Source organism: Psychrobacter sp. UBA6291 (assembly GCF_002439405.1).
In the GTDB taxonomy this organism is placed as follows: domain Bacteria; phylum Pseudomonadota; class Gammaproteobacteria; order Pseudomonadales; family Moraxellaceae; genus Psychrobacter; species Psychrobacter faecalis.
This window is the reverse complement of record NZ_DJUD01000073.1, coordinates 1-57671: the sequence shown is the minus strand read 5'-3', so window position 1 is coordinate 57671 and position 57671 is coordinate 1. Positions and strand designations below refer to the sequence as shown.

At 45.1% G+C, this 57671-nt stretch carries 43 protein-coding genes (1 of these 43 running past the window's edge); 31 read left to right on the top strand and 12 right to left on the bottom strand.

The window, feature by feature from the left end; all coding sequences use genetic code 11:
* Positions 1-1965 carry the 3' portion of a M61 family metallopeptidase gene (locus B3R91_RS12565; protein WP_286797934.1) on the top strand. The gene continues 6 nt to the left of window position 1, outside the view, so the window shows 1965 of its 1971 coding nt (coding positions 7-1971); its start codon lies off the left edge, out of view; it ends in the stop codon at positions 1963-1965.
* Between the two features lie 135 nt (positions 1966-2100).
* Here B3R91_RS12565 and copM read toward each other — a convergent pair whose 3' ends face one another.
* Together copM and B3R91_RS12555 are read right to left on the bottom strand one after the other, a co-directional pair.
* On the bottom strand, positions 2101-2922 hold the full coding sequence (gene copM / locus B3R91_RS12560; protein WP_286797932.1) for a CopM family metallochaperone: 822 nt from the start codon (positions 2920-2922) through the stop codon (positions 2101-2103).
* A gap of 251 nt (positions 2923-3173) precedes the next feature.
* Positions 3174-3800 (bottom strand): pseudouridine synthase, encoded by a 627-nt coding sequence (locus tag B3R91_RS12555; protein ID WP_286797931.1) that lies wholly within the window; start codon positions 3798-3800, stop codon positions 3174-3176.
* Positions 3801-4307: 507 nt separating this feature from the next.
* Here B3R91_RS12555 and icd point away from each other — a divergent pair.
* The gene (gene icd, locus B3R91_RS12550; protein ID WP_068407608.1) at positions 4308-5567 is read left to right on the top strand and encodes an NADP-dependent isocitrate dehydrogenase; all 1260 of its coding nucleotides are present in this window, start codon (positions 4308-4310) and stop codon (positions 5565-5567) included.
* 113 nt (positions 5568-5680) lie between these two features.
* On the opposite strand, the gene B3R91_RS12545 is transcribed toward icd, so the two are convergent.
* Together B3R91_RS12545 and B3R91_RS12540 are read right to left on the bottom strand one after the other, a co-directional pair.
* Positions 5681-6061: a potassium channel family protein gene (locus B3R91_RS12545; protein ID WP_286797930.1), complete on the bottom strand. Its 381-nt coding sequence runs from the start codon at positions 6059-6061 to the stop codon at positions 5681-5683.
* A gap of 426 nt (positions 6062-6487) precedes the next feature.
* Positions 6488-8710: an NADP-dependent isocitrate dehydrogenase gene (locus B3R91_RS12540; RefSeq protein WP_286797929.1), complete on the bottom strand. Its 2223-nt coding sequence runs from the start codon at positions 8708-8710 to the stop codon at positions 6488-6490.
* A gap of 893 nt (positions 8711-9603) precedes the next feature.
* On the opposite strand from B3R91_RS12540, the gene B3R91_RS12535 reads away from it, so the two are divergent.
* The 3 genes from B3R91_RS12535 (at position 9604) to glyA (ending at position 13114) form a co-directional block, all read left to right on the top strand.
* Positions 9604-10965, top strand: a complete 1362-nt coding sequence (locus B3R91_RS12535; protein WP_286797974.1) for a GNAT family N-acetyltransferase — start codon at positions 9604-9606, stop codon at positions 10963-10965.
* 71 nt (positions 10966-11036) lie between these two features.
* On the top strand, positions 11037-11537 hold the full coding sequence (locus B3R91_RS12530) for a chorismate--pyruvate lyase family protein (RefSeq protein WP_286797928.1): 501 nt from the start codon (positions 11037-11039) through the stop codon (positions 11535-11537).
* A gap of 320 nt (positions 11538-11857) precedes the next feature.
* Positions 11858-13114, top strand: coding sequence for a serine hydroxymethyltransferase (glyA, locus tag B3R91_RS12525; RefSeq protein WP_286797927.1), 1257 nt, complete (start codon positions 11858-11860; stop codon positions 13112-13114).
* A 143-nt stretch (positions 13115-13257) separates the two neighbouring features.
* Here the strand turns inward: glyA and gltS are convergent, their stop codons facing one another.
* The 4 genes from gltS to B3R91_RS12505 all read right to left on the bottom strand — a co-directional run bounded on the left by gltS (position 13258) and on the right by B3R91_RS12505 (position 17226).
* Positions 13258-14529 (bottom strand): sodium/glutamate symporter, encoded by a 1272-nt coding sequence (gltS, locus tag B3R91_RS12520; RefSeq protein WP_068406019.1) that lies wholly within the window; start codon positions 14527-14529, stop codon positions 13258-13260.
* Positions 14530-14613: 84 nt separating this feature from the next.
* A complete protein-coding gene (locus B3R91_RS12515) occupies positions 14614-14991 on the bottom strand; it encodes a barstar family protein (RefSeq protein ID WP_286797926.1) in 378 nt (125 codons plus the stop codon).
* 1 nt (position 14992) lies between these two features.
* Positions 14993-15766, bottom strand: a complete 774-nt coding sequence (locus B3R91_RS12510) for a ribonuclease domain-containing protein (RefSeq protein ID WP_286797925.1) — start codon at positions 15764-15766, stop codon at positions 14993-14995.
* A 158-nt stretch (positions 15767-15924) separates the two neighbouring features.
* The gene (locus B3R91_RS12505; protein ID WP_286797923.1) at positions 15925-17226 is read right to left on the bottom strand and encodes a glutamate-5-semialdehyde dehydrogenase; all 1302 of its coding nucleotides are present in this window, start codon (positions 17224-17226) and stop codon (positions 15925-15927) included.
* A 413-nt stretch (positions 17227-17639) separates the two neighbouring features.
* Here B3R91_RS12505 and B3R91_RS12500 point away from each other — a divergent pair, with 413 nt between their 5' ends.
* The 10 genes from B3R91_RS12500 (at position 17640) to B3R91_RS12455 (ending at position 29470) form a co-directional block, all read left to right on the top strand.
* Positions 17640-17954 carry a hypothetical protein gene (locus tag B3R91_RS12500; RefSeq protein WP_286797922.1) on the top strand — a complete coding sequence of 105 codons (315 nt, stop codon included), beginning with the start codon at positions 17640-17642 and terminating at the stop codon, positions 17952-17954.
* A gap of 353 nt (positions 17955-18307) precedes the next feature.
* The gene (locus tag B3R91_RS12495; protein WP_068406004.1) at positions 18308-19105 is read left to right on the top strand and encodes an ABC transporter ATP-binding protein; all 798 of its coding nucleotides are present in this window, start codon (positions 18308-18310) and stop codon (positions 19103-19105) included.
* Between the two features lie 306 nt (positions 19106-19411).
* Positions 19412-20212: a transporter substrate-binding domain-containing protein gene (locus B3R91_RS12490; RefSeq protein WP_180952506.1), complete on the top strand. Its 801-nt coding sequence runs from the start codon at positions 19412-19414 to the stop codon at positions 20210-20212.
* A 137-nt stretch (positions 20213-20349) separates the two neighbouring features.
* Positions 20350-21288: a transporter substrate-binding domain-containing protein gene (locus B3R91_RS12485; protein WP_286797921.1), complete on the top strand. Its 939-nt coding sequence runs from the start codon at positions 20350-20352 to the stop codon at positions 21286-21288.
* Between the two features lie 143 nt (positions 21289-21431).
* Positions 21432-22391, top strand: coding sequence for an ABC transporter substrate-binding protein (locus tag B3R91_RS12480; protein WP_286797920.1), 960 nt, complete (start codon positions 21432-21434; stop codon positions 22389-22391).
* Between the two features lie 603 nt (positions 22392-22994).
* Positions 22995-23741 (top strand): ABC transporter permease, encoded by a 747-nt coding sequence (locus tag B3R91_RS12475; RefSeq protein ID WP_068405995.1) that lies wholly within the window; start codon positions 22995-22997, stop codon positions 23739-23741.
* A gap of 12 nt (positions 23742-23753) precedes the next feature.
* A complete protein-coding gene (locus B3R91_RS12470) occupies positions 23754-24479 on the top strand; it encodes an ABC transporter permease (RefSeq protein WP_191691466.1) in 726 nt (241 codons plus the stop codon).
* Between the two features lie 179 nt (positions 24480-24658).
* Positions 24659-25288 (top strand): fumarylacetoacetate hydrolase family protein, encoded by a 630-nt coding sequence (locus B3R91_RS12465; RefSeq protein ID WP_414707575.1) that lies wholly within the window; start codon positions 24659-24661, stop codon positions 25286-25288.
* 280 nt (positions 25289-25568) lie between these two features.
* A complete protein-coding gene (locus tag B3R91_RS12460; protein ID WP_286797917.1) occupies positions 25569-27770 on the top strand; it encodes a PhoX family protein in 2202 nt (733 codons plus the stop codon).
* Positions 27771-28000: 230 nt separating this feature from the next.
* A complete protein-coding gene (locus tag B3R91_RS12455) occupies positions 28001-29470 on the top strand; it encodes an esterase/lipase family protein (RefSeq protein ID WP_286797916.1) in 1470 nt (489 codons plus the stop codon).
* A gap of 110 nt (positions 29471-29580) precedes the next feature.
* Here the strand turns inward: B3R91_RS12455 and B3R91_RS12450 are convergent, their stop codons facing one another.
* Complete coding sequence (locus B3R91_RS12450; RefSeq protein ID WP_286797914.1) at positions 29581-30558, bottom strand: Hsp33 family molecular chaperone HslO; 978 nt, start codon at positions 30556-30558, stop codon at positions 29581-29583.
* A 317-nt stretch (positions 30559-30875) separates the two neighbouring features.
* Here B3R91_RS12450 and B3R91_RS12445 point away from each other — a divergent pair, with 317 nt between their 5' ends.
* The 11 genes from B3R91_RS12445 to B3R91_RS12395 all read left to right on the top strand — a co-directional run bounded on the left by B3R91_RS12445 (position 30876) and on the right by B3R91_RS12395 (position 44830).
* On the top strand, positions 30876-31859 hold the full coding sequence (locus B3R91_RS12445; RefSeq protein WP_286797912.1) for a glutamate/aspartate ABC transporter substrate-binding protein: 984 nt from the start codon (positions 30876-30878) through the stop codon (positions 31857-31859).
* 93 nt (positions 31860-31952) lie between these two features.
* Positions 31953-32699, top strand: coding sequence for an amino acid ABC transporter permease (locus tag B3R91_RS12440; RefSeq protein ID WP_191691478.1), 747 nt, complete (start codon positions 31953-31955; stop codon positions 32697-32699).
* Positions 32696-33367: an ABC transporter permease subunit gene (locus tag B3R91_RS12435; protein ID WP_068405974.1), complete on the top strand. Its 672-nt coding sequence runs from the start codon at positions 32696-32698 to the stop codon at positions 33365-33367. Before B3R91_RS12440 ends, B3R91_RS12435 begins: the two co-directional genes overlap by 4 nt.
* 188 nt (positions 33368-33555) lie before the next feature.
* Complete coding sequence (locus tag B3R91_RS12430) at positions 33556-34275, top strand: amino acid ABC transporter ATP-binding protein (RefSeq protein WP_190295528.1); 720 nt, start codon at positions 33556-33558, stop codon at positions 34273-34275.
* Between the two features lie 186 nt (positions 34276-34461).
* Positions 34462-35670, top strand: coding sequence for an FAD-dependent oxidoreductase (locus tag B3R91_RS12425; RefSeq protein WP_286797908.1), 1209 nt, complete (start codon positions 34462-34464; stop codon positions 35668-35670).
* 321 nt (positions 35671-35991) lie between these two features.
* Positions 35992-37749: an AMP-binding protein gene (locus B3R91_RS12420; protein ID WP_286797907.1), complete on the top strand. Its 1758-nt coding sequence runs from the start codon at positions 35992-35994 to the stop codon at positions 37747-37749.
* 65 nt (positions 37750-37814) lie between these two features.
* Positions 37815-39425 carry a carboxyl transferase domain-containing protein gene (locus B3R91_RS12415; RefSeq protein ID WP_286797906.1) on the top strand — a complete coding sequence of 537 codons (1611 nt, stop codon included), beginning with the start codon at positions 37815-37817 and terminating at the stop codon, positions 39423-39425.
* Between the two features lie 53 nt (positions 39426-39478).
* Entirely contained in the window at positions 39479-40285 is an 807-nt protein-coding gene (locus B3R91_RS12410; RefSeq protein ID WP_286797904.1) for an enoyl-CoA hydratase/isomerase family protein, read from the top strand.
* Between the two features lie 56 nt (positions 40286-40341).
* A complete protein-coding gene (locus B3R91_RS12405) occupies positions 40342-42453 on the top strand; it encodes an acetyl/propionyl/methylcrotonyl-CoA carboxylase subunit alpha (protein ID WP_286797902.1) in 2112 nt (703 codons plus the stop codon).
* Positions 42454-42489: 36 nt separating this feature from the next.
* Positions 42490-43410 carry a hydroxymethylglutaryl-CoA lyase gene (locus B3R91_RS12400; RefSeq protein ID WP_286797901.1) on the top strand — a complete coding sequence of 307 codons (921 nt, stop codon included), beginning with the start codon at positions 42490-42492 and terminating at the stop codon, positions 43408-43410.
* Between the two features lie 232 nt (positions 43411-43642).
* Positions 43643-44830: an isovaleryl-CoA dehydrogenase gene (locus B3R91_RS12395; RefSeq protein WP_193031096.1), complete on the top strand. Its 1188-nt coding sequence runs from the start codon at positions 43643-43645 to the stop codon at positions 44828-44830.
* A gap of 201 nt (positions 44831-45031) precedes the next feature.
* On the opposite strand, the gene B3R91_RS12390 is transcribed toward B3R91_RS12395, so the two are convergent.
* Complete coding sequence (locus B3R91_RS12390; RefSeq protein ID WP_286797899.1) at positions 45032-45760, bottom strand: pantothenate kinase; 729 nt, start codon at positions 45758-45760, stop codon at positions 45032-45034.
* Between the two features lie 59 nt (positions 45761-45819).
* Complete coding sequence (locus tag B3R91_RS12385) at positions 45820-46854, bottom strand: biotin--[acetyl-CoA-carboxylase] ligase (protein ID WP_286797898.1); 1035 nt, start codon at positions 46852-46854, stop codon at positions 45820-45822.
* 199 nt (positions 46855-47053) lie between these two features.
* Between B3R91_RS12385 and B3R91_RS12380 the strand changes: the two genes are divergently transcribed.
* The gene (locus B3R91_RS12380; RefSeq protein WP_286797972.1) at positions 47054-47857 is read left to right on the top strand and encodes a sulfite exporter TauE/SafE family protein; all 804 of its coding nucleotides are present in this window, start codon (positions 47054-47056) and stop codon (positions 47855-47857) included.
* Between the two features lie 3 nt (positions 47858-47860).
* On the opposite strand, the gene B3R91_RS12375 is transcribed toward B3R91_RS12380, so the two are convergent.
* Entirely contained in the window at positions 47861-48175 is a 315-nt protein-coding gene (locus B3R91_RS12375) for a DUF4298 domain-containing protein (protein WP_286797896.1), read from the bottom strand.
* Positions 48176-48314: 139 nt separating this feature from the next.
* On the opposite strand from B3R91_RS12375, the gene B3R91_RS12370 reads away from it, so the two are divergent.
* The 4 genes from B3R91_RS12370 (at position 48315) to B3R91_RS12355 (ending at position 57608) form a co-directional block, all read left to right on the top strand.
* On the top strand, positions 48315-52238 hold the full coding sequence (locus B3R91_RS12370) for an AAA family ATPase (protein WP_286797895.1): 3924 nt from the start codon (positions 48315-48317) through the stop codon (positions 52236-52238).
* A 225-nt stretch (positions 52239-52463) separates the two neighbouring features.
* On the top strand, positions 52464-53477 hold the full coding sequence (locus tag B3R91_RS12365; RefSeq protein ID WP_286797894.1) for a cell division protein ZipA C-terminal FtsZ-binding domain-containing protein: 1014 nt from the start codon (positions 52464-52466) through the stop codon (positions 53475-53477).
* Between the two features lie 264 nt (positions 53478-53741).
* Entirely contained in the window at positions 53742-55817 is a 2076-nt protein-coding gene (ligA, locus tag B3R91_RS12360; protein WP_286797893.1) for an NAD-dependent DNA ligase LigA, read from the top strand.
* Positions 55818-55820: 3 nt separating this feature from the next.
* Positions 55821-57608 (top strand): tetratricopeptide repeat protein, encoded by a 1788-nt coding sequence (locus B3R91_RS12355; protein WP_286797891.1) that lies wholly within the window; start codon positions 55821-55823, stop codon positions 57606-57608.
* Positions 57609-57671 lie beyond the last annotated feature (63 nt).

The following is a 57671-nucleotide window of genomic DNA, read 5'->3' as shown; positions in this document are numbered from 1 at the left end:
TTATCTTCTCAAGCCTCACCGATTAATAATTCGAATCAGCAGAGTGCAGATATCTCTTATCAATTTGACTTTGCCCGGTTTTTAGAGCATTTGGTCGATGTCGCGCTGACCTTTACCGCTGATACCGACGCGCCAAGTCTATGGTTGCCAGCATGGATTCCGGGTAGCTATTTAATGCGTGAATTTGCCCGTAATATCACTGCGGTACATTATGAAATTTTAGACAGTCAAGTCGTTTCTAACGATAAACAAATCAACACGTACCGCGCGCAAAAAACCGATAAAAATACATGGCAGTTGCCAGAGGCGCAGGCAGGGCAACGCATACGCGTCCATTATGAAGTGTATTGTTATGATTTATCGGTGCGTACTGCGTATATCGACCAGCAGCGTCTGTATGGTAACTTTACCTCGCTTGCATTAGCGATTGATGGGCAAGAGCAGAAAGCAGTAGAAGTTAATTTAATCGTGCCAGCTGCATTTTTAACTGATAAAGACGCTAGTCTTGTGCGCTTGGCGTGTGGACTTGAGGCAGTACAGTCGCAAATTGATAAGCTGCGAATATATACTCTACAAGCAGACAGCTATCATGAGCTGATCGATCATCCGTTTGAGTTTGCCGAACAAGATAACTTTGATTTTATCATTCAAGATGATAAGCATCAGACGCTTAGCCATCATTTTTATCTTTCAGGTAAGCATAGCGCTAACATGGGACGCTTGCAGCAAGATGTTACTCAAATCTGTCAAACTTATCTAGATTGGCTCGGCGATGCGCCCTTTAACGATTACACCTTTATGACCTTTGCCAGTGGGCAGGATTATGGCGGGCTTGAGCATATCAACTCGACCAGTTTGATTATCCCGCGTCGCGATTTGTCCAATGCTGATGAGCCAAAAGTACCAAGTAGCGACTATCAACGCTTTTTGGGCTTATGCAGTCACGAGTATTTTCATGCGTGGTGGGTCAAAACTGTCCGTCCAGATGTGATGCTAGAGGTGGATTTACGCCGCGAAGCTTTTACGCCGCTGCTTTGGGTGTTTGAAGGTTTTACCTCTTATATCGATGATTTTATGTTGCAGGCGTCAGGTGTCATTGATAAAGCAAGTTACCTTAAATTACTGGCTGAGCAAATCAATCGCTACTATCAAACACCGGGGCGCACGCATCAGAGTGTCGCCGAGTCGAGCTTTGATGCTTGGATTAAGCTGTATCGCAACGATGAAAATACCGGCAATGCAGGTATCAGTTATTACAACAAAGGCGCGTTGGTGGCGTTATGCTTGGATTTAACCCTGCTTACAAAAAGTGCTGGGCGTTATCGTTTGTTTGATGTGGTTAAAGAATTTTATAGCCAAGCAAAGCAAAAGGATAATAAACGTATTGGCATCAGTAGTGCCGATATGGGTGCAGTTATCGGGCAGTTTATGCCGTTAGCAGATTGGGAAGAGTTTGAGCGCCGTTATGTTAATGGCGTTGAGGAGCTTCCACTAGAGGCACTGCTCACAGCAAATGGTATTAAAATTTACCCTAATACCAAAGAGACGGCGGATAAACATGTGCCATGGGGCATGCGCTGTAGTGAGACGCCACTGGGTCTTAAGGTTAATCGCGTGACACGTGATAGTATCGCTGCTAAGGCTGGCATTTCAGCCCATGATGTCGTCGTCGCAATCGATGGTATCAAAGCAGACACTAAGCAATTAGCAACGCTTAGTAAGGCCACGCGCGCTGTGGAATGCCATTTATTTCGCCGTGATGAGCTGATGACGGTGAAAGTATTATCTAAATCTGATTTCGCTGATAAAGGCGAGTATGACGATAATGAAAAAGCATTTCCACATAGCGTCAGCTTACGTCTAGCAAGGGCGAGTACAGATTGTGAAGACGATGGGGACTCTGTCGGGTACGCCAATACTGAAAATACATGGCTAAATGCGCTAGCACGCCATCAAAGTGAATAGATAAATAATAAAGCATGAAGACATTAAAAACCCTTGCTAAGCTGCGTACTTAGCAAGGGTTTATATTTTTAATATTCGGAGTGCTATAAATAATAGTTAAAAGTTTATAGCTGTTTAACTCGTAGACTTATTTGTCTATTTGATCGCTTCTTTATTATTTTCTTCATCATTGATAACAGCTTTATCGGAGTCTGTAATCGCTGTGTCAGGGGCTTTATTTGCCGCAATCCAGTTTTGTATCAACTCAATCTCAGGCTGCTGAGCATCGATAATGTCTTGTGCCAATTTGCGCATTTCTTCATCGGTACCGTATTGGAGTTGCACTTTTGCCATGTCTACTGCGCCAATATGATGCGGCAGCATACCGCGCGCAAAGGCCATATCAGCGACAGGCTCAGCAATACCGAGCATCATATCGCTATGCATGGTATTCGTTCCCTTTACATACGCTTCTTGCATGGCTTCGGTATTGGGTTTTGGTTTGGGCGCATCAGGATGGCTTGCGAGCCATTTATTAAGAATATCAATCTCAAGCTGCTGCGAGTCGATGATGTCTTGTGCAAGTTTACGCATGGTTTCATCAGTGCCGTACTTTAGCTCGATTTTTGCCATATCTACCGCGCCGCGATGATGCCCGAGCATGCCTTTAGCAAAGGCGGTATCAGGATCGTTATAACCCATACCAACCATCATTTCATTATGCATACTGATCATTGACTTTGTATAGTCTTTCAGCATATCTGACATTTTTTCAGCGTTTACTGTAACATCATTGGCAGCGACGTCGTGCCCAGCGTGAGCATCCTCGGGAGCTGTTTCAGATGGTTCATTAGTGGCTTGAGTGGCCTCTTCTATTGGCATTACCTCATTATCCTCAGTTGCTGGCTGGCAGGCGATTAGCAGCAGGGTAGTAGCCACACTGGTAGCAAACAAAGCAAAATGACGAGAGGCAATCATGATATATCCTTACTATCAAAAAAACAGAAAACAGGCTCAACGAAGAATAAGACAGAAAGCAAGATAAATAATGGCCAAATTTAAACCGATATAAAACGCGAAAATACGGCAAGGTTGGCAAGTCAGCGCAGTTTTGCATCTTAACAAATAAACCTTACGCGTTCGAGACACGCCGTTTAAAAAGTCGTAATATTTAAATCAGAGCAAAATTGGCTCATATAAGCGGATAAGGTTTAATTTGCCACGCTAATCTAATCGACAATTCCTAACTGCCGACAGCGCTCACTATTTAGGTAAATACGCACAAACTCACCAACACCAAGCGAACCAAGCTCAAATCCTGCCACCGACCAACGAATCAGACGCAAGCAAGGCAGTCCAACATGGGCGGTCATGCGTCTTACTTGGCGATTTTTGCCCTCATAAATAGTTAGCATTAGCCATGACGTTGGCACGTTTTTACGCTCGCGAATGGGCGGATTACGTTGCCATAAGTCAATCGGCAAATCGCCTTCCTCGACCAGTCGTGCAACTGCTGGCAAGGTTTTGCCGTCTTTTAAATGTACTCCCGCCGCCAATTGCTCTAATTGAGCAGTGCTTACCAAACCTTCGACTTGTACCAAATAGGTCTTCCCTTGTTTTTTTTTATTTTGGGCAAAGTTCTTGGCTGACGGCGGCTGAGTAATGGCTTTATTTACTCGTCCGTCACTGGTCAAAATCAACAAGCCTTCTGAGGTTGCATCAAGTCGACCAGCAACGCGCAGCGATTTGTCAGTGAAGTACTGCGATAGAGTGGTGTGTTCATTATTGCTGTTATCACGAAATTGACTCTGTACGCCGTAAGGTTTGTTGAATAAAACTAAGCTAGAGGTCGACATAAAATGGCATTTCCTAAAAATAAATTGATAGCTACAACATGGTTAACAAATGGCGTGCACGGCAGTCTAAAATGTTTTTACGCAAAAGTAAAAAACGGATTGTGGTTAAAAGATAACCTTGTTAGCATTGTGGTATTTATAGTATTGATTGGTAAAACTGTCATATGCAAAAGAAAAATTATCAGTCATGCTTTTATGTTAGTACACTATTTAAGGTAAATGGTGATATTTTTATGTCATTAATCTGATAGAGATTATAACACTCAACATTTTTGCTTTACGCAACTTTGGTGCTTTAGTCATAGAAATAATGGCAAAAAATAGGATTTTTAAAATAACTCTCTAACATATTTTTAAACCTATTGGCTTAGGGGGATTTTACGTAAATGGTTGGTATTTAACTCGCTAGCATACTGCCATTTTAAAGCCAAAATGTTTTAGCTAGCATAACAGAACGCCAAGGAAACTGGCGCAACCAATATATAAGTATAAAAGGAGTTTGATCCCATGCCCTATGATAAAGTTATCGTCCCAAGAGACGGCGCAAAAATAACCGTCAACGCTGATCTGTCCCTAAATGTCCCTAATCATCCGATTATTCCCTTTATCGAAGGCGATGGCATTGGCGTCGATATCACGCCGGTGATGATTAAAGTCGTCGATGCCGCCGTAGCAAAAGCCTATCAAGGCAAAAAATCGATCGTTTGGATGGAAGTTTATTGCGGCGAAAAAGCTTCTAAGATTTACGACGGCGAATACATGCCGACCGAAACGCTAGAGATTTTGCGCGAGTATGTCATAAGCATTAAAGGGCCTCTGACCACGCCAGTTGGCGGCGGTATGCGCTCATTAAACGTCGCGTTACGGCAAGAGCTTGACCTGTACGTCTGTCAGCGTCCCGTACGCTGGTTTGAGGGTGTACCAAGTCCTGTGCATAGCCCAGAGCTGACCGATATGGTGATTTTCCGCGAAAACTCAGAAGATATTTATGCCGGTATCGAGTGGAAAGCGGGCAGTGATGACGCCAAAAAAGTTATTAAATTCCTAAAGGAAGAGATGGGCGTGACCAAAATCCGTTTCTCAGATGACTGCGGTATCGGCATCAAGCCTGTATCAAAAGAAGGCTCGCAGCGTTTGGTACGTAAAGCTATCCAGCATGCAATCGATAATGACTTACCGAGCGTCACTCTCGTGCACAAAGGTAATATCATGAAGTTTACCGAAGGCGCGTTTAAAGAATGGGGCTATGAGCTTGCCGCTGAACGTTTTGGTGCGGAGCTGCTCGATGGCGGGCCTTGGATGACGATGAAAAACCCAAAAACCGGTAATGACATTATCATTAAAGACGTCATCGCTGATGCTTTTTTGCAGCAAATCCTGATGCGCCCTGCTGAATATTCAGTTGTGGCAACCTTGAACTTAAACGGTGATTATATCTCTGATGCGCTCGCTGCTGAAGTTGGCGGTATCGGTATCGCGCCGGGTGCCAATAAAGGCGGCTCAATCGCTGTTTATGAAGCCACTCATGGCACAGCGCCTAAATATGCCGGTCAAGATAAGGTCAATCCAGGTTCGTTAATTTTATCGGCGGAGATGATGCTGCGTGATATGGGCTGGATAGAAGCGGCTGATCTTGTTATCGCAGGTATCAAAGGCGCGATTAAAAACAAAACCGTCACTTATGACTTTGAGCGTTTGATGCCAGATGCTATTTTGCTCAGTAGCTCGGAGTTTGGCAAAGCCATTATTAAACACATGGATGCGTAAGGGCTTTATAGCATGTGATTTTATAATTTATAGCGTAAACAATAAATCATCTATATTTTTATAGATGGTTTTTTTGTGCTTATGGTTTTTATACTGATTATTGAATAATAAGTTTAGCTGTCATTTTTACCACGATTTTTACCGCTACCATTCGCTGTCCATTTGACCACCGATAAGCTGGTTGAAGCCATTAAACCGAGCACTAAGTAGCCAATCAATGCCTGTAAACTTGCAAAAACCCGAGTCATGCCTTGTGGCCGAAAATCACCATAGCCTGTTGAAGTGAAAGTGACGACAGCATAGTAGCAGCACGCCCAAAAATCTTGCGAAATGGGATTACCATCGAGCGTGGTGTCGACGATGCCGACTTCGTAATAAAGTGCCGAAAAGGTAAGCAAAAATAAAAAGACATTAAGCGTTGTCATCGCAAGCTCTTTCCATAAATTGCCATCATCGCCATAGATGCGCTGCAAGGTGCTAAAAAGCGACCACATAAAAATCCCGCAAAATAAGAAGGCAAGGCCGATAGTAAATATATCGCGCCACCTATTGTCCGGTAAAAAATGCGTCAGTAAATACCATATACTGCCAGTGAGGATATAAATAAAAAGAGTTCCTCTGGCGGTTGTTATTTTTTCTAGTATCATAAGATTTCATCCATACGCTCAGTATTATGCTTATGCTTATGCTTAGTCTTAGGCCCAGTAAATGCTCAAAAATAATTTTAACATTGAGCGTCATCTAACCATAGCAGTAGGGCGCTTCATATAAAACATTGGTGTAGGTGTTTGCTTTGAACGTTTTAAGCAGCACAGAACCTATAAAAACGCCCCAATAGCCTAGGACTATTGGGGCGTTTGTTTTAAACTGACTTTAATAAAGCTTGTTCAGCCAGCTTTATCTTATTTGCAACCAAGCATTTATGACAATGAAGCAATAGCTTCGTTGAATAACGGACTTGGACGCATGGCTTTTTCAGCCAACGCTTCATCTGCTAAATAGTAGCCTTTTAGATCCATCGACTTACCTTGAACTTCATTCAGCTGCTCAACGATAGCGGCTTCATTGTCTTCAAGTTTTTGGGCCAGCGGCGCAAACTGTGCTTTTAGCTCGCTATTTTCATCTTGAGCAGCCAGTTCTTCTGCCCAGTATTTTGCCAGATAGAAATGACTACCACGGTTATCAAGCTCGCCAGTTTTACGTGATGGCGATTTGTCATTTAACAGTAGTGTTTCGGTGGCTCTATCAAGGGCGTCTGCCAATACTTTCGCTTTGGCATTATCATCATTTTTCGCCAAATGCTCTAAAGATTCGGTCAAGGCTAGGAACTCACCGAGAGAATCCCAACGTAGGTGGTTTTCTTCAAGCAGCTGCTGTACGTGCTTCGGTGCTGAACCGCCTGCACCTGTTTCGAACAAACCGCCGCCTTTCATTAGTGGCACAACTGATAGCATTTTCGCACTGGTGCCCAATTCTAAAATCGGGAACAAATCAGTCAGATAATCACGCAAAATATTACCAGTCGCAGAAATCGTATCTAAACCACGGGCAACGCGCTCTAGGGTATAACGCATGGCGCGAACTTGTGACATGATTTCGATGTGCAGACCGTTGGTGTCATGATCTTTTAGGTAGGTTTTAACCTTTTTAATCAGCTCGTTTTCGTGTGGACGGTATGGGTCGAGCCAGAAAATAACTGGCGTATCTGATTCGCGCGCACGGCGTACTGCAAGCTTAACCCAGTCTTGGATAGGGTCATCTTTGGTCTGACACATGCGCCAGATGTCGCCTTTTTCAACACGCTGTTCAAGTAAGACTTCGCCTGAGTCGATATCGACGATACGTGCGATACCGTTATCACTAGATTCAAAGGTTTTGTCGTGTGAGCCGTATTCTTCTGCTTTTTGTGCCATCAAACCAACGTTTGGCACCGTACCCATGGTGGTTGGGTCAAAGTTACCATGCCACTTACAGAAGTTAATCATCTCTTGGTAAATACGCGCAAAGGTCGATTCAGGCATGACCGCTTTACAGTCATATAATTTACCATCAGCGCCCCACATTTTACCGCCGTTACGAATCATCGCGGGCATTGACGCATCGACAATCACGTCACTTGGAGAATGGAAGTTGGTGATACCTTTTGAAGAATCAACCATCGCTAGACGCGGACGATGTACTTGGCAGGCATGGAGATCGCGCTCAATCTCTTCACGTAAGCTGGCTGGCAATTCGGTGATTTTTTCGTACAAGCTTGCCATACCGTTATTGACGTTGATACCTAGCTCATCAAATAACGCGCCATGTTTTTGGAAGGCGTCTTTATAATAAATGCGCACCGCGTGACCGAAGACAATAGGATGTGACACCTTCATCATCGTGGCTTTTACGTGTAATGAGAATAAAATACCGGCTTCGCGGCAATCTTCCATTTCACGCTCATAGAACTCAAGCAGCGCTTTTTTGCTCATAAACATCAAGTCGATGACTTCTTTATCAAGTAAGGCAATCTTTGGTTTTAATACCTTGGTCGTACCGTCTTCGAGCAACAGCTCCATACGCACGGTACGCGCTTTATCCAAGGTCATCGACTGCTCGCCGTCATAAAAGTCGCCGCTGTGCATGTGCGAAACGTGTGTCTGTGACCACTGTTTCCATTCGCCCATCGAGTGCGGATGTTTACGCGCGTAGTTTTTGACTGCTTTTGGCGCACGGCGGTCTGAGTTACCTTCACGTAATACAGGGTTGACCGAGCTGCCTAAGCTTTTGCCATAACGGCGACGGATTTCTTCTTCCTCTGCGTTTTTTGGCTCGTCTGGAAAGTCAGGAATCGCGTAGCCTTTAGCTTGTAGCTCTTTGATAGCCGCTTTTAGCTGCTGTACAGAAGCACTGATATTTGGTAGTTTAATGATATTGGCGTTTGGATCTTGAGTCAATTTGCCAAGCGCTTCTAAGTTATTTGGAACGCGCTGCTCTTCGGTTAAGTATTCTGGAAATTCAGCCAACACACGCGCCGCGACCGAGATATCACTGGTTTCAACATCGACGCCTGCTGTCTGGGCAAATGCTTTTACAATCGGCAAAAATGATAAGGTGGCAAGCGCTGGGGCTTCGTCAGTTTTTGTATAAATAATTTTTGACATGTTAGTAGATTATTCCTTGTTGTCATTAATGAGGTTAATAAGGCTGCGGTATCATTTAATAGCTTTATACAGCCCTTATACCATAATGGTCTACGGGGTTGGTTCGAGGTTCAGTCGAGGTCCAAATACATCAGTCGTCTTTTAGTGCCATTCTTGAGCGAGTATGACGGCGAGAAAAGTTTCGTCGCCAGCCATTTGCGTTTATTCGTCTTTATAAAGCAGGCGCTCGATCAAGCACTAGCTTTATTAAAGAGTGATTATAAAACATTATAAAAGGTCACACTCAAAAGACCGTTGCTAAAAATTTATGCAAACCAGCGACTCAATACTCATGATTTACAATGATCTGAGCGCGAATGGCTGACGCTATATTATAGTTGATCCACTATAAATCTGATATGATGTCAATGTTGTATATTGAACTAAGTATACTATTTTCGCTCATACCCTATGTATCTGAATTATATTAAGCTAATAATAGCCTTATTCTACCAGTCCTCGCCTTCAATATCATCTTTTGCGTGTAATTAGCGCGCTTTTAGTGCCTTTTTTCACTTTGTAAGCTTGTTTGTGAAATGATGAGCTTATCAATGTTGAAATAGTCTACATACTTCAAAGTATCTATTTTTAAATTAGCTTTTTTAGAGTATCTGTTTTTAACATACTAACGCTAGCAACATTCAATCCTACGTCCTATCAATAAAAGACTTAGTAATCTATCCGTATGGCATTTTTATGCGCCTTTGTTTATAAACCTTCTTCATAAAAGTATTTTAGTGCCAGATAATTTTTACTTTTTTGCAAATTGTGACAGCAAACGCGCTGGTATTTGCTAGGCTAAACGATAGAAATAAATGAGCTTAAGAAAAAATTCTAAAAATAGCGTGGTGATGATGAATTTACAATATGCGTTACTCAGTGATAATAGCTGGCAGGATATGGCGCGTTGGCAAACGCCAGATACGCCTTTTATGACATTTGAGTTTTGGCAAGCACTTAGTGATACAGGCGCAATTGGTGAGCAAGCAGGTTGGTTGCCGATTTATGTCTTAATCCATCGGCCAAATGAGACAGATGGCGTTATTGATAATAATGCGAATGATGATAAAAGTAATGCTGCGCAGCCAATGCTGCTTTCTTCAGAACCAATAGGGCAGCCTGTTGCGGTTATGCCGGTTTTTATTAAAGGGCATCATCAAGGCGAGTTCGTTTTTGACCATGCGTGGGCACAAGCTTATGCGCAGTATGGTCTTGATTATTATCCGCGTTTGGTGACTAGCGCGCCTTATACACCCGTGACTGGCCAACGTCTGTGGCTAGCAGCAGGTGAGGCGCTAAACGCAGATATTTTAAAAACAGCTATCGCAGGCGTTGATGATATCGCGCAGCAAGTAGAGGCCTCTAGCTGGCATGGTTTGTTTGTGACGTCTAAGATGGCGGCTATTGCTAACGCGTCAATGCCGACTGATACCGATATAGAAATGGCGCTTAATAATCAAAAAAATAGTGGTACAGTAGAACCGATTGAGCTACCGATACTTGAGCGGCAGGGCTGCCAGTTTTTATGGCAAAATAAAAATGTCAGTCAAAACAATAAACAATTTGCCGACTTCGAGGCATTTTTGGCAACCTTTAGAGCCAAAAAACGCAAAACCGTGCGTGCTGAGCGGCGTAAAGTTGCCGAGCAAGGCATCATTTGCCAGCGTAAATGCGGGGTTGCTATCACTGCAGAGGATTGGCAGACGTTTTATCATTGTTATGTGATGACCTACGCGGTACGTGGGCAGCAGCCTTATTTAACGCTAGATTTTTTTAAAAGACTGGCTGCTAGCATGCCTAAGCATTTGATGCTGGCACAAGCACTTGATGCCAATGGTGAAATTATCGCTAGCAGTTTGTTTTTTTATGATAAACCCAATAGCCAAAACGCCACGCTTTATGGTCGTTATTGGGGCGCGCTTGCTGAGTATGATAGCCTACACTTTGAGCTGTGTTATTATCAAGGTATCGAGTTTGCGATTGAGCAAGGTTTGACGTATTTTGACCCCGGCACCCAAGGTGAGCACAAATTAGTCCGAGGTTTTGTTCCGACCAAAACTCACTCGTTGCACCGTATTTACGATGGGCGTTTTGTCCCAGCGATTAGTAATTTTTGCCTAAAAGACCGCATGCATGTGGCGCAATATCGCAAGCAAGCCTTTGCAGCATTGCCCTTTAATATTGATAATATGCCGACGTTTGATAGTACTGATTAATCCTCGATCATTTTTTTGCTAATCTTTGCCCAATGACTTCCTACCTAATACTTTTCTATCAGCTGTAAACTATGACTCCTCATTTTTCTCATTCTGCTCCATCATCCGCTCCCACTGAGCTAGTCAATTTTCTCAATACCGAAGGGTCGCTGACGGCCATGCTCGAAGTAAAAGCAGGGCAGCCGTTACGCGTCGAGCGCAGTTTTGAAGGCTATCGGTTATTATCCTTAGCACAAAAAAAGCAATTGGGTTTGCAAGGCGCGGCGTTAAACCGTCCGTTATTGGCGTGGGTACGCGAGTCGCAGCTATATGGCGATAATGAGCAGCCATGGGTACAAGCCCAAAGCGTTTTCCCGCTAGTAAGTTTGAAGGGGCGCGCTCGCCGTTTACAGCAGCTAAAAAGTACGCCGATTGGCTATGTGTTGTTTAAGCGCCGCCGTACTTTACCCAATCAACGTTCTATCGAAAAGACGGCAGACGGCTGGCAACGGCAGACGCTATATGATTGGTATGGACGTAAAATCCTGATTAGTGAGACTTTTTTAGCAGCGTTTTTGTCCAAGAGTGATTAAATAATTACAATAAAGACTGATATACAAAATCAGTAAGTCATTTATTTTATTGCGCATTTATTTGCTTGATAATCTCATTATGGCGTCATTTAAATCCTTCAGCTTTCCGTGAGGTTTTTTTGCGCTCACAGTACAAATTTTCATGTTACACTTAATCTTTAGCGATGATATCGATGCCTTTATCTTTCGATTTTATTGCCAATCTGGACAAGTTAATAACAGGTTAATTGCCTTTACTTGCCCATTTTCACCTCCTTTTATTACTCGCCTCTTTTCAATGAGCACCACCATTAACGATAGCCACTACCTAGGACATCACTATGTTTAAAGATATTTCTATCAAAGAGTTTGATCCAGTACTTGCTGAAGCCATGGCCGCTGAAAGCGTTCGTCAAGAAAACCACATCGAGCTTATCGCTTCAGAAAACTACTGCTCACAAGCAGTGATGGAAGCACAAGGCACTGACCTGACCAATAAATACGCTGAAGGCTATCCTGGTAAGCGCTATTATGGTGGTTGTGAGCACGTCGATGTGGTTGAGCAATTGGCCATTGATCGTGCAAAAGAGTTGTTTGGTGCTGAGTACGTCAACGTCCAGCCACACTCTGGTAGCCAAGCGAACTCTGCTGTTTTCTTAGCATTATTAGACGCCAATGACACCGTGCTTGGCATGAGCTTAGACGCTGGTGGTCACTTGACGCACGGTGCGCACATTAACTTCTCAGGTCTAAACTACAACGCCGTACAGTATGGTTTGGTTGAAGAAACTGGTCTGATCGATTATGACGAAGTTGAGCGTTTGGCAAAAGAGCACAAGCCTAAGATGATTATTGCTGGTTTCTCAGCCTATTCGCAAGTGGTCGATTGGCAGCGTTTCCGTGATATCGCTGATGAAGTTGGCGCGTACCTTTTAGTAGATATGGCTCACGTAGCTGGTTTGGTCGCGGGCGGTGTTTACCCAAACCCAGTACCATTTGCCGATGTGGTCACGACTACCACGCACAAAACCTTGCGTGGCCCACGTTCAGGTATGATTTTAGCACGTGATGAAGAATTGGCGAAAAAGCTAAATTCTGCCGTATTCCCTGGTAACCAAGGTGGCCCGCTCATGCACGTTATTGCGGCAAAAGCGGTTTGCTTTAAAGAAGCCTTAGAAGAAAACTTCAAAACCTATCAGCAGCAAGTGGTCAAAAACGCCAAAGCAATGGCAAAAGTGATTCAAGACCGCGGCTATGAAATCATCTCTGGCGGTACCGAAAATCACTTGATGCTGATCAGCCTAGTTAAGCAAGAAATGACGGGTAAAGAAGCCGATAAATGGCTTGGTGATGCGCACATTACCGTGAATAAAAACGCCGTACCAAACGATCCAAAATCGCCATTTGTTACCTCAGGTATCCGTATCGGTACGCCAGCGATTACTACGCGCGGCTTTAACGAAGCACAAGCGGGCGAATTGGCGGGTTGGATTTGTGACGTGCTAGATAGCCGCGGTGATGAAAAAGTTGCTGCTGAAGTACGCAGCAAAGTAGAAGCGATCTGTAAAGAGCTTCCTGTTTATGCTAAAAATCAGTAATTTCTGATTAATAATTGGTTTTATAAGTAGATATAAAAAACCTCTTAGAACTTGAACTGACCCCCATAAGTTGGACACAACTTTTGGGGGTCAGTTAACTTTTGCTAGGCGATTTTTTATTAATAAGACAATAATATAGAAGGCTAAAACGGCAACTTGGTAAATATCTGCAAGATAGTTGCGTTAACGATATCGACAAAGAAGGCACCAACCATTGGTACAATCAAAAAAGCTTTCGGTGATGGCAAGTAGCGATCAGTCACTGCCTGCATATTGGCAATCGCCGTCGGCGTGGCGCCCATACCAAAACCTGAGTGTCCAGCTGCCAAAACGGCGGCATCATAGTCTTTACCCATGATTCTAAAGGTAACAAAATAAGCATAACCAATCATGACTAAAGTCTGCACGACCAAGATAATCAATACAGGGCCTGCCAAATCTGTTAACTCCCATAGTTTTAGCGATAGCAGCGCCATGGCTAAAAATAGACTTAATGACGCATTACCAATCACGTCGATAGCACGGTCGAACATATCAAAATTAAACACCATGGTTAAGGCATTACGAATGATAACGCCGCCTGCTAATGCCCAAACGAAGGTGGGCAGCTCAAACGCAGTATCTGCTGCAACCAGCGTCATGATATCTGCAAACGCCAGCGCCCCTGCAAACAAAGCCAATGACTCAATCGTTGAAGAGGCGGTAATCAGACGGATATTGTCAGGTTTTTCAAACATCTCTTCATGGCGATGATCGCCATCTTCGCTGTGCTTGGTACTATATAACGACTGCTTGCCAGCAAGCTTTTCGACGTCGCTTTGATTGGGATTAACAGGGGTCGGTTTAAGACCCATTTTATTGATCAATCGGCGTGCAACAGGACCACCAACCAGACCACCTGCAACCAAACCATAGGTAGCAACAGCAATACCAAGAGTGGTGGCACCAACGACATTGTATTGTTCTTCTAACACAACGCCCCACGCGCCTGCGGTACCATGGCCGCCTGTTAGAGCGATAGAGCCAGTCACCAAGCCGAGCAGCGGATCAAGACCTAGTACGCTGGCCATCGCTACCCCAACCACGTCTTGTAAAATAATAAAGACCGAGACGACGATAGTGAAAATTAATAAAGGTGTACCACCTGCTTTCAGCCGTCCAAAATCGGCGCTAAGTCCGATAGAGGCAAAGAACATCAGCATGGTTGCTGTTTGTAGGCCTTGGTGGAAGTTAAAGCTATAACCCCAAATCAAATTAAGGGCATAAACAATTACAGCAGCAATCAAGCCACCAGCCACGGGTTCTGGGATATTAAAGTCTTCCAAAAACTTAATTTTCTTCACCAAAAAGCGCCCTAATAGCAGCACCAAGGTGGCAAAAATTAGGGTGTAATATCCGTTTAATGTTACTTCCATAAGTTCATCCTTTCTCTAAATATGAATTCACCTAAATTCGAGATAAAGCCAGTTTTATCTCGAATTTAGGTTCTGCTCGTTTTGCTATTCGTAGGTATCGTCTGACGTCTCAATAATCCATAATTGGGGTTTGCCAAAATCTTTATAAGCGTCTTCGATCAGGCGCTTAAAGACATTAAAGTCCTCGCTGTTGATTTTTTCTACCGCATTTAAGTAAAGCGTTAAATCAGTGATATCACTATCGGTCAAACAGTCCCAAGCGCTGTCCCAATTATGGGCGAAATAGCTGGGAAAATTGGCAGCTGTCGCTAAACTATTTAGCAGCGTTTCTTTATTCAAAACATCGTCAATGGGAATGTTAATCGCATGCTTAGGAATGCGATGAATAAGCGCTTCGTTTTTTTGGGCAATGGAGTTTTGGTTAACGTCATTTTTTTTAATATAATAAATCGCTTGGCTCATATCATCTCACCTGCAATGGTCGAAAGCTGTCGTAATGGTCGACGGTCAAATAATAGACGGTTGGCGGATGGCCGCCGGTGACAATACGCCGTGCGCCGCGATGCGAAACGCCGGGCGTCGGCACGGTATATTCGCGATAATAGCCTTGCGACTGGGCAGGCAGTTTGCCTTCGCGATTATAAAAGGGGGTGCCATCTTTATCAGGGTAAGGAAATGGGCCGCCTTGCTGAATCAGCGCCAGTGTTTGGTCAATTTGCGCGTCACCCGTGATAGCTGCTGTGGCTGCTGTATCACGGCTAGAGGTCTTAGGTGCTGTCTGCGTTATAGACGTTGCTGGCGTGCTGTCTGCAAAAAAACTAGACGTCAAATCACCAAAGAAAAAAACCGCCACGGCAATAAGGGCGATAAAACTTAGTAGAGTAGATAAGCCAGTTTTTTTATGTGGCTTGCTTTGGTTATTTTTTGACTGGTTTTTTCGATGATAACTAGCGTTATTTTTATGCGTATTTTTTGCATGATGATTGATTGCATTTGCTAGCGGCGTTTTTGCGTCTGCCGTTTCTAAAATACTTAATTCGTTAGCGGTGATTTCGGTTGCGCGTAATTGGTTTTTATCATTACGCTGACTATTAAAATAGACACGTTGACCCTCGCTTATCGGCCGCGATAAGCGCACGCTGCTGATATGAAAGAAGACATCTTCACCTTGATTGTCTACTTCGATAAAGCCATAGCCTTTGTCAGCATTCCAGTGTTTAATTTTGCCACTTTGCATGGGCCCGGCTTCCTATAGCGTGGTTCTATTCAGCAAAATAATTTTTATATGCCATATATAGCATATTTATCAATAATAAAAAAACGCCAGCAATTAAGCTGACGTTATTTAAGATTATACTCGAATTAGGCAATAAATTATAGTGCAGCAATGATGCCCTAGGCGCGTGTTTCGCCGTGACCGTAAACAATCCATTTTTGCGAGGTTAAACCCTCAAGCCCAACCGGTCCTCGGGCATGAATTTTATCGGTTGAGATACCGATTTCTGCCCCAAGTCCGTACTCAAAGCCATCGGCAAAACGGCTCGAGGCGTTAATCATCACGCTTGCCGAATCGACTTCGCGGATAAAGCGCTGCGACTTGGTATAGTTGTCGGTAATGATGACGTCGGTATGGTGGCTGCCGTGAGTATTGATATGTTCAATCGCCTCGTCGATACCCGCTACCACCTTGACTGCCAAGATAGGCGCAAGATATTCGGTGTCCCAGTCCTCGCTGGTGGCTGCCGATAAATGACCTTGCAGGGTAGCATTGTCATTTAAAATCGCCTGTGACTTCTCATCGAGGCGCAGTTGCATGGCGTCATCGGCTGTTACGATGGCTTCAGCAATCTTTGGCAATAACTCATCGGCGACATTTTTATCGACCAACAGCGTCTCCATGGTATTACAAGTACCGTAGCGGTGAGTTTTGGCATTGACGCTGACTTTAATCGCCGTGTCTGCATCGGCATCGCTATCGATAAAGGTATGACAATTACCATCTAAATGCTTAATCACAGGGACGCGGGCATCGCGGCTGATACGTTCAATCAAACCTTTACCGCCGCGTGGTACGATCACATCGACATAGTCCGTCATGGTAATCAGCTCGCCAACAGCAGCGCGGTCAGTGGTTTCTAACACTTGTACGCTATGCTCAGAGAGACCGACCTTTTTTAAACCCTGTAAAATGCATTTGGCAATCGCTTGATTGGATTCAAAGGCTTCAGAACCACCGCGCAAGATAATAGCGTTACCAGACTTTAGCGCCAGCGAAGCCGCTTCCAAGGTAACGTTGGGACGCGACTCATAAATCATCCCGACTACCCCGAGTGGTACACGCATTTTGCCCAAATGAATACCTGATGGACGATACGTCATGTCGGTGACTTCACCGATAGGGTCAGGCAATGCCGCCACGTCTTTTAAACCCTGCAGCATACCATCGAAGCGCGCATCGTTTAGCTCTAGGCGATCAAGTAAGGCCGCGTCCAAGTCGTTTTTTTGCCCGTTATCCATATCGATTTTATTGGCCGCTAAAATATCAGTTTTGGCGCTTTTTAACGCATCATAGATTGCCATCAGCGCCGAATTCTTATCGCCAGTATTGGCCGCAGCTAACGCTCGTGATGCCGCGCGCGCTTGCTTACCGACCGTCTGCATATAGGCGGTTACATCTGTGGTATTCGATTGCGTCATAAATTAACGTCCTTTTATCATTAATAATCTAAAAAATATCGTTTAGCGCTCTAATGGCGCTCTGCTATTTAACATAGAGGAGATGAGGACGATAGTAAAGTCGATTTTGTGAACAACGACCGTTTAGCAAGCACTGCGGAGTTTTCTTATGTTGTATTTTAAGGTTTTAACTTTTTATAGCGTCTATAAGCAATGGGAGATAAAAAAGTATGCTGTCTGTTACGTATTTTTAACAGAACTGCGCTGCAACTGCTAAGGTAGTCGTGGTCAATCGTAAGTATAGTGGGTGCTAAGACGGTCAATTCACACGCTATCTCATACGTTATCAATGAGAGATATAGCAATTGGCTGATGCAATAAAGTGATGAATTTTATAAAGATTAATAAACTAAAGACTCATTATGGAGAAAAAAATGGCTATTAAAAATAAAGCCTATAAAAACTGGCTCACAGTAGGCTTGGTAGCAGCAGCATTAAGCGTCAGCGCCTGCGGCAAAAAAGAAGAAGCGCCAATGGATGTTGAACCAACTGCGGACGCGCAGACGCCAGTAGAAAATAACGCTACTGGCGTGGCAACGGCAAACAGCACGGATGATGTCGCGGTTGCAAGTGCCGATGCTAATGACGGGATGGCCGTTAGCGAGAATGATGATGTCGCGGTAGCAACTGCTGATGATGTAGAAGTCCTTGATGGAACTGAAAGCGAAGAGCACATTTCGACTTACTAGTTGAGCTTGTTAAATGCCGCTTGCAAGCGTCGACTGACTATTTAGCAGATAAAACAGCGCTAGCGGCGTTAAGATGATAAAATAAGGCCCATAACTGACTATGCGTTATGGGCCTTATTTTGTCGTTGATTCCTTTTAAAAAGAATACCGCGCTACTTAGCTAGAGTTATCTAAGCTGAGCGCCGTTTTGAGTATTTTTTTATCGGCAATAAATTATTCTGTCAAACTCTAATGATTTTTAATGACCTTTACTAACTGAGGGGCAGAGTTTGCCTTTTTATTGCATTATAGGCGACAATGGCGCATTTTTTTATTCATGTTTTCACTCATATTTATTGGAAGTCTGCTAAACCATGCTTGATACTGCAAAGAATCCGACTCGGCCCATCGCCTTAGATTTACAAGACGTCCATAAAAGCTACGGCTCGTTGGCGGTGCTAAAAGGGGTGTCTCTAACTGCTTATGATGGCGACGTTATCTCTATTTTAGGCTCGTCTGGCTCCGGTAAGTCAACCTTGCTGCGCTGTATTAACTTGCTCGAAAAACCCAATCAGGGGCGTATCATCATCGGCAATGATGAGCTGATGCTAAAGCCTGCCAAATCAGGCGAATTACAAGCGGCAGATATCAAGCAATTAGAGAGCTTACGCGCGCGCGTGGGCTTTGTGTTTCAAAACTTTAACTTGTGGCCACACAAAACCATTTTGCAAAATATCATCGAAGGACCAACGCAGGTCTTAAAAATTAAAAAAGACCAAGCGATTAGCGATGCAGAGAAACTGCTCGATAAAGTGGGTTTACTCGATAAAAAAGACGCTTATCCTGCGAATTTATCGGGCGGTCAGCGTCAGCGTGTGGCGATAGCACGCGCCCTTGCCATGCAACCTCAGGTGCTATTGTTCGATGAGCCAACCTCGGCCCTTGACCCCGAACTGGTCAATGAAGTACTTGCGGTCATGCGTGAGCTTGCCGAAGAGGGGCGTACCATGCTGATTGTTACCCACGAGATGCGCTTTGCCCGTGAGGTATCAAGCAAAGTGGTGTTCCTGCATCAAGGTATCATCGAAGAAATTGGTACACCTGAACAAGTTTTCGACCATCCAAAGTCTGAGCGCGTTAAAGACTTTATGGCATCGCATCGTCAAAACTAGAAGCGAATGTTTGACAGGTGTTTGGTTGAATGTCAAAAAACCTAAAACGCTTACAATGCAAAAGTTGCCCTCAGTAATTTTCTTGGCCTAAATTTTCTTAGTCTTTTTATTACCGAATAATCACAGTTGGTATGCAAAACGTTTGTTTTTGATATTTGAGTCAGGTATTATCAAAGGGTTTATAGGCAGTCGCAACTGGCGTCTGCCTATGTCTTTATGTTCATTGACTTGCTTATCTGGCAGGGACGTCAGAGAACAAAATATCAGAACCCTATATCAAAAACCTCATCAGAATTTAAGGAATGTATGATGTCGAATTCTCGCCTATTGTGGTCATCGATGACCGTCACCGCCGCGCTTATGCTTGGCGCTTGTAGTCAGTCTGCTAATGACGCCACTGATAGCAGCGCTGATGCCTCTGCTACAGAAACGGCGGGCAAGACCATTCGCATCGCCACTGAGGGCGCATACCCTCCCTTTAACTATACCAATGCCGATGGCAGCTTGGCAGGGTTCGATATCGACGTCGCCAATGCCTTATGTGCGCAAATGCAAGCCAAATGTGAAATCGTTGCTCAAGATTGGGACGGTATTATTCCAGGTCTATTGGCGCAAAAATACGACGCCGTCATCGCTGGTATGTCAATCACTGAAGAGCGTCAAGAAAAGGTTGATTTCAGCGAGCCGTATTTCGCCAATACCATGGTTTGGCTTACCGATACCAAAGGCGGCTTTGACCCCAAATCCATTAAAAACCTAACCCTTGGTGGCCAGCGTTCAACGACACCTGGCGCGTATTTACAAGATAATTATGAAGGTAAAGACGGCAACACCGTCAAGCTTTATGATAATTATGACAATGCCTACTTAGACCTAAAATCTGGTCGTAGCGATGCGGTACTTGCTGAAAAAGTCTCTGCCAAATCATGGTTAGCGGACAATCCAGAAGGTTTTGGTATCGTGGGTGATGAGATTGATAACGACGATAATATTGCCATTGCTGTCCGTAAAGGTGACTCAATCAAAGACGACTTTAATAAAGCGCTGAGTGAAATCCGTAGCAACGGTGAACTTGCCCGTCTTGAGCAAGAAAACTTCGGTCAGTAATTTGCTTGATGCGCTTTGCGAGAAGTCTTTAATTGATAGCTATTAGTCAACAGACGGTTTCAATAAGCGCCGATTAACCAATGTCTGAACCATTGCGGATGAATAACGGCTGGTAAATATATTAAGGAATAACCTCTATGATCACTTCAATGACCTCATCAATGAACAAAAAAGCGCTATGGCTTGCGCCCCTTAGTGCAGCGATGCTGATGCTTGCTGCTTGTAACAACAGCTCAACGCCTACAGAAAATACGGACGCCGCTGCTACAAGCGATGCCCCTTTACATATAAAAATCGCCACAGAATCGAGCTATAAGCCTTTTAGCTATACCGACGCTAATGGCAAATTAATCGGCTACGAGATTGAGCTGGTAGACGCCTTATGTGCGCAAATGAAAGCTGAATGTGAAGTTATCTCGCAAGATTGGGATGGCTTAATTCCAGGGCTAAATGCGCAGAAATTTGATGCGGCCATCGCTGGCATGTCAATCACCCCTGAGCGTAAAGAAGTCGTAGAATTCAGCGACCCGTACTTTCATACTGGTATCATCCTCATCGGTAAAAAAGGCGATGATATTACCGTCGATGGCCTAAAAGGTCAGCCAGTTGCTTCACAGCGCTCGACGGTTGCGTCACAATATCTACAAGAAAAACATGCCGACTCTGACATCAAGCTTTATGACACTCAAGACAACGCTTATCTAGACCTAACCTCAGGTCGCGTGCGCGCCATGATGTCTGATAAAGTCACTGGTATTGACTGGCTAAAAACCGACGCCGGTAAAGACTACGAAGTCAAAGGTCAAGAAATCAGCACCAGCGATGATGCGATGGGTATTGCCTTTCGTAAAGGCGATCCATTGGTTGCCAAGTTTAATAAAGCTTTGGCTGAACTAAAAGAAAACGGCACTTACGATCAAATCACCGGCAGTTATTTTGGTACCAGCTCAACAGCGGCGGCGCAAAAAGCAGTAGCGACTGATGGCGTCAAAGAAGTGGTGGTCGCTGATGACAGTAATGTCGATGCCAATGCAGTAATTGCTAAAGAAGAGCAAACGGAAGCGGCGACTAATTAATAGAGCTTTCTTTCATAGTCTATTAGATAAGGGCTGATTTTAATAAAGCACGTTTTAATTAAAGCGTGCTTTATGCCATTTATAATACTTTCCTAAGTACCAACGCCAATTAATAATGCCAAATAACAACATCAAGGATGATTATGAGCAACCATCTTCTTTTAGCCCCTATGTCTAGTACGCCCTCTGCTACCTCATCCGCCAGTAAGCACTTGTTAAAGACAAAATCGATGCTAGCCTTAGCGGCACTATTGGCCTTAGCGGGCTGTAGTAATGGTCAAAATGAGACTAACGAAAGCGCAAGCTCGGATACGACTAAAACGTCAGAAGCGGCTGATAATAATAGCGCGGCGAGCGACGATGATAATGTACTACGTATCGGCACCGAAGGCGCTTATGCTCCTTTTAATTATACCAATGCTGATGGCAGCCTTGGCGGCTTCGATGTTGAAATTGCCAATGCTATTTGCGCCGATTTGCAGATGACCTGTGAAATCATAGCGCAAGATTGGGATGGTATTATTCCGGGGCTTAAAGCGGGCAAATATGATGCCATCGTCGCGGCAATGTCGGTCACGCCCGAGCGTGCAAAGCAAGTGGCTTTTACCGATCCATATTTTAGCAATGCCTTGGTATTTTTAGCCGAAAAAGACAGCAGCTTTGATCCTGCTAATAGCAGCGATATCGACGCGCATTCTATTGCCGCCCAGCGCTCGACCATCTCTTCGCAGTGGTTAGAAAACGCTTATCCAAAAGCTGATATGAAGCTTTATGACACCTTGAGTAATGCCTTTTTGGATTTGGGTTCTGGTCGCGTTGATGCCATGATATCTGACAAACTCCCAGCGCTAGAGTGGCTTGGCTCACCGTCAGGAAGTAATTATGCAATAAAAGGCGATGAGATAGATATCAATGATAATTTTGCAATTGCCGTGCGTCCTAACGATGAAGCCTTGCAAACCAAAATCAATAAATCTTTGGCCAATTTAAAGTCAAATGGTACTTATGATAAAATCAATCAAAAATATTTTGCCGTACCAGCGAAGGTGGCAAACACTGAGACAGTATCAACCGAACCAACGGTAGAAAATGCAGCGCAATAAGCGCTTATTATCATTATTATATTAATCACGGTTTTCCCTATTTAGCGGTAAACGTGAAGTCATAAAAGCAAAAAGACATTACCATCAGGGTGATGTCTTTTTTGCTTTAATAATAGGGTTACTTTACAACCAATACAGGGCGAGTAGGATAAATTTTTCGAAGCCTCTGGAGTGCAAAGCGCACGGCAAGCAAGAAAAATTTATCCTACTCGCATCTGGTTATTATTCTATCGATTTTGTTTAAAAATGATTATCATGATTCCTTACTCAAAGAATCACCACAATTTTATGCATTATGAAGGGTCAACTTTTATCAGATATCACTGATTTATAGGCTATTTATCCTGATAAGTATCTATTTAGGCAGCGCTTTTATGCGTGAGTATTAACATAGCTGGCAGCGAATATGATAAAATCAGCGCTCATTTCTACTGTGTCAATTTCCGCCGCCAAAATCGTATGTATCTGACGTCACTCTATGACGCAAAAAACCGCCATCTATGCGGTTGGTCATACGACTATGCGCAGCGCTCAGCTATTGATGCTGATTCTTTTAACTCATATTTTGCAACTTGCTAATATAAAGAGACTGAGTGGATAATTGTGTTTGATTTACAAGGATTTGGCGCGCTATTACTAAGCGGCGCTACCGTCACTATAAAGCTGGCGCTGACCAGTTTGGTCATCGGTATGGCGTTAGGCTTGCTTGGCGCGACCGCCAAGATGTCCAATGTCTGGCTGCTGCGTAAGCTTGCGACGGTCTATACTGCCACGATGCGCGGCATCCCTGAGCTGTTATTGGTGCTGTTTATTTATTACGGCGGCTCGATATTGCTCATGAGTATCCTCAAAAAGTTCGGCTATAACGACTATATCGAGATTAGCGCGTTTTGGGGCGGGGTCATGGCGTTATCAATTGCCTTTGGTGCGTACGCGACCGAAATTTTTCGCATGTCCATTCAAGAGATTCCGGTAGGGCAAAGAGAAGCGGCGCAAGCGATTGGCATGCGACCTTTTCAGACTTTTTATCGTATCACTTTGCCGCAAGTCTGGCAGATTGCACTGCCAGGTCTCGGCAATTTGTTTTTGGTATTGCTCAAAGATACCGCCTTGGTGTCAGTCGTCGGTCTAAAAGATATCATGTATCAGTCCTCGCGCGCGGCGCAGTCGACACAGCAGCCGTTTACCTTTTATATGGCAGCGGCGATTATTTATTTGGGTCTGACCATGTTGATTACCGGTTTTATGATGTGGCTTGAGTGGCGTGCCAATCCGGCGGCGCGTTATGCTAAAAAGCTCAGCCGTCAAACACACCATCAAACCACTCAAAGTCAATCGACCATAGGGTAGAGGAGAGATACTATGGATTGGAATTGGCAGGTCATTTTTGACCATATCCCTGATTTAATGGGTGGCGCGGTATTGACCGTCCAGCTCGTTGTATTCTCGGGTATTATTGGGTTATTTTTTGGTTTGATTTTGGCATTATTGCGCCTGTCCAGAAATTGGCTGGTGCAAGTTTTACCATTTTTATATATCTTCTTTTTCCGTGGCACGCCGCTACTGGTACAAATATTTTTGATTTATTACGGGCTTGGGCAGTTCGAAGCGGTACGTAACTCGTTCTTATGGGAGCCGGTACTTAGCCAAGCTTATTGGTGTGCCATCATCGCCTTTACCCTTAATACCAGCGCCTATTTGGCAGAGATTATTCGCGGTGCAATCCAAAATATTCCTGTGGGCGAGCTTGAAGCCGCCGATGCCATTGGCATGTCAAAATGGCAGAAGCTGACGCGTATTACCTTACCGCGCGCTTTTGGCATTGTGATTCCTGCTTACAGTAATGAAGTTATCTTTATGCTAAAGGGAAGTGCGCTGGCATCCACCATTGCTTTGATGGATATTACCGGCGTTGCTCGTACGATTAGTGCGCGCACTTATACCTTGATGGAATTGTTCTTTGCGGCCGGTGTCGTTTATCTGCTGCTGTCGTGGGTGATTTTATTTAGCTTTAGATTGTTTGAAAAACGTATGAATCGTCACGCCAGCTATGTGCCGCCAGACGTGGTTACCAATACCATTCCTTAAAAGTAGGCACGGCAAAATAAAAAAGCTATAGTGGTCATAAATTAAAAAATCGGCCTTAAGGAAACTGTATGAGCTCATCGCCCCATATGTCCATCGCCAACGCTATTATTGGTAATGTGAAAGATACTGCTGGCACCACTGATACCAATAGTGATACCAGCATTGATAATAGCGAACGTCTGCGTACTTCTATCGGTAAAGTCGTCTGTGTCGGGCGCAACTATGCGGCGCATGCAGAGGAGTTGGGCAATGAAGTGCCTAGCGCGCCGATGCTATTTATAAAACCTGCCTCTTCGGTGGTATCTATCCATCAGTGCGTTGAGCGCCCAAACCCTGCCATCTTTGGCGAAACCCACTATGAAGCTGAGCTTTGTATTCAGCTGGCAACAGACTTGTCAAAAGCCACGCTTGCAGAGGCGAAACAAGCTATTGGTGGCGTGACATTAGGGCTTGATTTGACCTTGCGTGAGCTACAAACTGAGCTGAAAGAAAAAGGTCATCCTTGGGAGCGCGCCAAGTGCTTTGATGGCGCTTGTGTGCTTGCTGACTGGCTCGATGCAAATGCCTTTGGTGACTTCAGAAACGTCCATTATCAGCTGAATATTAATAACGAACTTAAGCAAGACGGCGATAGTGCCTTGATGCTATTTCCCGTTTATGAGTTATTGGTCAATATCAGTCACGCTTTTAGTTTGCAAGCAGGCGACGTCATTATGACGGGGACACCAAGCGGCGTTGGCGCTTTACATGCGGGTGATGTATTGACTTTAAAACTAGGCGCTCATCAGTGGCAGGCAGAGGTTAAATAAGTTTTTATCGCAGCTGTCACCTATTAATCTGTAAAGGCATTAATGCTTAACGCTATCAAAAAATCCCAAGTGAACGCTTGGGATTTTTTTGGTTTATCAGTGGCGATAGTCATTTATCCTAAGCTTATCATTAAATAACTATCAAATCGGCATTTGGTTTTCAACGTACTGTCATAAACACTCAGTAGAATTAGGCAAAATTCGTATTTTGGTGATTGCAATTACAAGACTGCAATCAACTCTCTCATGCCAATCAAGCCTAACAGCAAGGTGACTGATAATGACATTATTGAATAACAAACAACCGCTTGCCCATGAAGTCGTTGAAGATTCTAATCCGAGCAACAATATTGATTTTCAAACCATTATTAGTCGCCGTTTAAATCGGCGTAGTATCCTAAAAGGTGGCACAGGATTGACGGCGGCGGCGTTTTTTGGAGCGCTACCTTTAGTTGGCTGTAGCGACGATGACGATAGTATTCCTACCAAAAATAATGGCAATGATGCTGCTATCCCTGCACAAGGTGATCTCAAGCGTCCCGAAACTTTGAAGTTTACCGCAGTGGCGCATTCGACTGCCGAAACCATGAGCGTGGCGGCAGGCTATAAGGCTGAGATGATACTGCCTTTAGGCACGCCGCTGATATCTGGCATTGATGATTGGAAAGACAATCGCGAGCAGTCAGCTGAGTCATTCGAATGGCGTATGGGTGATAACCATGATGGCATGTGGTTCTTTGGCAAAAAGGGCACTGCCTATGATGCCAAAGCATCAGAGAATGGGCTACTGGTCATGAATCATGAATACGTCAATAGCAGCGAGCTGAGCCCATTTGGTTACCATGTGATCCAAGATAAAAATGCTGCGCCAATCTTCCAAAATCGTCGACTTGCAAGCGACGTACGTCGTGAGGTCAATTGTCATGGGGTAGCAGTGGTCGAGATGAAGCGCCGCGCCGATGGCATGGGCTATGAGATGGTCCCCAATTCAAAATACAATCGCCGTATCACCAGCAGTACAACCACGCAACTAGCGGGTCCTGTTGCAGGCTCTGATTTGGTCAAGACCAAGTTTGACCCAACAGGCTTTCAAACTCGCGGTATCAACAACAATTGCGGCGCAGGCTTATCACCATGGGGTACCTATCTGACCACTGAAGAAAATTTTTTAGGGGTGTTTGCCCGTGGGCAAGATGCCAGTCAGCTGAGCGCAGGACAAAATTATGGTCGCGAGCGCTATGGCGCAACGGAAAATTTCTCTGGCTTTGAATATCTTTGGCACACCCCTGATGCCAAAGATGCCAAGATCGTAGACGAGTTTTCACGCTGGGATATGACCGCCACTAGTGCTAGCGCTACTGACGATTATCGAAATGGTTTTAATACCTTTGGTTATATCACCGAAATTGATCCTTTTGATCAAAACTCCATGCCCCAAAAGCGCACGGCACTGGGACGTTTTGCTCATGAAAACTGTGCTTATGCTCCCGTTGAACAAGGCAAACCGGTGGTGTTTTATATGGGCGATGATGCTCGCGGTGAATATATTTATAAATTCGTCTCCAAAGCCACCTGGTCAAATGCTGATATCGGTGGTGGATTAAAAGCGGGTGACAAGTATTTGAATGAGGGCATGCTCTATGTTGCTATCTTTAATGAAAATGGTCACGGTGAATGGAAAGCGTTAATTCATGGTCAAAATGGACTGGATGCTTTGAACAGCGAGTTGCCTTTTCATGGACAAGATGAGGTATTGGTCTTTGCTCGCGCAGCAGCAGATGCAGTCGGTGCCACCAAAATGGATCGACCAGAATGGGTATCGGTCAGCCCGATAACGGGTGAGGTGTATGTGACTTTGACCAATAATAAATATCGTGGTGTACGAGATGATCAGCCAGTGTCGGCGTCCAATCCGCGCAGCTATAATACTGGCGGTAAAGCGCGTGGTAATGACAATGGTCATATCATTCGCTGGGCAGAAGCGGGCGGTGATCATGCGGCAACCAGTTTTGAATGGGACATTTATTTATTTGCTGCACCGAATGATTTAGCAGCAGAAAATTTATCGCAATTAAATGACAGTAATGATTTTTCTTCTCCCGATGGCTTATACTTCGATCCACGCGGCGTTCTATGGATTCAAACAGACGACGGCGCTTATACCGATACCAGCAGCTGTATGTTATTGGCAGCGCTACCAGGTAATGTAAGCGATGGCGCCATTCAAACCACGTCAGTAGGGCAACAAACCCGAGTCGGTATGCCTGCTAGCAATGATAACATCAAACGATTTTTTGTCGGTCCGGTGGGCTGTGAAGTCACAGGTATCACGATGACGCCAGACTTTAAAACCTTGTTTATTAATATTCAGCATCCGGGTAATACATGGGGAGCAGTGGCTGGCGGTAGTACCCCGCGCTCAGCGACAGTTATGATTACACGCGAAGATGGTGACGTCATACTGGCAGAATCCTTTGTCTAGTTAACCATTTGCATTAGTAATGATACGTCTGAACAAACATAAAAATCCTAAGTCATGGCTTTAGGGTTTTTGTGTTGTAGGCGATAGCTACTAATGGGTAAGTTTCGATATTTTATAGTTCCCTGTTTTTTTAACCATAAAAATACCTGATAGTTAAATCATTTTCTTCTGTTTATGGCATTTACAGGCTAGTATGGCAATTACCCTTAATCGCTTGCTGTAGCAACACTATGCCCAATCCAAGACCTATAGAAACCATACACGATTTATTTGCGACCACTCGGCGTCCCTCTGATGGTGAATTGAGCGCAAAAGCAGACTTTCAAGACGATGTCTATGAAGCGCTAGCAGAACTTGACTATATTTATGTCGATGAGCTGATCGCCAAAAATGTCGATAACAGTGTGATAAAACCGCATCAACCAATCTCTTTGGTGGATTTTTTTGAAGGCTTGGCGCAGCTTGCTACTATGGGTGTCGTGGAAGTAACGGATATTGTCGAAGCTATCCACCGTGAGATTTTGCTGCGTCCTTTGGGGCGGTTTAATAATGGTAATCTTGAGCACTGGCAGCGCGGTATCACCGGGCGCATTTATGGTACGGTGCGTCAAGCGATGCAATTGGTCGGCAACAATATTGCCATAGGGCTACGTTTGTATAACACGGTTTTAAAACCCAAAAAAATACAACCACTGCCTTTAAACTTACGGCGTATGGTCAATATCCTAAATGGCGTGATGGGCGACCACCTTGTCACCCATGACAATCCGTTGGCCGTGTCGATGATGCTATACGATAAAGACAATTATGTGCAAAGTGGCGCACTATCGGGGCGAGTAATTGTTTTGTGTCATGGGCTTTGTTTGAGTCATTTAAGCTGGCAAGTTGCGGGCGAAAATAATCTCGGTGCTATGCTGACCCACAAGTTGCCAGACAGTACAGTTTTATATTTGAACTATAATACCGGTCGGCGTATCTCCAGTAATGGGCGTAGCTTTGCTAAAGTCTTGCAAGATTTGGTCGAAAGCAATCCAGACATTACCCAGCTTGATTTAATCGGCCATAGTATGGGCGGCCTGCTGAGCCGTAGCGCACTGTTTTATGGTAAAGAGCAGGGATTCAGCTGGGTTGAGCGTGTGGGTAATTTGGTGACTTTAGGTACACCGCATCATGGCGCAAGTTTGGAGCAGATTGGCAATTTTGTGCAATATAAAATCGCTAAGCTGCCTTTTGCTGGGTCATTGGCGAAACTGGGCGACTTACGTAGCGCTGGTATTATCGATTTGCGTTATGGCAGTATTCGCGATGCCGATTGGAAATCTTTAGAGGAGCGCAGCGTGCTACCGGCAGAGTTTCGTCATCCGACGCGCCTACCGCTGCACGTCAATACTTATCTGGTCGCAGCGGCGTTGATTGAAACCCATTATGAAAATAAAACCACCAGCTTATTGGGTGATGGGCTGGTGTCAGTAGAGTCGGCGCTTGGCGAATATACTGAAGAGCACACATTGAGCGTACCTGAGGGTCATAAGGCGATATTTTATGGCGTCAATCATATGAATTTAACTTATAACGATCGGGTGCTTGCGCAAGTGATTTTTTGGTTATCAGTCAATAGATTAGGCGACGCGCATGACGCCAAATATGGGCTTGATAGCCGTATCTATTCTTATCCGATAGATTACGAGGTCGAGATTTAAGGTGTTAACACTATGAATGTTATTATCAATAAAATTATAAAAACGAAAAACCCTCAAGCATGACACTTGAGGGTTTTAAATTTTAGGGACGGTAGAAAACAGATAAGAAGCTATTCAGCGAAAATAGCCGCTACATCGTCTTTATCAAATTTGTAGACCTCACCGCAAAATCCGCAGTCCATCTCAAACGTACCGCCTTGTTCGTCCACGATATCTAACGCTTCGGTTTCACCGATTTGCTCAATTGCCATCTCACACTTCTCGCGTGAGCAGGTGCAGCCAAACGATAACGCTACAGGCTCAGGGGCAACGACTTTTTCTTCGTTATATAAACGGTACAGGATTTCATTGGCATCAAGCGTGGTCAGCTCTTCTGCTTTTAGCGTACGCGTGAGCACACTTAAGCGCGTCCACAAGTCATCATCGATCCCTGCGTCTTGGTTTTGCTCGACTTCATAGGTCTCGGCTGCGGTACGAGGTAGCATTTGCACCAAGATACCACCGGCTTGCAAACCATCGGATGCCAGATTGATCAGCGTTGGAATCTGCGCCGATTGTTTTTGATAATGCGCTAAGCAATCAGCTAAGTTGTCATGACCACGCTCAACGATACCTTGATACGGCTCGCCGCCATCAGGCTGAATATTGATAAATAACACGCCTTGACCAGCAGCGCCGAGCTCAGCAAAGGCGTCTTTGGCATGGATCATATTTTCCCACGCTTGCACTTGCTCGTCGGTGTCATTTTTCCAGCTGGCAAGAGCGCGAATGATACCGTCTTGGTCGCATTCTGCCATTGCCCAATTGAGCAAGCTGTCACTATCTGATGATTGTAATTGAATCGATAAGCGACCATTAATTTTAACGGTACTGATCAACAAGCTTGCCGCCGTCAGCATCTCACCTAATAAGCGCTTAATGGCTTCAGGATAAGCTTTTTGGGCAATGGTCGTCGCATAGCTGCGCGATAGGCGCACAACATCGCCGCGCACCGGTGAGTCTTCGATAAAAAAGCGTTGGCGTACGTCATTATCGCGGTGGCTGCTCGCTTGTTGATCGACATTTGGGACTTGAGTATCTTGGGTCATAGGTCATAACTAGTATTAAGAAGTTGTTAACTTTATGGGGATTAATGGTTATTTATCAATCATAGCGGTTTAGTTATTGGCGTAATTTAAATGATTGTTAAACGAAATCTGTAAAATATCAGTCGCATTAAAAAAAGTTTACCCGCATCGTGCAAATTGTTGTACAGTAACATTAAGTTGCATAGTTATAACCTAAAGCAACAGCATGGATGCATGACGGAAAAGTCAGCCAAGGGCTTATATAAAGTCAAATAATGGCATAAATACCGTCAAAGTCCCCTCCTAGTTTGTATAAATGTGATAAAAGGATGTATCTCATGACCTACTTAATCTCAAAACCGCTAACGTTGGTTGCCTTTATGGCACTTGGCCTAGCGGGCTGCAATAATAGCAATCAAACCAACACCGAAGCGCCGCCAGCAGATGGCACGGCGACGACAGAAGCGGCAGCAAATACCAACGGTACGCTACAAAAAATCAAAGAATCGGGCACTATCGTGGTCGGTCACCGAGACTCTTCTATCCCCTTTTCTTACATCGCTGATGACCCAAATCAGCCGATTGGCTATGCGCACGATTTAGAAATGAAAGTGGTCGATGCGGTAAAAGAAAAGCTTAATATGCCGGATTTAAAAATTCGTTATAACTTGATTACTTCGCAAACGCGTATTCCACTGGTGCAAAACGGCACGGTCGATTTTGAATGTGGCTCAACCACCAATAACGAAGAGCGCCAAAAACAAGTGGCTTTCTCAAATGGTTTCTTTGAAATTGGCACGCGTTTATTGACCAAAAAAGACTCAGGTATTCAAGATTTTGAAGACCTAAAAGGTAAAACTTTGGTCACCACTGCTGGTACGACCTCAGAGCGTTATATTCGTGAATACAATGATAAAAATAAAATGGACATCAATGTCATCTCGGCAAAAGACCATGGCGAAGCTTTCCTTATGTTAGAAAATGGCCGTGCCGATGCCTTTATGATGGATGATGTACTACTTGCCGGTGAAAAAGCCAAAGCCAAAAATCCAGATGAATGGGTGATTGTTGGTACGCCGCAATCGTTTGAGATTTATGGTTGTATGATGCGTAAAGACGATCCTGAATTTAAAGCGGTGGTCGATGAAGCGCTTGCCAATGTCTTTAGCTCAGGCGAGATTAATAGCATTTATGATAAGTGGTTTACCAACCCAATTCCGCCAAAAAACGTCAATCTAAACTTTGAGATGTCAGACAATCTAAAAGCTTTGATTGCCAATCCACACGATAGCGCACAGCCAAAAGAAGCAACCGCTCAGTAATTTTTGTCCCTCAACATAGCTTGCTGACGCGCCCAGACTGCTGTTTATCAGTCTGGGGCGTTGGCTTTTTACTCCTGGCTTGGAGAGACCATCATGAATTATAGCTGGAACTGGGGTGTGCTCTTTGAGCAAACCGGTATCGGTAATGAGCTTTACCTGCATTGGATGGTGACCGGTCTTGGCTGGCTGTTATTGATTGGCAGTATCGCTTGGGCAATTGCCATGGTGATTGGTACTATTTTGGGCATCATGCGTACCTTGCCAAATAAGGGCGCGCGTAGCATTGGTACCGCTTATGTGACATTTTTTCGTAATATTCCTCTTCTTGTACAATTATTCTTTTGGTTTTATATCGCCCCCGGTTGGCTGACGCCTGCGCTACAAGAGTGGTGGTATAAAGACTTGTCGCCTAATACCTCAGCCATGCTGTCCGCCAGTATTGGTTTGGGATTATTTACCGCCGCGCGTATCGTTGAGCAGGTGCGTACCGGTATCGAATCCTTACCTGAAGGGCAAATCAATGCCGCTTATGCGCTCGGCTTTACGATTCCGCAAGCGTATAAAGAAGTGCTACTACCGCAGGCATTTCGTGTTATTTTGCCACCGCTAAGCTCGGAGCTCACCAACTGCTTTAAAAACGCGTCGGTAGCGTCGCTGGTCGGGGTGATGGAGCTGATTAGCCAAACCAAAACCATCAGTGAATATACCCAAAACAGCCTCGAGATTTACACTTATGCGACCATTATTTATCTGGTTTTTAATCTGTCGCTAATTGCCATTATGGGACTGATTGAGCGTAAATTACGAGTACCTGGGCTGATTGCAGGGAGTCAAAAATGAATATGATGACCGAACTTGCAACGGCGTATCCGGGCTTAATGGGAGGTATGCTGACCACTTTAAAGGTGCTGTTTCTCGCTATCCTAGGCGGTATTAGCTTAGGGACGGTATTGGCTTTGATGCGCTTGTCCGGCATCAAAGCGCTAGAAATTCCTGCTAAATTATACGTCAATTATTTTCGTTCTGTGCCGTTGCTATTGGTATTGCTGTGGTTTTATTTTGCCGTACCGATGATGTATTTTTGGATAGCCGGTAAATATTTACAGCTCGATACCGCGTTTACCTCGTGTGTTGTTGCCTTTATGATGTTTGAAGCGGCGTACTTCTCAGAGGTGGTGCGCGCAGGTATCCAATCTATCGGTAGCGGGCAAGTGAATGCCGCAAAGGCACTTGGCATGACTTATGGCCAAACCATGCGCTTGGTGATTTTGCCGCAAGCCTTTCGCAAAATGCTGCCGTTGATTTTGCAGCAATGTATTATTTTATTCCAAGATACGACGCTGGTTTTTGCCATTGGGTTGACGGATTTTTTCCGCGCCGCTTACGTCCGTGGTGAGCTGATGGGCTTACTGACGCCTTACATTTTAGGTGCCGGAGCAGTTTATTTTATTATCAGCTTAAGCGCGTCTATTGGCGTGCAGCAATTGCAAAAACGCTTAAGGTTTTAATTTAAATTTGGCGCAGTATTTTACTATTAAGACTTTCATTTAATAATGATGAAAAAAGTGGTTAGGAGCCAGCGATGAATGAGTCAGGGATAAATGAGCTAGGGATAAACAATGCTGACACCTATATAAATGAATTTGGCGGACTGGTCACCGACAATGGTCATGCGAGCGCTGAGATAGTCATCAAAATGACTGACGTTAGCAAATGGTACGGTGACTTTCAGGTGCTAACTGACTGTACTGCTCACGTGCATAAAGGCGATGTGGTGGTGGTTTGTGGGCCATCGGGTAGTGGCAAATCGACGCTTATTAAAACCGTAAATGGCCTTGAACCGTTTCAAAAGGGCGATATCATGGTCAACGGTATCTCGGTTGGTGCAGCAAAAACCAACTTGCCTAAGCTGCGTAGTAGCGTAGGCATGGTGTTTCAGCATTTTGAGTTGTTTCCGCATCTGACTATTATCGATAACTTAACGGTCGCACAAATCAAAGTGTTGGGCCGTAAAGAAGATGAGGCTAAGAAAAAAGGCATGGCCTATCTCGACCGTGTGGGCTTAAGTGCGCAAGCGCCAAAATACCCCGCCGAGCTATCAGGCGGACAGCAGCAGCGCGTAGCGATTGCGCGTGCTTTGGCGATGGATCCGGTAGCGATGCTATTTGACGAGCCAACTTCCGCACTTGACCCAGAGATGATTCAAGAAGTGCTCGATGTGATGGTCGAGTTGACCCGCGATGGCATGACCATGATGTGCGTGACCCATGAAATGGGCTTTGCCAGTCAGGTGGCCAATCGAATTATATTTATGGATGAAGGGCATATTGTCGAAAACTGTAGTAAGGATGAGTTTTTTGAAGGCGCAAAAAGTGAGCGCGCGCAGCTGTTTTTATCAAAAATTCTCAATCATTGAAATTCAGTACTGTGTTTTAAGTATCTATCAAAGCGTCTTTAATAAAGGCGCTTTTTTATGTCTTTTACTTTTTGTTCATTACTCTCAGCTTACAAGTGTTCCCTGTTTGCTGCTACAATAGACGCCATCAGTTTTTAATCCTATTCCAAATTCATAACAAATAATAAATAGTGTTTCGGAGTCATTATGAGTGTAGAAAACCAATCAGCAGGTATTGTGATTATTGGCGCAGGCTTAGCAGGCTGGCACGTGATTGATGCCATTCGCGCAAAAGATAAAAACATTCCCATCACCTTAATCACAGCTGATAATGGCGACCGTTATCATAAACCCATGCTAACCATGGCAATTAGCCAGCAGAAAAACGCCGCGGATTTGGTACGGGCAACCGGTAGCGATGCGGCAAAGGCGGCAAATATCAATTTGCTTGCCAATACGCAAGTGACCGATATCGACCCTGCTAGCCAAACGGTACAGCTTATCTCAGCACTGCGCTCGGACCCCGTGTATACCAATTACGCCACTATTAGCTATGACAAACTGGTGCTGGCAATGGGCGCCCATCCTATTTTTCCAAAAAGTCTGCCTGAAGATTTGGTTTGGCATGTCAATCATATCGAGCGTTTTGGGCAGCTGCAAGAAAAGCTGGCAGCGGGCAGTCAGCGTGTTGCTATCGTTGGCGCTGGTATGGTCGGGACGGAGATTGCTGAGGATTTATTAAAAGCGGGTCATGAAGTGACGTTGATTGACTTAAATGACGCGCCGCTCTCGCAAATGCTACCGGCACAAGCGACCGCGCGTATTGCTAAAGCAATAAAATCGCAAGGGATTCACTTTTTAGGCGGTTATCAAGTATCCAATGTCACGCGTCATGATGATGGCACATTGCAAGTCAGCTATGCACCAGTTGCCGCTACCGACAGCGATGCGGCGCAGCAGCCAGAGCCATTAATCGTTGATCATGTGATTGCTAGTACGGGCTTGACGGTCGATGATAAATTACCAACCGCTGCTGGGGTTGAGTTCAATCGACGCACTGGTATCGTGGTCAATGCCACCACATTACGTACCCATGCGTCCAATGTGTATGCGATTGGCGATTGTATGTCGATCAACGGCGTCGCCTGCCGCTATGTCGCGCCGCTACGTGCACAGGCAGCGACGATTGCTGACGATATCTTGGGTCACGAGCACAGCGGTTATGATCATAAACCGCCGATGATTCGCTTAAAAAATAAAGCCATTTCGGTGATGGTCACTGGCGTACCGCAGGCTGCTGGTAATTGGCAAGTGACTACTGAAACGGATGACGAGCTGGTTATGGATTTGCTTGATAATAGCAATGCCGTCACTGCGACGGTAACGATTAAAGCACCGCCAATGGTGAAATCTTAATCAATGCTTAACCATTGCAGATTTAACTTTTAGCTTTAAATTCTAGTCTTAATACTTATTAAAAGCCAGCTGTGTAGCAATACATAACTGGCTTTTTTGCATATAATAACCGCGTGATTTTATGCTATCTTTTACTGGGTAATACTTTTTATTAATTAATTTAAATGATACATAATGTATTACTATGATTGACAGCCTTCGATTTAAGGCGGTATAGTAGCTCATGCTTGTTGAGACCTGTTCAAGGAAAAAAGAATAGGAGCAAGCGAAAAATTAGCACCATTCAGGCGTGCTGTAAAAAGTAAAACGAAAGGACTCGTTATGACTCAAGTTTCTGACTTCGATAGCATTCTAAATAATATTCCCACCGTAAATATGGGTGCGCGCTCGGCAAATGCGCCGCTTACTCAAAGCTATGATAAAGGCCCCGATGTACCGCTGATTGAAGCGACCATCGGCGATTTTTTTGATGCTATTGTCTCCAAATATCCTGAGCGTGAAGCGCTGGTCGTCCGTCATCAAAATATCCGTTGGACATATCGTGAGCTGCAACAGCAGGTCAATCAATTAGCCAGCAGCATGATTGAAATGGGGCTTGAGATTGGCGATCGCATCGGTATCTGGTCGCACAACAATGCTGAGTGGCTGCTGATGCAATTAGCGACCGCAAAAGTCGGCGTTATCTTGGTCAATATCAACCCTGCCTACCGTACCTTTGAGCTGCAATATGCGTTAAATAAACTTGGCTGCTCAGCACTCGTCCTTATGCGCCATTTTAAAAGCAGCGATTATGCGCAGCTGATTCGTGAGCTGTGTCCTGAAATTTATCATAAAGACTATACCCAGCTGGATTTGGTCGAGATTCCAACCATTGAGCGCATTATTTGGATTGATGAGCCAGACTCTGATGAAGAGTTTAAATTTATGCAGAAGTTCTCTGCTTGGATGGCGGAAGGCGATGCCAATGATCCACGCGTCGCCGAGCGTCAAGCCCAGCTTAAAAACACCGACGCGATTAATGTGCAATTTACCAGTGGTACGACTGGCACGCCAAAAGGCGCGACCCTAAGCCACCGCAATATTTTAAATAACGGCTATTTTATCGGTGAGGCCATGAATCTCACTGAGGAAGACAGACTGTGTATTCCCGTGCCTTTATATCATTGCTTTGGTATGGTGCTTGGCAACTTAGCGATTTTGACCCATGGCGGTTGTATCATTTATCCGAACGATGGTTTTGAGCCTTTAAGCGTCTTGCAAGCGGTTGAAGAAGAGAAATGTACGGCTTTGCATGGCGTACCGACGATGTTTATCGCCGAGCTTGACCATCCTGAATTTGATAAATTTGATTTGTCGACCTTGCGGACTGGCATTATGGCCGGCTCTAGCTGCCCGATTGAGGTCATGCGCCGCGTCATTGATAAGATGCATATGAAAGAGGTGACCATTGCTTACGGCATGACCGAGACCAGTCCGGTTTCTTGTCAGACCAATGAGCATACGCCATTAGAGAAACAAGTATCGACGGTCGGGCTTGTGCAGCCTGCCCTTGAGGTCAAAGTCGTCGATACCGAAACGGGCGAGATTGTACCTTTAGGGGAGACAGGAGAGCTGCTAACGCGTGGTTATTCGGTGATGAAAGGCTATTGGGGCAGCCGCTTTAAAACCCGTGAAGCGATACAAGACGGCTGGATGCATACCGGTGATTTGGCGACGATGGATGAAGACGGCTATGTCAAAATCGTTGGGCGTAGTAAAGATATGGTCATTCGCGGCGGTGAAAATATTTACCCAGTTGAGATCGAAAACTATCTGTATCGCCATCCGAAAATTCGTGACGTACAAGTTGTCGGTATCCCAGATAAGCGTTATGGAGAAGTGCTTGCCGCTTTGATTATATCAAAAGAGCCGGGCTGCTTAAGTGAAGATGAAGTGCGCCAATTCTGTAGCGAGCATATCGCCCATTATAAAGTGCCGACTTATTATCGCTTTGTGACTGAATACCCGATGACCATCACCGGTAAAATTCAAAAGTATAAAATTATCGAGCAGATGAAGGCGGAGCTAGGAATAGAGTAGTCAAAAAATCGGTCAAAATTTTAAGCAGTTATTGAATAATAAACACAAGTATAAAAAGGGATATCATGAGCGCTATCATAACCAGTAAACTGAGTCCGAACGCTGCCGATTTTCAGCAAAACCGTGCCGTCATGCAAGAGATAGTCGATGACTTATATGTGCACCTGCGTAAAGTCGCCCAAGGCGGCTCAGAGCGCGCGCGTGCCAAGCATTTAGCACGTGGCAAACTGCTACCTCGTGAGCGTGTTGAGCGCCTGCTCGATGTCGGTACGCCATTTTTAGAAGTCGCGCCAATGGCAGCGCATGATATGTATGGCGAAGAGATTCCAGCGGCGGGCGTGATTGCCGGTATCGGCCGTATCAACGGTACCGAGTGTATGATCGTCTGTAATGATGCCACCGTAAAAGGCGGCACTTACTATCCGATGACGGTCAAAAAGCATTTACGTGCGCAAGAAATCGCTCAAGAAAACAACTTACCTTGCGTGTATTTGGTCGATTCAGGCGGTGCAAACTTACCCAATCAAGATGAAGTATTCCCTGATAAAGATGACTTTGGCCGTATCTTTTTTAATCAAGCAAACCTGAGCGCGGCCGGTATCCCGCAAATTGCCGTGGTTATGGGTAGCTGTACCGCAGGCGGCGCTTATGTGCCCGCGATGAGTGACGAATCTATCATTGTCAAAGACCAAGGCACTATCTTTTTGGGCGGTCCGCCACTGGTAAAAGCAGCGACGGGTGAAGAGGTCACCGCTGAAGACTTAGGCGGCGGCGATGTGCATACGCGTCTGTCGGGCGTGGTCGATCATTTGGCGCAGAACGATACCCATGCGTTATCGATTGCGCGTAATATCGTTAGCCACTTAAACCGTCCTGCTAAGCAAATCCCAAATCAAATCAAACCGCGTCCACCGCGCTATGATGCCAAAGAGTTATACGGCATCATTCCAACCGATAAGCGTAAACCTTTTGATATCAAAGAAATTATCGCTCGTATCGTCGATGATAGTGAGTTTGATGAATTCAAAGCGCGCTTTGGCACCACGCTGGTTTGCGGTTTTGCCCATATCGAAGGTATACCAGTAGGTATTATCGCCAACAACGGCATCTTATTTAGTGAATCAGCACAAAAAGGCACGCACTTTATCGAGCTATGCTGTAAACGTAAAATTCCTTTGGTATTTTTGCAAAATATCACTGGCTTTATGGTCGGGCGTAAATACGAAAACGAAGGTATTGCGCGTCATGGCGCCAAAATGGTGATGGCGGTTGCCAACGCGAAAGTACCAAAATTCACCGTCATCGTCGGCGGCTCATTCGGTGCGGGTAACTACGGCATGTGTGGCCGCGCTTATAGTCCGCGTTTTTTATGGATGTGGCCAAATGCGCGTATCTCGGTGATGGGCGGAGAGCAAGCGGCCTCGGTACTGGCAACCGTCAAGCGTGATAATTTTGATCGTAAAGGTGAAGAGTGGAGTAGCGAGGACGAAGCAGCATTTAAAGCGCCGATTCTTGAGATGTACGAAGAGCAAGGTCACCCTTATTATGCGACAGCACGTCTTTGGGATGATGGGGTGATTGATCCTGCCGATACGCGTCATGTATTAGCATTAGGGCTAAGTGCTGCCTATAACGCACCGATTGAAGAGACGACCTTTGGTGTGTTTAGAATGTAGCATTAAATGGAATATGGGCAAGCATTTCACGTATATAAAAAATAGAGAAGGTTATGCAAAAAAATCTGAATAATTATAAAAGCCTATTGGTCGATATTGAGCAGCATATCGCAACGGTGACGTTAAATCGTCCTGAGATACGCAATGCCTTTAACGATGAAATGATTGCCGAACTGACTGAGGTTTTTACTGCGCTTGGCGCTGATGATGATATACGTGTCATTGTGCTAGCGGCGGCGGGTAAAGCGTTTTGCGCTGGTGCAGATTTGAACTGGATGCGGGCGATGGCAGATTATAGCTATGAAGAAAATCTTGCCGATGCCGATAAACTGGCGCAAATGCTCAAAACTATTTATGAATGTCCAAAGCCAACGGTGGCTGCGATTCAAGGCGATGTCTATGCAGGTGGTATGGGCTTAGTTGCGGTTTGTGATATAGCGATTGCGGTGAAGATTGCCAATTTTTGCTTAAGCGAAGTGCGCTTAGGATTGGCCCCAGCAACAATAAGCCCGTATGTGATACGAGCACTGGGCGCACGAGCATCGCAGCGTTATTTCTTAAGTGCGGAAGTTTTTGATGCCAAAAAGGCGCGGCAGCTTGGCTTTATCCATGAGCGCGTTAGTGAAGAATCACTTAACGACACAGTCGCAGCTTTATGCGCCAAGATGGTTAATAATAGCCCCAATGCGGTCAAGACTTGCAAGCGTTTATTGCACGAAGTCGCAGGTGCACCGATTACCGATGAGCTTGTTGCTGATACCGTCAAAGGTATTGCTGATATTCGCTCCTCAGCGCAAGGAAAGGAAGGCGTGCAGGCATTTTTACACAAGCGTAAACCTGATTGGTTAACGACAGACTAGTAGCAAAAAACGATAGTCAAGCCGATAAATAAAAACGATAAGTTACAGGGATAGTTATGTTTTCTAAAATTCTAATCGCCAACCGTGGTGAAATTGCTTGCCGTGTTGCTGCGACTGCCAAGCGTATGGGTGTTCGTACCGTCGCTGTTTATTCTGATGCCGACCGCGGCGCCAAGCACGTTGCTGTCTGTGATGAAGCGGTTTATTTAGGTGGTTCTGCACCAAAAGACAGCTATCTTAAAGGTGATGCGATTATTGCGATTGCCCTCGATGTTGGCGCCCAAGCAATCCATCCAGGCTATGGTTTTTTAAGTGAAAATGCCGACTTTGCGCAGGCCTGTCAGGACGCAGGTTTGATGTTTATTGGACCATCTGCCGACGCGATTCGGGCGATGGGCGGCAAGTCTGAATCCAAGCGTTTGATGGAAGCGGCTGGCGTGCCACTAATACCGGGTTATCATGGTGACAATCAAGATGCCCAGTTTTTACAACAGCAAGCAGACAGTATCGGTTATCCCGTCTTAATTAAAGCCAGCGCAGGCGGCGGCGGTAAAGGCATGCGTATTGTAGAAAATAGCAGCGATTTTATTGACTTACTAGACTCCTGTCGCCGTGAAGCGATTACCAGTTTTGGTGACGACCAAGTACTCATTGAAAAATATGCCCTAAAACCTCGCCATATCGAAATTCAAGTATTTGGCGATATGCATGGCAATTATGTGCATTTGTTTGAGCGAGATTGCTCGGTACAGCGCCGCCATCAAAAGGTACTAGAAGAAGCGCCAGCACCCGGTGTTGACGCTGCCATGCGTGAAGCGATGGGAACAGCGGCAATCGAAGCGGCGCGTGCGGTCAATTATTTTGGTGCAGGTACGGTTGAATTTATCGTTGAGCAGCGCGAAGGCACGATGAATTTCTATTTTATGGAGATGAATACCCGCCTGCAAGTGGAGCATCCAGTTAGTGAAGCGATTTCGGGTGTCGATTTGGTTGAATGGCAACTGTTGATCGCAGCAGGTAAACCATTACCGAAAAAGCAAGACGAGTTAAACATAAATGGTCATGCAATTGAAGCGCGTATCTGCGCTGAAAATCCTGATAATGGCTTTTTGCCAGCGACGGGTACTTTATTTACTTATCAAAAGCCTGAGCACAGCACCTTTAACATTACCGATGTGCGTATCGACGATGGCGTGAGCGAGGGCGATGTGATTAGCCCGTTTTACGATTCTATGATTGCGAAGCTTATTGTCCATGCGCCGACCCGCGAGCAAGCGTTGGCGAAACTCGACCGCGCACTCGCTCAAACGCGCATCGTTGGTTTGCCAAATAACGTGGCGTTTTTGCGCTATATCTTGAATACTGAGTCGTTTAGCCAAGCCAATCTTGATACGGCGCTTATCGAGCGTGAGGCGGACGAGCTGTTTAATCAGCATCCGCTTGATTTATCGACGCTGGTCGTGACTGCCATTACGCAGCAGCTTGCTAGTGAAGGCGCAGCACAAGGGTCAGACATCGATCCATTCAGTAAGCCGACTGGTTTCCGTGCTTATAGTGATTATACGCGCTCGTTTAGCTTGGTTTATGATGAGCAGGCGTACCAAGCACGTATTAGCAACTGGCACAATGCAAATAGTTCGGATAGTAAAAAAGGGGCTGAAAATAGCAGCAGCTTTACCCTAGTGATTGAAAAAGAAATCGCAAGTAACGAAGAGAAAACCAATGCCAATGTCGCCGCCCAGACAGAAAAAGTCTATGAAAGTGAAATTAACTATGCCAGTACTGACGCGCACAATCATACCTTATGGTTAGATGGCGCCCGTATCAGCGCCCAAAGCTGGACAAATAACGAGACCGTTTATGTCTTTACCGATGGCGGGCGTGATGAGATTACGCTGATTGATATCATGGCACATGTCGGTGAAGAGTCTGCGGCGGTCGGTAGCTTAAAATCACCAATGCCAGGACAAGTCGTCGCCTTCAAAGTCGCTGTTGGCGATAGTGTGAAAAAAGGCGAGCCACTTGCCGTTATCGAAGCGATGAAAATCGAACATACCATTACTGCACCGACGGATGGGGTGGTAGCAGAGTTATTATTTGCCGCGGGCGATTTGGTTGCCGATGGCGACGAGCTACTACGTATCGATACTGAAGCTAGCGAAGCTTAAGAACTGAAGTATAAGAACAATGAAAGGATAATAACCATGAGCCATTCGTACCCAGACCACGTCAGAATCGTTGATGTTAGTCCACGTGATGGCCTGCAAAACGAAGCGATGACGGTGCCGACTTCGGTTAAGCAGACGCTGATCAACGATTTAATCGCAGCAGGCGTCAAAAAGCTCGAGGCGACCAGTTTTGTTTCGCCTAAATGGGTGCCACAAATGGGCGACAATAGCGCGCTACTTGACGCGCTAGCGCCTACACGTCAGACGGAGGTGTGCTACTCGGTACTGGTGCCAAATATGCGCGGTTTTGAAAATGCTATTGTGCATCGCCCCGATGAAATCGTTATCTTTGGCTCAGCCAGTGAAACCTTTAGCCAAAAAAACATCAATTGTAGTATTGATGAAAGCATTGAGCGTTTTGCGCCCGTTGCCGCTGCGGCAAAAGCGCAGGGTATCAAAGTGCGCGGCGTCATCTCTTGCACAGTCGGTTGCCCTTATGAAGGCGAGATTGCTCCTAGCCAAGTGGCTTATGTGACCAAGCGTTTGGTTGAGATTGGCGCTGAGCAGATTGGTATTGCCGATACGATTGGGGTTGGTACGCCATTAAAAGTACAGCGCGCCCTGCAAGCCGCTTTAGAATACGCTGATATCAGCATGCTATCAGGACATTTTCATGATACTTATGGTCAAGCCGTTAGTAATACCTTAGCTGCCTTACAGATGGGCGTTAGCGAATTTGATACCTCAGTGGCGGGGCTTGGCGGCTGTCCGTATGCCAAAGGCGCAACGGGCAATGTCGCGACCGAAGATGTCGTCTATATGCTGCACGGTATGGGCATCCACACGGGTATTGATTTGGATAAATTGGTGATGGCTGGCGAGCGTATCAGTGAATTCTTGGGTCGCCGCAATGGTTCAAGCGTGGCGCGAGCATTGATTAATAAACGTCAGTCTTAACTAAAAAATAAAGCCAGTCATAAGCTAAATGAATAGAAATAAATGAATAGAAATAAATGAATAGAAATAAATGAACAGAAATAAATGAATAGATAGCTGGTATAAATTTTTTGAAGCCTCTGGAGTGACGCAGTCGCACAGCAAGCGATAAAAATTTGTACCAGCTATATGGTCTCTTTTTAAATAGATCTAAATTTTTAAGAAATTAAACATCAAAATACAAGGAATGACTATGAGTTTACCTGGATTAAATTTTCAGCTTGGCGAAGATATCGACGCCTTACGTGATGTGGTACAACAGTTTGCAGCGAAAGAAATTGCCCCGCGTGCAAGCGAAATCGACAGCAGCGATGAGTTCCCAATGGATTTATGGCAAAAAATGGGCGAGCTCGGTCTGCATGGCATTACCGTTCCAGAAGAGTACGGCGGCTCTGATATGGGTTATGTCGCGCATATGGTGGCGATGGAAGAGATTAGCCGAGCCTCTGCTTCTGTGGCGCTCAGCTATGGCGCGCATTCAAACCTGTGTATCAACCAAATCAAACGTAATGGTTCAGAGGAACAAAAGCAAAAATATCTGCCCAAGCTGATTAGTGGTGAATTCATTGGCGCACTGGCGATGAGTGAGCCAGGCGCTGGCTCAGACGTGGTTAGCATGAAGCTTAAAGCCGAAGAAAAAGACGGTCATTATGTGTTAAACGGTAGCAAAATGTGGATTACCAATGGCCCAGATGCTGACGTAATGGTGGTTTATGCCAAAACCAATCCAGAGCTTGGCGCTAAAGGTATGACCGCCTTTATCGTTGAAAAAGGTATGAAGGGCTTTGGTACAGCGCAAAAGCTCGATAAGCTTGGCATGCGCGGTAGTCACACCGGTGAGATGACTTTTGATAATGTTGAAGTGCCCAAAGAAAATATCTTGGGCGGCGTTGGTGAGGGCGTCAAAGTACTGATGAGCGGGCTTGATTATGAGCGCGCGGTACTCGCCGCAGGTCCTATCGGAATCATGCAGGCAGTGATGGATAACGTCGTTCCTTATATTCACGATCGCAAACAGTTTGGGCAAGCAATTGGTGAATTTCAGCTTATCCAAGGTAAAGTCGCCGATATGTATACCATCCTGCAAGCGGGACGCAGCTTCTTATATACGGTCGGTAAAAATCTCGATATGCTCGATCAACGCGGCGCCGGTCATAGCCGCGAAGTACGTAAAGATTGCGCCAGCGTAATTTTATGGTGTGCCGAAAAAGCCACGTGGATGGCAGGTGAGGGCATTCAAATCTTTGGCGGTAACGGCTATACCAATGAATATCCACTTGGTCGCTACTGGCGTGATGCCAAGTTGTATGAAATCGGCGCAGGTACCAGTGAGATTCGTCGGATGCTAATCGGCCGTGAGCTATTTAACGAGACTAAGTAGAAATTATAGAATGTTCTTTATATACTAAACTCTTGCTCATGGGCTAATTTTTTCTTGCTTGCTGTTCGCAGGCGTGACAGACGATGCAAAAAAATCATCCCATAAGCATCTAGCATCGCTTTTAAATCGAATAAACTAAAAATAAAAAAGCAGGTCGCTTAAAACGGCCTGCTTTTTTTATTTATACAAACGCTCAAAACACTATGTCTGTTTGCTATGGTCAAAATAACGGGCCAGACCATTTAATAATAAATCATCGCGCATACGCACCGAACGATTGATATGTTGCGCAATGATATGCGCATCACCGCCGGTCATGATGAGCTCAAAGTTTGGATAACGGTTACTGATTTCATTAATCGCGCCAACGATGGACAACATAATGCCGCGATGGACGGCGTTTTTTGTGTTGATGCCGGGGCTCACGCTATCAAAAGTGCCATTAGAAATCGTAATTTGCTTGGTACCAGAAAATAACGACTCACGTTGCAGATAAATGCTGGGGAAAATATAACCGCCTAAATGCTCAGCGTGATCAATCAAATCAATCGTCACCGCCGTGCCGCAGCCAATCACGCACTGGCGTTTTTTCTTATCCACCGCACCCAGCATCTGTAGCCAGCGATCGCAGCCGAGCTGTTCGTCATCATAGGCGCTTTGCATCAAGGCATGCTCAGCATCGACGTGGACAAATTCAAACGGAATATTTAGGCGGCTCAAGGTTTCAGATACTTTTACATTTAAGTCATCGCCCAATACCGACGAGATACCAATAAAATCCGGCGCATAACGCGCAAAACGATCGGTTAGACCCATGAGCAGTTCGGCAGGCGCTTGCAAATGCTGCTTGGCATCGTGCGCGACTATCTGCCCGATATCATCGGTAAGCCAGTATTTAAGACGGGTATTGCCAAGATCTAACCAGAGCATAAAAATCCCTTTATATAGTGCTCGTTCAGTATGGTTTTTTAAGGGTGAGGCTGAAAAGTTTAAGCGTCACCGATCACATCAATGCGACCGGTAAAAAGCGCAGAAATCTTACCGTTATATTCACGTAATTGCAAACATCCATGTGTATCAAGACCGCATGCATAACCGGTCAGCGTCTCGACATGACCATTGTAATCTTGGGTGACGCGCAAACGCAGCCCTGCCAATGCATCCATCGCGTCAAACTGCGCCAAAAAACTGTCCAAATAATAACGCTGGCCGGTTGGCTTCTCCAATCCTAAATACTCAAAGCGGGTCATCGCTGCCATTAAAGCCTCACTCATTTGCTGATAAAGCGTTTTTAGGTCTGGAAGTGAAATAGGCGGCGCTTTTGGCTCAAGCATGGCACCAATATCTCGTAAGCTAATCGCTTGATAACTCATACCCTCGCAAGTTTGCGCAGTGAGCTTAGGCGTAGCTTGCACGTTTAGACCCACGCCCATCACCACGCCGACCAATTTTCCTGACTTCGTTACGGGTTCTATTAAAATGCCAGCAAGCTTATGAAAGGGTAGGGTTTGTTTGGTAGATTCAAGCGGCTTTAAAGCGGCGTCATTCGATTTAGGTTCAGATTGATTTTGAAATGAATGCTGCTGCGAATATTGTTTTGAATAAAAGCCCAAATCATTAGCCCATTTTACCCCGATTGTTGCCAATCCTTGCGCGCGCAATTGCTCATTTAGCACTTGAATTACAGGCATTTTTGCCAGTTCAACGCCGATAATCAGCGATAATAAACCGCTAATCGGCATGTGCGCGGGATGATATAACGACAGGTAAACATTGCCGCGTGGCGACTGCCAAGAGCGCCCATGTTGTCCGCGACCAGCGCTTTGGGTTTCCGCTGTTAGTAGATGCATCTCGGCTGCATTCAGGCTGCCGTTTTGCAACGCTGCTATCAGCTCACTATTGGTCGAGCCGCTACTCGCAAGGTGGCGATGGTTAAGCTTAGGTAAATGCTCAAGCTCTAATGACTCCAATGACTCAAAAGGTTGGGCAGACAAAGCGTCAGATGATGGATTAAATGGCGGCATAATAAGTTTCGTCGATGGAGTAAATTGGCGTGGATAAACTTTGATATACTGAGCGATTGTTGCTCATTAACAATACAAAGCAAACAGCATAAAGGTCGGATTATGATTTAGCAAATGCGATTGAGCAGGTAATGTTCGAGTGACTATACAATTAGATGATGTTAATAAAAAAGACGCAGGATAAAAGGCCGATTCGATGATGTTATATGTGTGGTTTGTGATAGCGGGGGCGTTTGCGGGTGTCAGTGCGGGTTTATTTGGCGTCGGTGGTGGCATGATTATCGTACCCGCATTGGTTTGGATTTTTACCGCTTATCATTTTTCACCCGAAGTGGTCACCCATTTGGCGATTGGCACCTCACTGGCGACAATTGTGGTGACCTCTATCAGCTCTTTAACTGCCCATAATAAGCGCGGCGGCGTACGCTGGGAAGTGTGGCGCAAAATGGCATTGGGTTTGGTCATCGGCAGTTTGGTCGGCGCCGGTATCGCCGATATGATTGATGGAAAAGTATTGCAAGCTATCATCGGTGTCGGGGCGCTATTGGTCGCTTTAAAGATGCTGTTTTTGTCCAATAAAGAACAATTGGGTAAGCCATTACCGCCAGCTGGCATTCAATTTGGGGCAGGGACAGGCATTGGTTTAGCGTCGTCTATTTTTGGCATTGGCGGTGGTAGTTTGACCGTACCGTTTTTAAACTGGGCAGGATTGCCGATGAAACAATCGGTCGGTACGTCTGCTGCTTGCGGTTTGCCCATTGCCGTCGCTGGTGCGATAGGCTTTGCCTGGTTCGGTCAAGACGTGGTCAATCTGCCCATAGGTACGATAGGATTTGTGCATATCACGGGCTTTTTATGCATATCTGTCGCTAGCTTTGCGATGGCAAAGGTCGGCGCCAAGCTTGCCCATGTATTGCCCGCGCTGACGCTTAAGCGTGCTTTCGGCGTATTGTTATTATTTGCTGGCGGGCAATTATTGTTAAGTGGGATTGGGGTGATTTAGACTTTATCTCCTATCAATCGCATCAAGCCCCAAACGCATCCACTTTCTGGCTAGCTCATCATGGTCGCTGAGCATACTCCATAGCGCATCTTCACTAAAGATTGAGTGCGCTTGACCCGAGTGCTCAATCGGCAGATCCGCTTCACGGTCTGTCATCCATTGCGGGTTGAGATAGTACTTTTTCAACTCGTTTTGCAAGGCTTCAGCGCGCAAAAACTGCTGCTGCGCCTCAAGCTGCTGACGATGCAGCTCACACCATTCTTCATATTTTTGCTGTAATTCTTGCGGATTATATTTATCAAAATTATCTTCAGTCATTGTCATCGCCTTAATTTTTATTTTTTAGATGAATTATGTAGATTCTCAGCACTATTATAGCATCCCTCATAAACTCTAAAAACTCGTCACAATTTGCGGTAGAATAGCCGCCTGTTTTTGCTAAGTTTATCGATATTTCATGCGCCTAAAATCTCTCAAGCTGGCAGGCTTTAAATCCTTTGCCAATCCAACCACTTTTACCTTCCGTCATGGTATCACCGCCATCGTCGGGCCAAACGGCTGCGGCAAATCCAACGTCATTGATGCCATTCGCTGGGTGTTGGGTGAAACCTCTGCCAAGCAATTACGCGGCGGGGCGATGAGTGATGTCATCTTTGCCGGCACGCAAGATAAAGCGGCCAAAAGTGTTGCCAGTGTTGAGCTGACCTTTGAGCATACGCAAGATGAGCAGACGGGGATTCGCCATGAATTTAATCTCTATCATGAGTTGTCCGTCCGCCGTCAGGTAAATTTAGAGGGACGCTCGGACTACTTTATCAATGGTACGCGCTGTCGCCGCCGTGATGTAGTCGATGTGTTCTTGGGCACAGGGCTTGGCGCGCGCAGTTATGCGGTCATCGAGCAAGGTATGATTGGGCGTATTGTCGAGTCTAGCCCGCTGCAGCTACGCGAATTTATCGAAGAGGCCGCTGGCGTTTCGCGCTATCAAGCGCGCCGTGAAGAGACGCAAAAGAAACTTGAGAAGACGCAGGATAATTTAGCACGCCTGCACGATATGCAAAGCGAGCTGGTCAGCCAACAAAAACGCTTATCTAAACAAGCCGCCAGTGCTGAGCGTTACGAAGAGCTGGCATTAACGCTTGCTGATATCAAGCAGCAGCTTGCTATTCAACAGCTTTATCAAGCAAAGCATCATCAGCAGCAGCAAAAAATCGCCCATGAGCGCAGTGCTAATAAAGTTGCCGTTTTACAAGCCAGTTATGAGACTCTAAAAGCGAAGCAAGATAAGCTTGCGGCTCATATCAATCAAGAGCAGTGGCTAAAAGACGATGCGCAAAGCAACCACTATCAGCAGCAGCTAAGCTATCAACAAGCAGAGCATGAGCTTAGTGACGCAAAATCACAATTAAATGTAATTGCACAGCAGCTTACCAGTTTAGAGCAGCAGCGTCAGCAAGCGGTAAGCGAGATTGAACGCTTAAAAACTGAGCAAGCTGAGCAGCAAAATGTACTAGAAGAGTTGCGCCCACAGCTTAGCGATCTAACAAAGAAACGTGACACGCATAAACGCAATGAACAACCGTTGCAGCGCGCCTATCATGACGCGCAAAATCAGCTATCACGCCTGCAAGATAATAATCGAGCGCTTGAGCAGCAGCAAGCGATTAATAGTCAAGCGCAAAAACGCCAGCAGCAAAACCATGATAAATGGCAACGCCGCCAGCAGAACTGGCAAAATCTCTGGCAGCAGCTACAACAGTCGTTAGCACCTATTGATATTGTTGATGTAAGTGAGAAAGGTAATTCGAGCAATTTACAGCAGATGTTAAATGCGCAAGTGACTGAGCTCAATAAGCAGCTGCAACAGATTGAGCGCCAACAAGACAGTATCGATGAGCGCCTATCTGAGCTACAACCGCAAGCGCATGAATTACAGCAACGCTTAAACACTCAACGGCGTGATTTGAGTGAGGATGAAAAACGTCATGCGGTATTGGCAGGTGAATACGACACCTTGCATCAGATATTACATCCGAAGCCTTTATCAAAAAACCAGCTGCCTATTCATCATGCCAAAACCGCCGATTTAAACAATGATTTAGAAAACGAATTATCGATTACCACCTTGCGTGAGCAGATTGAGTTAAGCGCCAAAGGGCAGCAGCATGCCGAGCTACTCGATAGTGTGTTGGCGTTATGGCTGGATAGCCATGTGCTGATTTCTAAGCAGTCAAGCGATAAAAATATTAATGGCAATTCTCAAAAAGCTGATAGTTTATGGCAAGCGCTCGAGCAGGAGTTAACAGCTGTATTTACTTATCAAACCACGCAAAACGAGAACGACAATTCAAAGAATAAATCGCAGCTAGAAAATGGTCATAGTTTATGGCTACCTGCTCAGACAAATGATAAAGGCGCAAAATCATTTATCAGTGCTTTGCCAAATCACTTAACGGATAAAGTATTGTCATTATCAGCGCTGATTACTGCACCAAATTTAGCGTTGTGGCAGCACTGTTATCTATATATCGCACAATCTGGAATTAATACTCAGCAAATATTAGAAGATTTGGCTATTACTTTAAAAGCATTGTCAGCATCCGCTATTCTACTCACGACTGATGGCTGGATTATCAGTCGTCAGGGTACGATTAATTTGAGCAAATTTGCTGGCGCGCAAAATGGTCACGATGTTAGCAATAGCCAATTCTTAAGCCAGAGTTTGCAGCAACGTAGCCGTTTACAAGCGTTAGAAGATTTACTTGATGAGTTCGAGACTAAAATACAAGAGCAGCAAAAGGCGATTGCTAATAATCAACGCAACTATGATGCCCTAACGGTCAGCTTAGAAGAAACGCGCGCGCAAGCTGAGCAATTAATCCGCGATAAACACCAACACCAGCAAAAGCTGACCACCAAGCGCGCCAATGCGGAACGACTACAAGCGGACAGTCAGCGCCTAAATGCTGATAAAGTTGCCCTTGAGCAGGAACAGCAAGAATTAGAGCAAGAGCAACAAACGCTGAATCAAGAACAGCAGCATATCCAAAGCGAGATAGCAGCGCTGACGCCGCAAATAGCAGATGCGCGTTTATTAAGTCAGCAATTGCAGGCCGAGCGCAGTGAGCTAAATCGCACGCGGCAGGCGGATGATGACGCTTGGCAAGCAATGCAGCTGCGTATTCAGCAGAGCGAGATGCGCTTAGAGCATAGCGTTAGTAGTCTTGCTCGGGCAACTACGCAGCATGAAAAGTCGCTGCAAAACGAGCACAGTCTAAAAACTCGTTATGAGCAGCAGCAAAATAAAATGCCAACCTTGCAATCAGTATTGCAGAGCGCACAGAAAGCGCGCGATGAGCAGCAGGCAGTATTAACCACACGCGAGACAGCATTAACAGCGCTTAAAGAGGAATACAGTCAGCAGCAGACCGAACTAGATACGCTACAAAATACTTTACAAACGCAGCAATCTGAGCTTGCCAATCTCGCGACAGAATTGGCACTCAGCGCCGCGCGTTTGGATGATGCCAGCAGCCATACCCAAGAAGCGCTAGAGGCTTATTACAAGGTCAGCCATAAATATCAAGCGCAATCGGACACAGTTCAGCAGCATCAGCAACAAGTGATGAGCGTCTCAAATTTATTGGCGGATTTTATCGCTCATGATCGCCGCGTCCGCCCAGATAAAATCGCAGAATTAGAATCTGAGCGTGCGAAGCTTGAGCAGCAATTAAGTAAAATTGGCGCGGTCAATCTCGCCGCAGTAGCAGAGCTTGCAGAAGTTAATGAGCGCTTAGAGCCACTCGCGCAGCAAACAGCAGATATTGCTGCCAGTATGCAGACCTTGACGGAAGCGATTGCCTCAATTGATGAAACCACCAAGACGCTATTTATGCAGACACTCGATGCGGTCAATAATGAACTTGCCAATTTATTTGCTAAAGTCTTTGGTGGCGGGCAAGCAAGCTTAACGCTTAATACGGACGAGATGCCTGCCAATGCGCCAAAGTCAGAACAGTGGCGGGCAGGGTTGACCTTAATGGCACAGCCAAAGGGCAAACGCAATAGTCGTCTTGCGGTACTGTCCGGCGGCGAGAAAACCTTGACCGCGCTGAGCTTAATTTTTGCCATATTCAAGCAGCATCCGGCACCGTTTTGTGTGCTCGATGAAGTCGATGCACCACTTGACGATGCCAACGTCGCTCGCTTTACCAGCTTGATAAATGAGTTGGCAGATGACTTGCAGTTTATTTTTATCAGTCATAATAAGCTGACGATGCAGATTGCTGATGAATTAAAAGGCGTCACCATGCCAAGCGCGGGGATTTCTACTTTAGTCAGTGTGTCACTCGACGAAGCAGCAAATTACCTTTCTGATTAAGAGCGCCCAGTAGCAAAATAATTAATAACGGCAAGCGCTTGTCAGTGGTATAGTTAGGGCTAGCATTTAAAGTCAGGCGAGTAGTCGGAAAATTAGTCAGCGAAGGCTTCAGAGCCAATGATAAACGCTGACTATATGGTGACGATATGCATTAGCCATGCTAGACTATTGCCATTTCTTCGCACTTGTACTCTCCCTTTTGTCATATATTAGGATGTATTTCTCATGACCGCTATCCAGTTTATCTTGATCGCCATTGCCGCATTTATCGTGCTTGCAGGGCTATTTATGGTCATTCGCAGCTTTAAACGGCGCAAAACTGCTGAGGCTGCCGCGGTCAATTATGATAAAAACGGTATTCCCATTATTCCGCGTCATGAGCGCAATATCGTCGAGCAGCCAGACTTGGACGATACGATGGCAGGCGAAACCAGTATCGCCCCTGATCGTAGTTATCTCAATGCCGTGGTTGAAGATGCGCCATTGACCCAATCTCATAGCAATGTCAATGCCCAGCTAACCGCTGATCGCCATGATAGTAATGAGGATAATGGCGTGGTAGATGACGCCGACTATGCGCGCTGGCAAGAGGAGCAGCAGCGAGCGGACAACAGCGAGTTCACCGAAGCGGCTGAGCAGATGCATATCGAGCAAGAGCCGGACGCGTTTTCCAGCCTCATGTCAGCGACTGACAGCTTGATGCCAGTCATTGATACCGCTGACGAGCCAAGCTTTGATAATAATAGCCCGATACTCGATCAGCATCTCTCAGAGCCAGTTGATGAAGCGCAAAATGGTCCGTTAATTAATGCCAAAGACAATATTAATATCACCATCTTGCCGCATCAGTATCGCGACCGCCCAGCAGCAGTAATTCGTGGGCGTGATTTGCTGGCGTTAGTGGATAAATATGGTTTGCGTTATGGGGCGATGAATATGTTCCATCGCTATGAGCAAAAAGACGGCACCGGCATGCTGTGGTTTAGTATGATGGGCATTACCGATAGTGGTATCGCGCCTTTTGACCCGCATAGCGTGGCGACCAATACTTACAATGGCGTGGTGCTCTTTTTATCGCTGCCGCATCCGCAAGCGCTACGTAGCTTTGACAGTATGATGAGTATTGCCTATATGATGGCAAGCGATTTGGACGCTGTGATGCTCGATGAAGAGAATGACCCCATTACCCCAGAATACAAACAGCAATTGCGTAATCAAGTTCGCGATTATGAAGGTTAGTTTTAGCTGATTAACATAAGCCGATAATATTAGTAGCAGTATGAAAGGCAAATAGCGCTTAACGTTATTTGCCTTTTTTAATTTTTAAGCTTTGATTGCAAAGCATTGCATTCGCCCGGTTTCCTATAAATTTGGTTTTCTATAAACCTAGTTCTCTACAGAAGCGGCTCTCTACAGGATGAGTTTTCAACAAAATCATATCCGACTAACCTGCAAACTTGTTATCATATCGGCATCTTGAATTGCAAAAAAAAGACGCCGACTATGACTGATCCTATTGTGCCCACTGCTTCTAAAAATACTGCTGATACCCAAACTGCAGACAATGCTGCTGCCATCGTTGCTCAAATGCGCACGCTTATTGATACTTTAAAAACGCATAATTATGCCTATTATGTGCTTGATAATCCGATTTTAGAAGACAGCGAATACGATCAGCTGCGGCGCTCTTTATTGGAGCTTGAAGAAGCGTATCCTGATTTAATACAGCCGGACAGTCCAATCAATCAAGTTGGCGACACGCCGCTGTCCGCCTTTACCCAAGTCAGACACGACGTACCCATGCTATCGCTTGGCAATGTTTTTGATTATGACGAGATGCATGGCTTTATGCGCCGCGTCAATGATCGCCTCAATGACGCGCAGAAAAACCCTGAATATGAGATGGAGCTAAAGCTTGATGGCTTGGCGGTGTCACTCAAATACGAGTATGGAAAGTTTGTGCAAGCGGTGACGCGCGGTGATGGGCAAACGGGCGAGGATATTACCCAAAATGCCAAAACCATTCGCAATCTGCCGCTTTGGCTTACTGCTGCAAGCGAGATTCCCTTGTTAGAAGTACGCGGCGAAGTACTGATGCCAAAAGCAGGTTTTGAGCGCTTGAACCGACTCGCAGAAGAAAAGGGCGATAAAACCTTTGCCAATCCACGTAATGCCGCCGCTGGTAGTTTACGTCAGCTAGATCCCGCTATCGCTGCCAGTCGTCCGCTGGCTTTTTATTGTTATTCAGTCAATCAAGGTCTACCTGAGAGCATCGACACCCAATCAGCCGCCTTGGCTTGGCTTGGTGACATAGGTTTTAGCGTCAGCGCGGTGAGAGTGGTAAAAAACCCACGCGAAGCACAAGCCTATTATGAGTCGATGATTGCAACCCGTAGTCAGCTGCCGTTTGAGATTGATGGCATGGTTATCAAGGTTAATAACTTAGCATTGCAGCAGCAGCTTGGCTTTTTATCGCGTGAGCCGCGCTGGGCAACGGCGTATAAATTCCCTGCCGAAACGGTGATGACGCGTCTAAATGATATCGAATGGCAAGTCGGACGCACCGGACAAATCACCCCTGTTGGTAAGCTTGAACCTGTTAAAGTCGGCGGCGTCACCGTCAGCAATGTTACCTTGCATAACTTTGGTGAAATTCAGCGCTTGGATGTGCGCGCAGGCGATATGGTCAGCGTGCACCGTGCAGGCGATGTCATCCCCAAAGTCACCCGCGTTTGGACAGATCAGCGTCCAGCAGATTCAGAACCGGTTAAATTGCCAGCGACCTGTCCTGTCTGCGACTCGCCTGTGGTATTGCCCGAAGGTGAAGCGTTGGCACGTTGTACGGGCGGATTGTTTTGTCCCGCGCAGCAGCAAGAAGCCCTCATTCATTTTGTCTCACGCCGAGCGATGGATATCGATGGCTTAGGCGCAAGTTGGTTGATTAGCTTTTTTGAGCACGGTTTGGTCAAGACCGTCGCCGATATCTATCAGTTACATAAACATACGGACGAGCTGATTAATTTTGAAAAATTAGGCGAAAAGTCGGTGCAAAACATCGTTAATGCTATCGAAGCCAGTAAACAGACGACGCTGGCACGTTTTATTTATGCGCTCGGTATTCGCGGCGTCGGTGAGACAACAGCACAGAATTTGGCGCAGCAATTTGGCGACCTTGATGCCCTGATGGCAGCAGATATTGATAAGCTCTTACAAACGCCTGATGTTGGGGCGATTACCGCCGAGCTTATTCATGAGTTTTTCCGTGCGCCGCACAATATCGAAGTCATCACCGCACTGCGCGAAGCTGGCGTGCATTGGGATAAGGTTGAGCAAGTGCTGTCAGAGGGATTGCCGCTCGATGGGCAAACATGGGTCATTACGGGCGCGCTTGATAGCATGGCACGCGATGAAGCCAAAGCTAAGCTACAAGCGCTGGGTGCAAAAGTGTCAGGTAGTATCTCGGCAAAAACCACCGCGCTATTGGCAGGGGATAAAGCTGGCTCTAAGCTAACCAAAGCGGAAAAATTGGGTGTGAAAGTGGTGGGTGAAGAAGAGTTTTTGGCGTTGGTTGGGGGGTAGAGTATGAATATTGGTGAATTAGAAGGCTTGGACGAAGCGACTCTTAGGGAAATTGAAGGGTTGCAGAAGGTTACTCGTGAGAAAGATGGTAATGAAGCTTTTGCAAAAGCACAGTTTAATATTGGAATTATCTTAGCGCAAAGTAATGATATTTCGAGTGCGTTATCTGTATGGGAAAATATTAAATATATAGATAATGCAAAAGTTTATGCATATACCCAGCTCAATATGGGTATGGCTTTAGCAAATAGTGATCAGATTGATCTAGCATTAGCTAGATGGAGGAATATTAATTGTAATGATGATTCAAATGTATATGCAAATGCGCAACTTAATATTGGAAATGCTTTACAGGAAAAAGGTGATAAATTAAATTCATTATTGGCATGGGGTAGTATTAAACATACAGATAATGCTGAAATTTATGCTCAAGCACAATTTAATATAGGTCTTTATTTATATAAGAATACAAATACTGAAAAAGGCTTATCGATTTTACGAAATATTAGTGACTCAGATAACCCAAGAGTCTATGCAAAAGCTCAGTATATTCTAGGGCTGATATTAAAAAAAGAAAAAGACTTGGAAAATGCGTTAAGAACACTATGTAACATTAGCTTTTCTGATGACCCAAAAATATATGCACAAGCAGAGTTGAGTATTGGATGGATATTAGAAGATATTGGAAACTCTCTAAGTGTTCTAGCTGCATGGAAGCGAGTTGAGCGCAAATACAATGCAGAAGCCTATGCTATGGCACAATTTTGTATCGGTAGTTATTATGCTGAACGTAACAATATGGGAAGAGCTATTACTGCATGGGAACAAATTATCCATTCAGATGATATCTTAGTATATGCACGTGCTCAATATGAAATTGGACAACACTTCATTAATGACCATGTATCAAAAAAATATGAAGAAGCACAAAAGGCGTTCATTAACGCTGATTCAGCTTATTCTTATGAAGCATACTGTTATAGCAAAATCTGTGATTTGTTAAAAAATACTGAGACAGAAAGTTTTGGTTTAAGTGCTTTGAGCTTATTAAATCTAGTATTAAAAATAGCCAGTATTTTGACACTAGATTTCAAACAGTATGCTGATGAAGAAAAACCTTTCGAGAGAAAGCTTGCCCATTATACGTCGACATATATTTCTAACCTGCTATTAAGTAATGATAAGAAGAACAGTTCTCCCAGCCTTTTTAGGTTAAATACGATCAATAATGTTAATGATCCAAGCGAGGGTCAGTTACTTATTAGGAAGTTAAAAGGTGTAAAAGATAATAAATTTACTCCATTAGATTTTAATGAAGACTATCATGCTTTCATCAGCTGCTTTACTTTCAACCATGATAGTCTAAATCAATTTAGACTATATGGTAAACAAGATAATAAAGAAGCTTCTGGAGTAAGCTTGGTTTTCAAAAAAGAATTTTTCCAATCTGATAGCTCTATAGGAGGGATTTCCTATTTATCATTTGAGAATACACAAAAATTCGTTAAGACTAGTTCCAACCTAAATAATGAAGAATTCTACGATACACAAATTCAAAAACCTAAGAACGAAAATCAAGAGATAGTTAGACGTTCAGTGATGCGATGTGTTTATCTAGACCCGTCATCAGATTATTTTCACTTGGCGCAACGAAATCGTTTAACGTTCTTTAGAGAGTTCGGTGATAAGATAGTAACAAAGAACGGTAAGCAGAAGTCTCAAGCCGAATATGAGTGGGGTATTTATCAAGAATATATAAAAATTATGGTGGTGTATCAAAAAGTATGCTGAGGAAATAAAGGAGGGTGACAGCCAAAGCAAGATGATATATTTGAGGTTATGAAGACACAAATA

Excerpts from the sequence above, each read along its gene's own strand:
- B3R91_RS12430 (WP_190295528.1), top strand. The coding sequence starts at position 33,556 with ATGACTGACGTTAGCAAATGGTACGGTGACTTTCAGGTGCTAACTGAC.
- B3R91_RS12440 (WP_191691478.1), top strand. The coding sequence starts at position 31,953 with ATGAATTATAGCTGGAACTGGGGTGTGCTCTTTGAGCAAACCGGTATC.
- B3R91_RS12495 (WP_068406004.1), top strand. The coding sequence starts at position 18,308 with ATGCTTGATACTGCAAAGAATCCGACTCGGCCCATCGCCTTAGATTTA.
- B3R91_RS12400 (WP_286797901.1), top strand. The coding sequence starts at position 42,490 with ATGAGCCATTCGTACCCAGACCACGTCAGAATCGTTGATGTTAGTCCA.
- B3R91_RS12420 (WP_286797907.1), top strand. The coding sequence starts at position 35,992 with ATGACTCAAGTTTCTGACTTCGATAGCATTCTAAATAATATTCCCACC.
- B3R91_RS12365 (WP_286797894.1), top strand. The coding sequence starts at position 52,464 with ATGACCGCTATCCAGTTTATCTTGATCGCCATTGCCGCATTTATCGTG.
- B3R91_RS12355 (WP_286797891.1), top strand. The coding sequence starts at position 55,821 with ATGAATATTGGTGAATTAGAAGGCTTGGACGAAGCGACTCTTAGGGAA.
- B3R91_RS12405 (WP_286797902.1), top strand. The coding sequence starts at position 40,342 with ATGTTTTCTAAAATTCTAATCGCCAACCGTGGTGAAATTGCTTGCCGT.
- ligA (WP_286797893.1), top strand. The coding sequence starts at position 53,742 with ATGACTGATCCTATTGTGCCCACTGCTTCTAAAAATACTGCTGATACC.
- icd (WP_068407608.1), top strand. The coding sequence starts at position 4,308 with ATGCCCTATGATAAAGTTATCGTCCCAAGAGACGGCGCAAAAATAACC.
- gltS (WP_068406019.1), bottom strand. The coding sequence starts at position 14,529 with ATGGAAGTAACATTAAACGGATATTACACCCTAATTTTTGCCACCTTG.
- B3R91_RS12435 (WP_068405974.1), top strand. The coding sequence starts at position 32,696 with ATGAATATGATGACCGAACTTGCAACGGCGTATCCGGGCTTAATGGGA.
- B3R91_RS12375 (WP_286797896.1), bottom strand. The coding sequence starts at position 48,175 with ATGACTGAAGATAATTTTGATAAATATAATCCGCAAGAATTACAGCAA.
- B3R91_RS12535 (WP_286797974.1), top strand. The coding sequence starts at position 9,604 with ATGAATTTACAATATGCGTTACTCAGTGATAATAGCTGGCAGGATATG.
- B3R91_RS12445 (WP_286797912.1), top strand. The coding sequence starts at position 30,876 with ATGACCTACTTAATCTCAAAACCGCTAACGTTGGTTGCCTTTATGGCA.
- B3R91_RS12425 (WP_286797908.1), top strand. The coding sequence starts at position 34,462 with ATGAGTGTAGAAAACCAATCAGCAGGTATTGTGATTATTGGCGCAGGC.
- glyA (WP_286797927.1), top strand. The coding sequence starts at position 11,858 with ATGTTTAAAGATATTTCTATCAAAGAGTTTGATCCAGTACTTGCTGAA.
- B3R91_RS12395 (WP_193031096.1), top strand. The coding sequence starts at position 43,643 with ATGAGTTTACCTGGATTAAATTTTCAGCTTGGCGAAGATATCGACGCC.
- B3R91_RS12545 (WP_286797930.1), bottom strand. The coding sequence starts at position 6,061 with ATGTGGTCGCTTTTTAGCACCTTGCAGCGCATCTATGGCGATGATGGC.
- B3R91_RS12510 (WP_286797925.1), bottom strand. The coding sequence starts at position 15,766 with ATGCAAAGTGGCAAAATTAAACACTGGAATGCTGACAAAGGCTATGGC.
- B3R91_RS12485 (WP_286797921.1), top strand. The coding sequence starts at position 20,350 with ATGATCACTTCAATGACCTCATCAATGAACAAAAAAGCGCTATGGCTT.
- B3R91_RS12450 (WP_286797914.1), bottom strand. The coding sequence starts at position 30,558 with ATGACCCAAGATACTCAAGTCCCAAATGTCGATCAACAAGCGAGCAGC.
- B3R91_RS12380 (WP_286797972.1), top strand. The coding sequence starts at position 47,054 with ATGTTATATGTGTGGTTTGTGATAGCGGGGGCGTTTGCGGGTGTCAGT.
- B3R91_RS12490 (WP_180952506.1), top strand. The coding sequence starts at position 19,412 with ATGATGTCGAATTCTCGCCTATTGTGGTCATCGATGACCGTCACCGCC.
- B3R91_RS12480 (WP_286797920.1), top strand. The coding sequence starts at position 21,432 with ATGAGCAACCATCTTCTTTTAGCCCCTATGTCTAGTACGCCCTCTGCT.
- B3R91_RS12540 (WP_286797929.1), bottom strand. The coding sequence starts at position 8,710 with ATGTCAAAAATTATTTATACAAAAACTGACGAAGCCCCAGCGCTTGCC.
- B3R91_RS12370 (WP_286797895.1), top strand. The coding sequence starts at position 48,315 with ATGCGCCTAAAATCTCTCAAGCTGGCAGGCTTTAAATCCTTTGCCAAT.
- B3R91_RS12410 (WP_286797904.1), top strand. The coding sequence starts at position 39,479 with ATGCAAAAAAATCTGAATAATTATAAAAGCCTATTGGTCGATATTGAG.
- B3R91_RS12555 (WP_286797931.1), bottom strand. The coding sequence starts at position 3,800 with ATGTCGACCTCTAGCTTAGTTTTATTCAACAAACCTTACGGCGTACAG.
- B3R91_RS12455 (WP_286797916.1), top strand. The coding sequence starts at position 28,001 with ATGCCCAATCCAAGACCTATAGAAACCATACACGATTTATTTGCGACC.
- B3R91_RS12505 (WP_286797923.1), bottom strand. The coding sequence starts at position 17,226 with ATGACGCAATCGAATACCACAGATGTAACCGCCTATATGCAGACGGTC.
- B3R91_RS12530 (WP_286797928.1), top strand. The coding sequence starts at position 11,037 with ATGACTCCTCATTTTTCTCATTCTGCTCCATCATCCGCTCCCACTGAG.
- B3R91_RS12460 (WP_286797917.1), top strand. The coding sequence starts at position 25,569 with ATGACATTATTGAATAACAAACAACCGCTTGCCCATGAAGTCGTTGAA.
- B3R91_RS12470 (WP_191691466.1), top strand. The coding sequence starts at position 23,754 with ATGGATTGGAATTGGCAGGTCATTTTTGACCATATCCCTGATTTAATG.
- B3R91_RS12390 (WP_286797899.1), bottom strand. The coding sequence starts at position 45,760 with ATGCTCTGGTTAGATCTTGGCAATACCCGTCTTAAATACTGGCTTACC.
- B3R91_RS12415 (WP_286797906.1), top strand. The coding sequence starts at position 37,815 with ATGAGCGCTATCATAACCAGTAAACTGAGTCCGAACGCTGCCGATTTT.
- B3R91_RS12500 (WP_286797922.1), top strand. The coding sequence starts at position 17,640 with ATGGCTATTAAAAATAAAGCCTATAAAAACTGGCTCACAGTAGGCTTG.
- B3R91_RS12515 (WP_286797926.1), bottom strand. The coding sequence starts at position 14,991 with ATGAGCCAAGCGATTTATTATATTAAAAAAAATGACGTTAACCAAAAC.
- B3R91_RS12385 (WP_286797898.1), bottom strand. The coding sequence starts at position 46,854 with ATGCCGCCATTTAATCCATCATCTGACGCTTTGTCTGCCCAACCTTTT.
- copM (WP_286797932.1), bottom strand. The coding sequence starts at position 2,922 with ATGATTGCCTCTCGTCATTTTGCTTTGTTTGCTACCAGTGTGGCTACT.